48 protein-coding genes (2 of these 48 cut by a window edge) are annotated in these 57,671 nt (G+C 62.5%); 28 read left to right on the top strand and 20 right to left on the bottom strand.

The window, feature by feature from the left end; genetic code table 11:
* The 3 genes from BM416_RS11825 to BM416_RS11835 form a co-directional block, all read left to right on the top strand.
* Positions 1-155, top strand: the final stretch of a protein-coding gene (locus tag BM416_RS11825) for a 5-(carboxyamino)imidazole ribonucleotide synthase (RefSeq protein WP_027608240.1). Its footprint begins 931 nt before the window's first position; only the last 155 of its 1,086 coding nucleotides appear in the window; the start codon falls outside the window, past its left edge; the stop codon is at positions 153-155.
* Between the two features lie 104 nt (positions 156-259).
* Positions 260-505, top strand: a complete 246-nt coding sequence (locus tag BM416_RS11830) for a GlsB/YeaQ/YmgE family stress response membrane protein (RefSeq protein ID WP_065926751.1) — start codon at positions 260-262, stop codon at positions 503-505.
* A 77-nt stretch (positions 506-582) separates the two neighbouring features.
* A complete protein-coding gene (locus tag BM416_RS11835; protein ID WP_065937956.1) occupies positions 583-1,119 on the top strand; it encodes a DUF3299 domain-containing protein in 537 nt (178 codons plus the stop codon).
* 58 nt (positions 1,120-1,177) lie between these two features.
* Here the strand turns inward: BM416_RS11835 and BM416_RS11840 are convergent, their stop codons facing one another.
* The gene (locus BM416_RS11840) at positions 1,178-2,077 is read right to left on the bottom strand and encodes a D-hexose-6-phosphate mutarotase (RefSeq protein ID WP_092488181.1); all 900 of its coding nucleotides are present in this window, start codon (positions 2,075-2,077) and stop codon (positions 1,178-1,180) included.
* A 57-nt stretch (positions 2,078-2,134) separates the two neighbouring features.
* Complete coding sequence (locus BM416_RS11845; RefSeq protein ID WP_003176975.1) at positions 2,135-2,539, bottom strand: acyl-CoA thioesterase; 405 nt, start codon at positions 2,537-2,539, stop codon at positions 2,135-2,137.
* A 408-nt stretch (positions 2,540-2,947) separates the two neighbouring features.
* On the opposite strand from BM416_RS11845, the gene BM416_RS11855 reads away from it, so the two are divergent.
* The 8 genes from BM416_RS11855 to BM416_RS11890 all read left to right on the top strand — a co-directional run bounded on the left by BM416_RS11855 (position 2,948) and on the right by BM416_RS11890 (position 13,222).
* Positions 2,948-4,237, top strand: a complete 1,290-nt coding sequence (locus BM416_RS11855; RefSeq protein WP_027608244.1) for an MFS transporter — start codon at positions 2,948-2,950, stop codon at positions 4,235-4,237.
* Between the two features lie 267 nt (positions 4,238-4,504).
* Complete coding sequence (locus tag BM416_RS11860; RefSeq protein WP_016978637.1) at positions 4,505-5,491, top strand: phosphate ABC transporter substrate-binding protein PstS; 987 nt, start codon at positions 4,505-4,507, stop codon at positions 5,489-5,491.
* Between the two features lie 384 nt (positions 5,492-5,875).
* Positions 5,876-7,909 (top strand): ABC transporter permease subunit, encoded by a 2,034-nt coding sequence (locus BM416_RS11865; RefSeq protein WP_174562752.1) that lies wholly within the window; start codon positions 5,876-5,878, stop codon positions 7,907-7,909.
* Positions 7,910-7,924: 15 nt separating this feature from the next.
* Positions 7,925-9,595, top strand: coding sequence for a phosphate ABC transporter permease PstA (gene pstA / locus BM416_RS11870; protein WP_065926747.1), 1,671 nt, complete (start codon positions 7,925-7,927; stop codon positions 9,593-9,595).
* A 133-nt stretch (positions 9,596-9,728) separates the two neighbouring features.
* Positions 9,729-10,562: a phosphate ABC transporter ATP-binding protein PstB gene (gene pstB, locus BM416_RS11875; protein WP_027608247.1), complete on the top strand. Its 834-nt coding sequence runs from the start codon at positions 9,729-9,731 to the stop codon at positions 10,560-10,562.
* 70 nt (positions 10,563-10,632) lie between these two features.
* Positions 10,633-11,394 (top strand): phosphate signaling complex protein PhoU, encoded by a 762-nt coding sequence (gene phoU / locus BM416_RS11880; RefSeq protein WP_065937962.1) that lies wholly within the window; start codon positions 10,633-10,635, stop codon positions 11,392-11,394.
* Positions 11,395-11,562: 168 nt separating this feature from the next.
* A complete protein-coding gene (locus BM416_RS11885) occupies positions 11,563-12,468 on the top strand; it encodes a response regulator (RefSeq protein WP_092488182.1) in 906 nt (301 codons plus the stop codon).
* 82 nt (positions 12,469-12,550) lie between these two features.
* The gene (locus BM416_RS11890) at positions 12,551-13,222 is read left to right on the top strand and encodes a M23 family metallopeptidase (RefSeq protein WP_092488183.1); all 672 of its coding nucleotides are present in this window, start codon (positions 12,551-12,553) and stop codon (positions 13,220-13,222) included.
* Positions 13,223-13,225: 3 nt separating this feature from the next.
* Here the strand turns inward: BM416_RS11890 and BM416_RS11895 are convergent, their stop codons facing one another.
* The 3 genes from BM416_RS11895 to phoB form a co-directional block, all read right to left on the bottom strand.
* Positions 13,226-14,566: a hemolysin family protein gene (locus BM416_RS11895; RefSeq protein ID WP_027608251.1), complete on the bottom strand. Its 1,341-nt coding sequence runs from the start codon at positions 14,564-14,566 to the stop codon at positions 13,226-13,228.
* A 169-nt stretch (positions 14,567-14,735) separates the two neighbouring features.
* Entirely contained in the window at positions 14,736-16,022 is a 1,287-nt protein-coding gene (gene phoR, locus BM416_RS11900) for a phosphate regulon sensor histidine kinase PhoR (protein ID WP_256577500.1), read from the bottom strand.
* A gap of 82 nt (positions 16,023-16,104) precedes the next feature.
* On the bottom strand, positions 16,105-16,794 hold the full coding sequence (phoB, locus tag BM416_RS11905) for a phosphate regulon transcriptional regulator PhoB (protein ID WP_003176964.1): 690 nt from the start codon (positions 16,792-16,794) through the stop codon (positions 16,105-16,107).
* Between the two features lie 155 nt (positions 16,795-16,949).
* Between phoB and BM416_RS11910 the strand changes: the two genes are divergently transcribed.
* Positions 16,950-17,327 carry a COG4315 family predicted lipoprotein gene (locus BM416_RS11910; RefSeq protein ID WP_092488185.1) on the top strand — a complete coding sequence of 126 codons (378 nt, stop codon included), beginning with the start codon at positions 16,950-16,952 and terminating at the stop codon, positions 17,325-17,327.
* A 120-nt stretch (positions 17,328-17,447) separates the two neighbouring features.
* Here BM416_RS11910 and ubiA read toward each other — a convergent pair whose 3' ends face one another.
* Both ubiA and BM416_RS11920 read right to left on the bottom strand, forming a co-directional pair.
* Positions 17,448-18,338 (bottom strand): 4-hydroxybenzoate octaprenyltransferase, encoded by an 891-nt coding sequence (gene ubiA, locus BM416_RS11915; protein WP_092488186.1) that lies wholly within the window; start codon positions 18,336-18,338, stop codon positions 17,448-17,450.
* Positions 18,338-18,901 (bottom strand): chorismate--pyruvate lyase family protein, encoded by a 564-nt coding sequence (locus BM416_RS11920; protein ID WP_092488187.1) that lies wholly within the window; start codon positions 18,899-18,901, stop codon positions 18,338-18,340. The genes ubiA and BM416_RS11920 overlap by 1 nt, the downstream gene beginning before the upstream one ends.
* A gap of 197 nt (positions 18,902-19,098) precedes the next feature.
* Between BM416_RS11920 and BM416_RS11925 the strand changes: the two genes are divergently transcribed.
* The 3 genes from BM416_RS11925 (at position 19,099) to BM416_RS11935 (ending at position 20,918) form a co-directional block, all read left to right on the top strand.
* The gene (locus tag BM416_RS11925; RefSeq protein ID WP_003213373.1) at positions 19,099-19,266 is read left to right on the top strand and encodes a rubredoxin; all 168 of its coding nucleotides are present in this window, start codon (positions 19,099-19,101) and stop codon (positions 19,264-19,266) included.
* A gap of 36 nt (positions 19,267-19,302) precedes the next feature.
* Positions 19,303-20,451, top strand: a complete 1,149-nt coding sequence (locus BM416_RS11930; protein ID WP_092488188.1) for an NAD(P)/FAD-dependent oxidoreductase — start codon at positions 19,303-19,305, stop codon at positions 20,449-20,451.
* Between the two features lie 191 nt (positions 20,452-20,642).
* Entirely contained in the window at positions 20,643-20,918 is a 276-nt protein-coding gene (locus tag BM416_RS11935; RefSeq protein ID WP_003176958.1) for an HU family DNA-binding protein, read from the top strand.
* 82 nt (positions 20,919-21,000) lie between these two features.
* Here BM416_RS11935 and BM416_RS11940 read toward each other — a convergent pair whose 3' ends face one another.
* The 12 genes from BM416_RS11940 to tssA form a co-directional block, all read right to left on the bottom strand.
* The gene (locus BM416_RS11940) at positions 21,001-21,504 is read right to left on the bottom strand and encodes an Imm26 family immunity protein (RefSeq protein ID WP_065937969.1); all 504 of its coding nucleotides are present in this window, start codon (positions 21,502-21,504) and stop codon (positions 21,001-21,003) included.
* Positions 21,501-25,952 (bottom strand): RHS repeat-associated core domain-containing protein, encoded by a 4,452-nt coding sequence (locus tag BM416_RS11945; protein ID WP_092488189.1) that lies wholly within the window; start codon positions 25,950-25,952, stop codon positions 21,501-21,503. Before BM416_RS11945 ends, BM416_RS11940 begins: the two co-directional genes overlap by 4 nt.
* 12 nt (positions 25,953-25,964) lie before the next feature.
* Positions 25,965-26,399, bottom strand: a complete 435-nt coding sequence (locus BM416_RS11950; protein WP_092488190.1) for a DcrB-related protein — start codon at positions 26,397-26,399, stop codon at positions 25,965-25,967.
* A gap of 15 nt (positions 26,400-26,414) precedes the next feature.
* Positions 26,415-28,355, bottom strand: coding sequence for a type VI secretion system Vgr family protein (locus BM416_RS11955; RefSeq protein ID WP_092488191.1), 1,941 nt, complete (start codon positions 28,353-28,355; stop codon positions 26,415-26,417).
* 146 nt (positions 28,356-28,501) lie between these two features.
* Positions 28,502-31,159 carry a type VI secretion system ATPase TssH gene (tssH, locus tag BM416_RS11960; RefSeq protein WP_092488192.1) on the bottom strand — a complete coding sequence of 886 codons (2,658 nt, stop codon included), beginning with the start codon at positions 31,157-31,159 and terminating at the stop codon, positions 28,502-28,504.
* Entirely contained in the window at positions 31,152-32,195 is a 1,044-nt protein-coding gene (gene tssG / locus BM416_RS11965; protein WP_027608261.1) for a type VI secretion system baseplate subunit TssG, read from the bottom strand. The genes tssH and tssG overlap by 8 nt, the downstream gene beginning before the upstream one ends.
* A complete protein-coding gene (gene tssF / locus BM416_RS11970; RefSeq protein WP_092488193.1) occupies positions 32,159-34,018 on the bottom strand; it encodes a type VI secretion system baseplate subunit TssF in 1,860 nt (619 codons plus the stop codon). Before tssF ends, tssG begins: the two co-directional genes overlap by 37 nt.
* Entirely contained in the window at positions 34,015-34,530 is a 516-nt protein-coding gene (gene tssE / locus BM416_RS11975; RefSeq protein ID WP_027608263.1) for a type VI secretion system baseplate subunit TssE, read from the bottom strand. The genes tssF and tssE overlap by 4 nt, the downstream gene beginning before the upstream one ends.
* Positions 34,531-34,620: 90 nt before the next feature.
* Positions 34,621-35,109 (bottom strand): Hcp family type VI secretion system effector, encoded by a 489-nt coding sequence (locus BM416_RS11980; protein WP_015886558.1) that lies wholly within the window; start codon positions 35,107-35,109, stop codon positions 34,621-34,623.
* 172 nt (positions 35,110-35,281) lie between these two features.
* Positions 35,282-36,778, bottom strand: a complete 1,497-nt coding sequence (gene tssC, locus BM416_RS11985; protein WP_065926733.1) for a type VI secretion system contractile sheath large subunit — start codon at positions 36,776-36,778, stop codon at positions 35,282-35,284.
* A gap of 2 nt (positions 36,779-36,780) precedes the next feature.
* On the bottom strand, positions 36,781-37,287 hold the full coding sequence (tssB, locus tag BM416_RS11990) for a type VI secretion system contractile sheath small subunit (protein ID WP_065926732.1): 507 nt from the start codon (positions 37,285-37,287) through the stop codon (positions 36,781-36,783).
* 54 nt (positions 37,288-37,341) lie between these two features.
* Positions 37,342-38,361: a type VI secretion system protein TssA gene (tssA, locus tag BM416_RS11995; protein ID WP_092488194.1), complete on the bottom strand. Its 1,020-nt coding sequence runs from the start codon at positions 38,359-38,361 to the stop codon at positions 37,342-37,344.
* Between the two features lie 394 nt (positions 38,362-38,755).
* Here tssA and tagH point away from each other — a divergent pair, with 394 nt between their 5' ends.
* The 13 genes from tagH to BM416_RS12060 all read left to right on the top strand — a co-directional run bounded on the left by tagH (position 38,756) and on the right by BM416_RS12060 (position 56,275).
* Positions 38,756-40,090, top strand: a complete 1,335-nt coding sequence (tagH, locus tag BM416_RS12000; protein ID WP_092488195.1) for a type VI secretion system-associated FHA domain protein TagH — start codon at positions 38,756-38,758, stop codon at positions 40,088-40,090.
* 56 nt (positions 40,091-40,146) lie between these two features.
* Complete coding sequence (gene tssJ, locus BM416_RS12005; RefSeq protein WP_092488196.1) at positions 40,147-40,656, top strand: type VI secretion system lipoprotein TssJ; 510 nt, start codon at positions 40,147-40,149, stop codon at positions 40,654-40,656.
* Between the two features lie 19 nt (positions 40,657-40,675).
* Entirely contained in the window at positions 40,676-42,010 is a 1,335-nt protein-coding gene (gene tssK / locus BM416_RS12010) for a type VI secretion system baseplate subunit TssK (RefSeq protein WP_092488197.1), read from the top strand.
* A gap of 6 nt (positions 42,011-42,016) precedes the next feature.
* Positions 42,017-43,306: a DotU family type VI secretion system protein gene (locus BM416_RS12015; RefSeq protein ID WP_092488198.1), complete on the top strand. Its 1,290-nt coding sequence runs from the start codon at positions 42,017-42,019 to the stop codon at positions 43,304-43,306.
* On the top strand, positions 43,303-46,803 hold the full coding sequence (tssM, locus tag BM416_RS12020; protein WP_092488199.1) for a type VI secretion system membrane subunit TssM: 3,501 nt from the start codon (positions 43,303-43,305) through the stop codon (positions 46,801-46,803). The genes BM416_RS12015 and tssM overlap by 4 nt, the downstream gene beginning before the upstream one ends.
* Positions 46,800-47,453, top strand: a complete 654-nt coding sequence (gene tagF, locus BM416_RS12025) for a type VI secretion system-associated protein TagF (protein WP_092488200.1) — start codon at positions 46,800-46,802, stop codon at positions 47,451-47,453. Before tssM ends, tagF begins: the two co-directional genes overlap by 4 nt.
* Positions 47,454-48,173 (top strand): PP2C family protein-serine/threonine phosphatase, encoded by a 720-nt coding sequence (locus BM416_RS12030; RefSeq protein ID WP_065937979.1) that lies wholly within the window; start codon positions 47,454-47,456, stop codon positions 48,171-48,173.
* Positions 48,170-51,175, top strand: coding sequence for a serine/threonine-protein kinase (locus BM416_RS12035; protein ID WP_092488201.1), 3,006 nt, complete (start codon positions 48,170-48,172; stop codon positions 51,173-51,175). Before BM416_RS12030 ends, BM416_RS12035 begins: the two co-directional genes overlap by 4 nt.
* On the top strand, positions 51,175-51,879 hold the full coding sequence (locus tag BM416_RS12040; RefSeq protein WP_027608274.1) for an ABC transporter ATP-binding protein: 705 nt from the start codon (positions 51,175-51,177) through the stop codon (positions 51,877-51,879). The genes BM416_RS12035 and BM416_RS12040 overlap by 1 nt, the downstream gene beginning before the upstream one ends.
* Positions 51,879-53,063 (top strand): FtsX-like permease family protein, encoded by a 1,185-nt coding sequence (locus tag BM416_RS12045; RefSeq protein ID WP_092488202.1) that lies wholly within the window; start codon positions 51,879-51,881, stop codon positions 53,061-53,063. Before BM416_RS12040 ends, BM416_RS12045 begins: the two co-directional genes overlap by 1 nt.
* Positions 53,064-53,106: 43 nt before the next feature.
* The gene (locus BM416_RS12050) at positions 53,107-54,765 is read left to right on the top strand and encodes a formylglycine-generating enzyme family protein (RefSeq protein ID WP_242001056.1); all 1,659 of its coding nucleotides are present in this window, start codon (positions 53,107-53,109) and stop codon (positions 54,763-54,765) included.
* Positions 54,766-54,849: 84 nt separating this feature from the next.
* On the top strand, positions 54,850-55,776 hold the full coding sequence (tagQ, locus tag BM416_RS12055) for a type VI secretion system-associated lipoprotein TagQ (RefSeq protein ID WP_027608277.1): 927 nt from the start codon (positions 54,850-54,852) through the stop codon (positions 55,774-55,776).
* 124 nt (positions 55,777-55,900) lie between these two features.
* A complete protein-coding gene (locus BM416_RS12060; protein WP_003195530.1) occupies positions 55,901-56,275 on the top strand; it encodes a hypothetical protein in 375 nt (124 codons plus the stop codon).
* A 47-nt stretch (positions 56,276-56,322) separates the two neighbouring features.
* On the opposite strand, the gene BM416_RS12065 is transcribed toward BM416_RS12060, so the two are convergent.
* Positions 56,323-57,671, bottom strand: partial view of an aminoacyl-tRNA deacylase and HDOD domain-containing protein gene (locus tag BM416_RS12065; RefSeq protein WP_092488203.1) — the 3' portion only. 52 nt of this gene lie beyond the right edge of the window; the window shows 1,349 of its 1,401 coding nt (coding positions 53-1,401); its start codon lies beyond the right edge, outside the window; it ends in the stop codon at positions 56,323-56,325.

Below are 57,671 nucleotides of genomic sequence, written 5' to 3' on the forward strand. Positions count from 1 at the left end.
AGCGCGTGATCGCGATCGAAGACTGCCACCTGCATCACTACGGCAAGGCCTTCAAGGCCGGGCGCAAGGTCGGCCACGCCAACCTGCGCTGCAAGGACCGCGCAACGCTGCAAGCGCAGATCCTCAAGGTCGAAGCGCTGATCGCCGAGCAATAACCCGGGGATCGACGGGAACCATTGGTTAGCGCCGTCCTCTGATTGCAGGATGCCAAAGCCTGTCTAGGCTTTGGCATAGCTCACTTCATTCAGAGGGAAATGCCATGGGTATCATCGGAACCATCTTTATCGGCTTGATCGTCGGCCTGTTGGCGCGTTTCCTCAAGCCCGGCGACGACAGCATGGGCTGGATCATGACCATCCTGCTGGGTATCGCCGGTTCCCTGGCCGCGACCTACGGTGGCCAGGCGCTGGGCATCTACCAGGCGGGTCAAGGCGCAGGCTTTATCGGCGCACTGGTCGGCGCCATTGTGCTGCTGGTGCTCTACGGCCTGATCAAAAAGAAGTAATCAGCCGACAAAGTCCTCTGCGCTGCGCAGGCGCAGAGGGCTAGAATGCTCGCCACTTGTACTTGCCGAGCCTCTCCATGCGCCGTCTCCTGTTGACTCTCCTTCTGCTGGGCTCTGGCCTGGCCCACGCCGGTGAATTGCCGGAAACCGACTGGCTCGACCTGATGCCGCTGTCGGACCAGAAGGCCCTCGAGGCCATGCCCGAGATCGATCACAACTCCCCCGAAGCCCAAGGCACGTTCACCGATAAAGGTGGCCTGAAGCAGAGCAAAGGCTTGCCGGCGGTGATGTATTCGACCAAGACCGTGGCCGCCATGAACGGCAAGAACATTCGGATCGGCGGCTACCCGGTGCCTCTGGAAACCGACGCCAAGGGGCGCAGCACGCTGTTCTTCCTGGTGCCATACCCGGGCGCCTGCATCCACGTGCCGCCACCGCCGCCTAACCAGTTGGTGCTGGTGCGTTATCCCAAGGGTTTGAAGCTGGATGATATCTACACGCCGCTGTGGGTGACCGGCACGTTGAAGGTGGAGACGGTGAACAACGATTTGGCCGACGCCGCCTATGCGCTGGATGCGGGCAAGGTGCGGGTCGTAAAGGAATCCGATCTATAAGCTTACGCTGAACCCAATGTGGGAGGGGGCTTGCCCCCTCTCACATTTGGAACTCCATCTACCGGGTAATACCGGTGATGCTCACACCCAGCGTGTGGCTTTCACCCGGCGCCAGCGTCACCACATCATCCAGCACATTCGCCGTCTCGATGCACAGCATGCCTTGCCAGCCGTCGTCGGCCATGTCGTCGAAGGCCTTGGCGCGTTCGGTCCAGGGGTTCCAGACCACGGTGGATTTCGAGCCTTGGCTGGTGAGCTGGATGCGACGCTGCCAGTCCTGATCGAGGATGCTCAGCGACGGGGGCGTATCGAGGTAGATGCGGTCGGTCTCGGCAGTGAAGTGCAGCAGGCCGGACTGGGTTTTCTTGCTCCAGCCATCGGCGGTATCGATGTATGCCGAGCCGTCCAGGCCTTCGACCTGCACGTTGCGTACGTCGCTCACGGCGAAGTAGGTGTGCAGCGCCTGGCTGAGCGTGACAGTGTCGTCGCCACGGTTGTGGCTGGTCAGGCGGATGTGCAGTTGGTCGTCCAGCAGCAGGCTCAGGCTCAGGTCGACCTGATGGGGCCAGCCGGGGAAGCCGCCTGCAGGAACCGGTAGTTGCAGGTCCACCCGCAGCGCTTCACCTTCAAGGGAGGTGCCGGCCAATGCCCAGGTCGCGGTACGCACGAAACCGTGAGCGCTCGCAGGCTGATCACTTTGGCGCATCGCCTTTACGCTGGGCGGGTTGCGGTCGAACACCCCAAACCAGGGCCAGCACACCGGGACGCCGGTACGAATGCCCTTGCCCTTCTTGAACACCGCCTCAGGATTCGGCCAGATCAGCGGCTGCTCGCCTTCGCGGCCGTAACTGAAGATATGCGCGCCCTGCTGGGCAATCATCAATTCGGCGCCGTTATGGCGGATGCGCCAGCAGTCCAGCTCGTCGATTTTTACGGTCTCAACGTGGGGCGTAGGCATAACAGGCACTCTCAATGGCAGGCAATGGGGCAATTGACCGTCAAAACCCCGCGAGGTTTAACGCGCGCGCGATGGCACCGAGCGTGTGCGGCCGCTGCCATCGATAGCGACGAACACAAACACCGCCTCGGTGACCTTGCGCCATTCGCTGGACAGCGGGTCGTCGCTCCACACTTCGACCATCATCTGGATCGAGCTGCGGCCGATTTCCAGGGCCTGGGTATAGAAGGACAATTGCGCGCCCACTGCCACCGGCACCAGGAACGCCATGCGGTCAATGGCCACGGTGGCCACACGCCCGCCTGCGACCTTGCTGGCCATGGCGGTACCGGCGAGGTCCATCTGCGCGACCAGCCAGCCGCCGAAAATATCGCCAAAACCGTTGGTTTCACGCGGGAGCGCGGTGATTTGCAGGGCGAGATCGCCTTGCGGGATAGGATCTTCTTGTTCGAGTTCGATCATGCCGGGGGGCCTCTGACCCGTGACGCTTTTATAGGTGGAGCAAGGTGGATAGCCGACTGTTAGAAAAACGTTTCAGCACAAACATACTCCGTTCGATACGTTTCTCGTAAGGCGTACTAAAGGGAAACTCTGCCAAATCGGCTGGATGGCACCCAACGACGTTTTGGCGCAGCAGCCCCTCAAGCCTGGGGTTCTTGCGCTTGCAAGGGCCGAGTATATCGAGACCCTGGCGCCACGACGACCTCCCGGCGCTCATTTGGTCGGTAAATAGCCGCTGTATCGCGGCTTTTGCGCGCAACTGTTCTCCTGGCGCTGTGCTTTTACAAGCGATTTGCTATCTTGCCAGACCGCCGCCGGTCCCGGGCGTGTCGTCCTTACCAAGCTGACTACTATAAGAGAAGCCTTGCCATGTCCTCCGTGCCCGCAAGCAGTGCGCAACCGTCGCGCCCGCTGACCCGCAACGACTACAAAACCCTGTCGCTGTCTGCCTTGGGCGGGGCGCTGGAGTTTTATGACTTCATCATTTTCGTGTTTTTCGCCACCGTGGTCGGAAAACTGTTCTTCCCTGTCGATATGCCCGAATGGCTGCGCATGATGCAGACCTTCGGCATCTTCGCCGCCGGTTACCTGGCACGCCCGCTGGGCGGCATCATCATGGCGCACTTCGGTGACCTGCTGGGCCGCAAGAAGATGTTCACCCTGAGCATCTTCATGATGGCCGTGCCGACCCTGATCATGGGCCTGCTGCCAACCTACGCGCAGATCGGCCTGTGGGCGCCGGTCCTGTTGCTGTTGATGCGCATCATCCAAGGCGCAGCGATTGGCGGTGAAGTCCCCGGCGCCTGGGTGTTCGTCTCCGAACACGTACCGCCGCGCCATATCGGCTACGCCTGCGGCACCCTGACCAGCGGCCTGACCGCCGGGATCCTGCTGGGCTCGCTGGTGGCCACTGCCATCAACACTATTTACAGCCCGGAGCAGGTCTCGGATTACGCCTGGCGCATTCCTTTCCTGCTCGGTGGCGTGTTCGGCCTGCTGTCGGTGTACCTGCGCCGCTGGCTGCATGAAACGCCGATCTTCGCCGAGATGCAGCAACGCAAGACCCTGGCTGCCGAGCTGCCATTGCGTGCCGTATTACGTGACCACCGCGGCGCCATCGTGTTGTCGATGCTGCTGACCTGGCTACTGTCGGCCGGCGTCGTGGTGGTCATCCTGATGACCCCGACCGTGCTGCAGACCATCTACCACTTCAGCCCGACCGTTGCGCTGCAAGCCAATAGCCTGGCCATCGTGACTTTGAGCCTTGGCTGCATTGCCTCCGGCGCCCTGGCTGACCGTTTTGGTGCCGGGCGTGTACTGGTAAGCGGTTGCGCCTTGCTGCTGGCGACCTCCTGGACGCTGTACCACAGCCTCATGACCCACCCGGACTGGCTGTTCCCGCTGTACGCCTTGACCGGCCTGTTCGTCGGCACCATTGGTGTGGTGCCTTACGTGATGGTGAAAGCCTTCCCGCCCGTGGTGCGCTTCAGTGGCCTGTCGTTTTCCTACAACGTGGCCTACGCCGTGTTCGGCGGGCTGACGCCACTGGCGGTGTCGCTGCTGATGAAGGAAAGCCCGATGGGGCCGGCCTACTACGTGGCTGTCCTGTGCGTGATGGGGATGGTGGTGGGTGGGTATCTGTGGAAGCGCGGGCGGTAACCCCGTTTAGCGCTTTTACCGGTAACCATGTGGCGAGGGAGCAAGCTCCCTCGCCACATGTCTTGCGTTTTATAACAATTACAGCTTGTTTCCAAGAAGTCGCTTAGTCGCTCTAACCTCCTCGTACGTCCCGACCTTCTCTCCTTTTGTTGTGTGATCTCCAATGCTGGCCTTTCATCCAATTGTCATATTTCAGACATAGAGTGTTCACACGGCCTCTCGATACTTGGCCCCGATCCAACTATCCCTATCTGCTAGGAGCAAGGCATGAAACTGAAACGTTTGATGGCGGCAATGACTTTTGTCGCTGCTGGCGTTGCGACCGCCAATGCGGTGGCCGCAGGTGTTGATCCGGCAATCCCGGCTTACGTCAAGACCACTGGTGTGTCGGGCAACTTGTCCAGCGTCGGTTCCGATACCCTGGCCAACCTGATGACCCTGTGGGCCGAGGGTTACAAAAAGGAATACCCGAACGTCAACATCCAGATTCAAGCTGCCGGCTCCGCCACCGCGCCACCTGCGCTGACTGAAGGCACCTCCAACCTGGGCCCGATGAGCCGCAAGATGAAGGACACCGAACTGGCGGCCTTCGAGCAGAAGTACGGCTACAAGCCAACCGCTATCCCGGTTGCCGTGGATGCCCTGGCCGTGTTCGTGCACAAGGACAACCCGATCCAGCACCTGACCATGGAACAAGTCGACGCGATCTTCTCCTCGACTCGCCTGTGCGGTGGCAAAGCCGATGTGAAAACCTGGGGTGACCTGGGTGTGACCGGCGACCTGGCCAACAAGCCAGTGCAACTGTTCGGCCGTAACTCGGTATCCGGCACCTACGGCTACTTCAAGGAAGAAGCCCTGTGCAAAGGCGACTACAAGCCTAACGTGAACGAACAACCCGGCTCGGCTTCGGTTGTGCAGTCGATCAGCTCCTCGCTGAACGGCATCGGTTATTCGGGCATCGGCTACAAGACCGCCAGCGTGAAGACCGTGGCCCTGGCCAAGAAAGGCAGCACTGACTTCATCGAAGACAGCGAAGAAAACGCCCTGAACGGCAAATACCCGCTGTCGCGTTTCCTCTACGTTTACGTCAACAAAGCCCCGAACAAGCCTCTGGCCCCGCTGGAAGCCGAGTTCGTGAAACTGGTTCTGTCCAAACAGGGCCAGGAAGTGGTCGTCAAGGACGGCTACATCCCATTGCCAGCCAAGGTTGCCGCCAAGGCCCTGGCTGACCTGGGTCTGAAAGAAGGCAACTGATTGCCTCTGCGGGGCCGGGATACCGGCCCCGCATCCGAATTTTCTAGTCCGCTGCCAGCCCTGCTTCGCGGCGGATTTGTTGCGTCACTGCACTGTCATCTTTCTGTCATACAGGATCGCTAGGGTGTGCGCATGAATGATCTGGCCAATTCCACCATGACGACAACTTCTCCCCCCAAGCGCATTGATTTCAATACGCCTGAGCTGCAACGCAAGCGCCGTATTCGCGCGCTCAAGGATCGCCTGACCCGTTGGTACGTGCTGGTGGGCGGCCTCGCCGTTCTGGGTGCGATCACCCTGATTTTCTTTTTCCTCGCCTACGTGGTCGCGCCACTTTTCCAAGGCGCCTCGCTGACCAAGGAAGACGCACTGACGCCTGCCTGGATGCAGGACGCCGGCAAGCCGTTGTTGATCTCCCTGGAAGAGCAGAACCAAGTCGCCATGCGGGTTTCCGACAAGGGCCAGGCGCTGTTCTTTGACGTCACGAGCGGTGCCGAACTCAAGCGTGTCGACCTGCCGCTTGCGCCCGGCGTGAGCGTGGCTTCCATCGGTGAGGACCAGCCGGGCAGCCCGCTGGTGATCCTCGGTTTGTCCAATGGCCAGTCCCTGGTGTTCCGTCACACCTATAAGGTGTCGTACCCGGACGGCAAGAAAACCATCACGCCTGCGATTGAATACCCCTACGGTGAAACGCCGATCGTGCTCGACGATGCCGGCCGCCCGTTGGAGCATGTCGCCCTCAACGCCACCGATTCGTCGCTGGTGGTGGCAGGCTCGGCCGGTTCGCACTTGAACGTGCTGACCCTGAGCCGCGAAGAAAACATGATGACCGGTGAAGTCACCAGCGAGCAGAAGCGTGTCGAGTTGCCGCAAATGACCGAGCCGGTGAAGGCGATCTTCATCGATCCGCGCCAGCAATGGCTGTACGTGATCAACGGACGCGCCCTGGCGGATGTGTTCAGCCTGCGCGACAAGAGCCTCAACGGTCGCTACAAATTACTGGAAGATGGCACTGCCGAAGTCACCGCCAGCACCCAGTTGGTGGGCGGCATCTCGCTGATCGTCGGTAACTCCAAAGGCGGCCTGGCCCAGTGGTTCATGGCCCGCGACCCGGATGGCGAGCAGCGCTTCAAGCAGATCCGCACCTTCCAGATGGGCACCGCGCCCATCGTGGAAATCACCGCCGAAGAGCGGCGCAAAGGCTTTACCGCCCTCGACGCTTCCGGCAAGTTCGGCGTGTTCCACAGCACCGCCCACCGCACCCTGCTGGTGGATCCGGTGGTCGACGGCCAGGGCGTGTTTGGTATGTCGCCGCGCGCCAACCGCGTGATCGTCGAAGCCGGCGGCAAGCTGCAGCCGCTGCTGCTGGATAACCCGCACCCGGAAGTGTCCTGGAGCGCGTTGTGGAGCAAGGTCTGGTACGAAAACTACGACGAGCCTAAGTACGTCTGGCAATCGACCGCCGCCAACACCGACTTCGAACCCAAGATGAGCCTGGCGCCATTGACCTTCGGTACCCTGAAGGCGGCGTTCTACGCCATGCTGCTGGCGGCGCCACTGGCGGTTGCCGCGGCGATCTACACCGCTTACTTCATGGCCCCGAGCCTGCGCCGCAAGGTCAAGCCGGTGATCGAACTGATGGAAGCCATGCCGACGGTGATCCTCGGCTTCTTCGCCGGCCTGTTCCTGGCGCCGTATGTCGAAGGGCATCTGCCGGGGATCTTCAGCCTGCTGATGCTGCTGCCGATTGGCATCCTGGTGGCCGGGTTTGTCTTCAGCCGCCTGCCTGAATCCATCCGCCTGCGGGTTCCCGATGGTTGGGAAAGCGCGATCCTGATCCCGGTGATCCTGTTCGTGGGTTGGCTCTCGCTGTACATGAGCCCGTACCTGGAAACCTGGTTCTTCGGCGGCGACATGCGCATGTGGATCTCCCACGACCTGGGCATTACCTACGACCAGCGCAACGCCCTGGTGGTCGGCCTGGCCATGGGCTTTGCGGTGATCCCGAACATCTACTCCATCGCCGAAGACGCCGTGTTCAGCGTACCGCGCGGCCTGACCCTGGGTTCTCTGGCACTGGGCGCCACACCGTGGCAGACCATGACCCGCGTGGTGATCCTGACCGCCAGCCCGGGCATCTTCTCGGCGCTGATGATCGGCATGGGGCGCGCCGTGGGCGAGACCATGATCGTGCTGATGGCCACCGGCAACACGCCGGTGATGGAGATGAACCTGTTCGAAGGCCTGCGCACCCTGGCGGCCAACGTCGCGGTGGAAATGCCCGAGTCGGAAGTCGGCGGCAGTCACTACCGCGTGCTGTTCCTCTCGGCGCTGGTGCTGCTGCTGTTCACCTTCATCATGAACACCCTCGCCGAGCTGATTCGTCAGCGTCTGCGCAAGAAATACTCGTCGCTTTAAGAAAGGTAGAAGTCTGTGAAACAGAACTCCCTGAATGGATGGTTCAAGAGCGGCGCTCCCGGCGTCTGGATCAGCGGTGGCGCGGTGTCCATCGCGGTCATCATGACCATTGGTTTGCTGGCCGTGATTGCCGTGCGTGGCCTGGGCCACTTCTGGCCGGCCGACCTGATCCAGGCCAACTACAACGTGCCGGGCCAGGAAAACCATATCGTCATCGGCGAAGTGGTGCAGAAAGAAGAAGTGCCGCGCGAGCGCCTGAAAAGCGCGGGCCTGCCGGTGCCCGATGCGGGCCCGGAGTTCATGACCCGCGAGCTGATCAAGGTCGGCAACCGTGACCTGAACGGCAACGATTTCACCTGGATCGTCGGCGAATGGTTGAAGGACCAGAGCACGCCGAAGAACCTGATGACCATCGAACGTCGTGAGTGGGGCAACTTCTACGGCACCCTGGTCAACGTCAAGCAGGATGGCAAGGTCATCGCTGAAGGCGAGGCCGCGTGGCCGGAGCTGCAAGCCCGCGTGGACCGCGTGAACAAGCTGGCGGCCCAGCTCAAGACCCTGGAGAAGTCCGACATCGGCGCGATCAACGCCGGCCTCGAACGCATTCGCCTGCATGGCCGCAAACTGGAACTGGAAGGCAAGCTCGACGCTGCCGCCCAGGCCGACATGGATGCCGATCGTGCCGAGCTGAACGCGCGCTACCAGGACATCGAAGCGCGCCTGGCCGACCTGCACGCCCAGTTCAACCGCGACGCCTTGACCGCTCGCGATGGCAACGGCAAGGAAATTGAAATCGGCATCGGCAAGGTGGTGCATGCCTACCAGCCGAACGCCATGGGGACCGTGACCAAGATCGGTTTCTACGTCAGCAAGGTGTGGGAATTCCTCAGTGATGACCCGCGGGAAGCCAACACCGAAGGCGGGATCTTCCCGGCGATCTTCGGCACCGTGATGATGACCCTGATCATGGCGATGATCGTGACCCCGTTCGGCGTGCTGGCGGCGGTGTACCTGCGTGAATACGCCAAGCAGAACACCCTGACCCGCATCATCCGCATCGCCGTGAACAACCTGGCGGGTGTACCGGCCATCGTCTACGGCGTGTTCGGCCTGGGTTTCTTCGTGTATGTATTGGGTGGCTCGGTCGACCGTCTGTTCTTCGCCGAAGCGCTGCCGGCACCGACCTTCGGTACACCGGGCCTGCTCTGGGCCTCGCTGACCCTGGCGCTGCTGGCGGTACCGGTGGTGATCGTGGCCACCGAAGAAGGCCTGGCGCGGATTCCGCGTACGGTGCGTGAAGGCTCCCTGGCGCTGGGCGCGACCAAGGCGGAAACGCTGTGGAAGATCGTGCTGCCGATGGCCAGCCCGGCGATGATGACCGGCATGATCCTCGCCGTGGCCCGCGCCGCCGGTGAAGTGGCGCCGCTGATGCTGGTCGGCGTGGTGAAGCTCGCCCCGTCGCTGCCGCTGGACGGCAACTACCCGTACCTGCACCTGGACCAGAAGATCATGCACCTGGGCTTCCATATTTATGACGTCGGCTTCCAGAGCCCTAACGTCGAGGCCGCACGGCCGCTGGTGTACGCCACCGCCTTGCTGCTGGTGCTGGTGATCGCCACGCTCAACCTGTCGGCGGTGTGGATTCGTAACCACCTGCGCGAGAAGTACAAGGCGTTGGACAGCTGATCTGAATTGAACGCGGACTTATTTGTGGGAGGGGGCTTGCTCCCGATTGCGGTGTGCCAGCCAGCACACATGTTCCTGATGCTCCGCTATCGGGGGCAAGCCCCCTCCCACACAACAGCACAGGGAGCATCCCATGCAACACGACACCCATTCCCACGGCATCAACATGTCTGCCCTGGGTCGCGACAAACAGAGCCTGAGCCTGGCCCAGGAAACCGTGGCCATCGAAGTACCGGGCCTGAGCCTGTACTACGGTGACAAGCAGGCGCTGTTCGACGTCAGCATGAACATCCCCAAGCAGCGCGTGACCGCCTTTATCGGCCCGTCGGGCTGCGGCAAGTCCACGCTGCTGCGTACCTTCAACCGCATGAACGACCTGGTGGACGGTTGCCGCGTGGACGGGGCCATCAACCTCTACGGCACCAACATCTACCGCAAGGGCGAAGACGTGGCCGAACTGCGTCGCCGTGTGGGCATGGTGTTCCAGAAGCCTAACCCGTTCCCCAAGACCATCTACGAAAACGTGGTCTACGGCCTGCGCATCCAGGGCATCAACAAGAAGCGCATCCTCGACGAAGCGGTTGAGTGGGCCCTTAAAGGCGCGGCGCTGTGGGACGAGGTCAAGGACCGCCTGCATGAGTCGGCACTCGGCCTGTCCGGCGGCCAGCAGCAACGCCTGGTGATCGCGCGCACCATCGCCGTGGAGCCGGAAGTGCTGCTGCTCGACGAACCGTGCTCGGCACTCGACCCGATCTCGACGCTGAAAGTCGAAGAGCTGATCTACGAGCTCAAGTCCAAGTTCACCATCGTTATCGTGACCCACAACATGCAACAGGCGGCGCGGGTTTCCGACTACACCGCGTTCATGTACATGGGCAAGCTGGTGGAGTTCGGCGATACCGACACCCTGTTCACCAATCCGGCGAAGAAGCAGACCGAAGACTACATCACCGGTCGCTACGGCTAGGAAGCTGTGGTTCTGATTGCACTGACGCTGCGGTTCTCCGCACCTTACCGGACGCTCCAAGGACGCCAACATGATTAGCAAAGAAGGCCTTACCCACCATATCTCCGCGCAGTTCAACGCCGAGCTCGAGGAGGTGCGCAGCCACCTCCTGGCGATGGGCGGGCTGGTGGAGAAACAAGTCAACGACGCCGTCACTGCGCTGATCGAGGCCGACTCGGGCCTGGCCCAGCAAGTGCGCGAGATCGACGACCAGATCAACCAGATGGAACGCAACATCGACGAAGAATGCCTGCGCATCCTCGCCCGTCGCCAGCCGGCAGCCTCCGACCTGCGCCTGATCATCAGCATTTCCAAGTCGGTGATCGACCTCGAGCGGATCGGCGACGAAGCCACCAAGATCGCCCGCCGCGCCATCCAGCTGTGCGAAGAGGGTGAAGCGCCGCGCGGTTATGTGGAAGTGCGTCATATCGGCGACCAGGTGCGCAACATGGTCCGGGATGCCCTGGATGCCTTTGCGCGCTTTGACGCCGAGCTGGCATTGTCGGTAGCGCAGTACGACAAGGTCATCGACCGTGAATACAAGACCGCCCTGCGTGAGCTGGCCACCTACATGATGGAAGACCCGCGCTCTATCTCGCGGGTCTTGAGCATCATCTGGGTGCTGCGCTCCCTGGAGCGGATCGGTGATCACGCGCGCAATATCTCGGAACTGGTGATCTACCTGGTGCGCGGTACCGACGTACGGCACATGGGCCTCAAGCGCATGAAGGCCGAAGTTGAGGGTTCAGCCGATCAAATCCCTAATGTTCCGGGCGAATCTGACGATAAGTAAGGTTGCCCGAGAAATTAACGCCCGGCCTCTGGTCGGGCGTTTTCGTTTGTGGCGCCTGAATTTTTTGCGAATCGGGTAAAAGAAAGTCCGAACGTGACTACAGAGTTTTGGCAAAATGCCATTAGTCAGGCGTTTTGCGTGCCGAAGTTTTTATAGGATGAAGGGTCGATGAGTAAAGTCAGTGTATTGGTGGTGGATGACGCCTCGTTTATCCGCGACCTGGTGAAGAAGTGCCTGCGCAACTACTTCCCCGGGATCAAGCTTGAAGATGCGGTAAACGGCAAGAAGGCCCAGACCATCCTGATGCGCGAGAGCTTCGACCTGGTGCTGTGCGACTGGGAAATGCCGGAGATGTCCGGACTGGAGCTGTTGACCTGGTGCCGTGAGCAACCGCACCTCAAGGCCATGCCGTTTGTGATGGTGACCAGCCGTGGCGACAAAGAGAACGTGGTCCAGGCGATCCAGGCCGGGGTTTCCGGTTACGTCAGCAAACCGTTCACCAACGAGCAACTGCTGAACAAGGTCAAGCAGGCCCTGCACAAGGTCGGTCGCCTCGACGCCCTGGTCGCCAGCGCGCCGACCAAGATGAACTCGGCCTTCGGCAATGATTCCCTGAGCGCCCTGACCGGTGGCAAGCCTGAAGCCGTACGTGCAGCCCCCGTTGCTGCGGCTGCGCCAAGCAAAGGCCTGCTTAACAACGCCCCGCCGGTCCAAGCGCCAGGCGCTGCCCCCACTGGCGGCCGTGGCCAGGGCCAGTTGCGCCTGTCCAGCGGCACCCAGCAATGCGTGATCAAGGCGCTGAGCATCAAGGAGGCGCTGCTGGTGGTGCGTCGCGGTGACGTCCTGCCTCACGTACTGGAAAGTGCCGTGCTCGACCTGGAACAGGGCGACAACGCCGAAGTGGCGCGTCTGAACGGCTACCTGCACGCCATCGTCGCCTTCGAACCCAAGCCGGACAGTGACTGGCTGCAACTGACCTTCCGCTTTATCGACCAGGATGCGCAGAAGCTCGACTACATCTCTCGCCTGATTGCGCGCGGTACGGCGCAGAAGCATTTTGTGCCGGGGGCCTGACCTTCAGTCCGAAGGGGCGTGCCCCGGGATTGTCATGATCCCTTGCTAGCTTGCTGTTCATTCACTCCGGCAGGTTCGCGCCATGCTCCTTCGCCTTTTGCTGTCCTGCATGTTGGCCTTGGTCGCCAATTCGACCCAGGCCATGACCCTGTACAAATCCACCGATGCCAACGGCATGGTGTTTTTCAGCGATCGGCAAACCCCCGGCGCCCAAGCATTCGTGATCCAGGAGCGTAGGGTCGAGCGCGTACAGCCGCCGGTATTCGACAGGCCACAACCCGTTTACCCGCGACAAGCCTACCGTTACCCCTTGCCCTGGCGTGGCGGTCCGTTCCGCCTGACCCAAGGTCCCAACGGCAGTTTCAGCCACACCGACGCCAAAAGCCGCTACGCCATGGACATCGCCATGCCCGAAGGCACGCCGATCATCGCGGCACGCAGTGGTGTGGTGGTGAAAATCGAGAATAGCCAGATCGGACGCGGCAACGATGCGTCAGGCAATTTTGTGCGCGTGCAGCACGATGACGGCACCCAGGGCGTGTACCTGCACCTCAAGCAAGGCTCGGTGAGTGTCAGGCCGGGGCAGCGTGTGGCGGTGGGCAGCGCGCTGGGGTTGTCGGGCAATACCGGCAACAGCAGCGGGCCGCACCTGCACTTTGTGGTGCAACAGAGTACCGCGGCCGGGCTGGTGTCGATTCCTTACGAATTCAACCAGCCGGTCGGGACATTGCCCAATTTTGCATTGGGCAATTGAGGGTCAATCCAGCAGCAGGACCTTGGCCAGCACGATCTTCGGCCCTTTCATCTTCTTGATGATGATCCGCAAGCCTTCAACCTCCAGCACTTCTTCCTCTTCCGGCACGCGCTTGAGGGTGTCGTAGATCAGCCCTGCGAGGGTTTCGGCCTCGATGTGGTCCAGGTCGACGCCCAGCAGGCGTTCCACCTTGAACAGCGGCGTATCGCCCCGTACCAGCAGTTTGCCAGGCTGGTAGGCGAGGATGCCGCGCTCGGCCTTGCGGTGTTCGTCCTGGATATCGCCCACCAGCACTTCCAGCACGTCTTCCATGGTCAGGTAGCCGATGATCTTGCCGTCGGCTTCTTCCACCAGGGCAAAGTGCGCGCCGCCTTTGCGGAACTGCTCCAGCAACTGCGATAACGGCATGTGCCGCGACACACGTTCCAGCGGGCGGGTCAGCTCGGCCAGGTTGAACGATTCGGGGATGTGGTCCAGGGCTGCCAGTTCCAGCAGCAGGTCCTTGATGTGCAAAAGCCCGACAAACTCGTTGCGCACCGCGTCATACACCGGATACCGGCTGAATTTATGGCGACGGAACAGCGCGAGGATTTCCTTGAGCGGGGCGTTGAAGTCCAGGGTCACCAGGTCTTCACGGGAGTTGGCCCAGTCCACCACTTCCAGCTCGCCCATTTCCACGGCGGAGGCCAGTACACGCATGCCTTGGTCGCTCGGGTCCTGGCCACGGCTGGAGTGCAGGATCAGCTTGAGCTCTTCGCGGCTGTAATGGTGCTCGTGGTGCGGGCCGGGCTCGCCTTGGCCGGCGATGCGCAGGATCGCGTTGGCGCTGGCGTTGAGCAGGTAGATCGCCGGGTACATGGCCCAGTAGAACAGGTACAGCGGCACCGCCGTCCACAGTGACAGCAGTTCGGGCTTGCGAATGGCCCAGGACTTGGGCGCCAGTTCACCGACCACGATGTGCAGGTAGGAAATCACGAAGAACGCGGCAAAGAACGACACGCCCTTGATCACTTCCGGCGATTCGACACCTGCGGCGCCCAGCAGCGGTTCGAGGATGTGCGCGAACGCCGGCTCACCGACCCAGCCCAGGCCCAGGGAGGCCAGGGTGATACCCAGCTGGCAGGCCGACAGGTAGGCGTCGAGCTGGCTGTGCACGGTACGCAGGATCTGCCCGCGCCAGCCGTTGGTGTGGGCGATGGCCTCGACCCGGGTCGAGCGCAACTTGACCATGGCAAATTCCGCCGCAACGAAAAAACCGTTGAGCAGTACCAGGATCAGAGCAAAAAGAATCATGCCGAAATCGGCGAAGAGTGTGGCGAGGGTGATACCAGGGGAAGGGTCCATGATTGGGTTTTGCAGGTTCCGTGTGTTCAATAAGGGGTGACAGAAGGGCCTGAAAGGCAGGCACAAGTCGGCCAATGTAGCGGCTGACGGGGCGCTTGCCTAGTGGTTGCCGCCGGGTGGGGTGTGGGATACGCCCTTCAAAACGAAGCGGTTTCGTGCTGCATTCGAGTTATTCATCATTTCCGACGAGCCGCGAACGGGTCATCTGCGCTGGCGGAAAGTGGCAGGTGAACGTACTGCCATGCCCCAGCACGCTGCTGATTTCCAGGCGCGCGCGGTGGCGCAGCAGCACATGCTTGACGATGGCCAGGCCCAGCCCGGTGCCGCCGGTGTTGGAGTTGCGGCTGGAATCGACGCGGTAGAAACGCTCGGTCAGGCGCGGCAGATGCTTGGCGTCGATGCCGATGCCGGAGTCCTGCACGCTCAGGTGTGCGCCTTGCTCGTCGGCCCACCAGCGGATGCGGATAGTGCCCTTGTCCTGGGTGTACTTCACCGCGTTGAACACCAGGTTGGAGAACGCGCTGCGCAATTCGCCTTCGCTGCCTTTGAGCAACACCTGCGGGTCGGCATCCAGGCTGATCTGCTGCCCACGCTCGCCCGACAGGGCCTTGGCGTCATTCTTGATGGTCTGCAACAGGCTCTGGACGGCCACCGGTTGGTTGTCCGACGGATAATCCGTGGCCTCTAGCTTGGCCAGCAACAGCAAGTCGTTGAGCAGGGTCTGCATGCGTGAACCCTGCTGCTGCATTTGCTGCAGGGCACGGCTCCAGCGCGGGTTGATCTCGTCGACGTTGTCCAGCAGCGTCTCCAGGTAGCCGCAGATCACCGTCAACGGCGTGCGCAGTTCGTGGGAGACGTTGGCAACGAAGTCTTTGCGCATCTGCTCCAGCTGATGGATGCGGGTTACGTCGCGCACCAGCATCAGGTGTTCGTTGTTGCCGTAGCGGGTCAGGTACAGCTGGATGCGCACGCGGTCGTTGGTGGGCGAGGGGATTTCCAGGGCTTCTTCGTAGTTGTCCTGCTCGAAGTATTCCTTGAAGCGCGGGTGACGCACCAGGTTGGTTACCGGCTGGCCGCTGTCCTGGGGCGTCTTGAGGCCCAGCAGGGTCTCGGCGGCGCGGTTCCACCATTCCAGGTTGCCGTCGCTGTCGAGCATGATCACCGCGTCCTTGAGCGCAGCGGTGGACTCCTGCACCCGGTCGATCACGGCTTGCAGGCGCCCGCGTACCCGTTGGTCGCGGCGTTGCAGGTGGTAGATGCTGTCGAACACCTCACCCCACAGGCCGTAGCCATCGGGCGGTGCTTCGTCGGGTTTGTGCTGGCGCAGCCATTCATGCAGGCGCAGCAATTGCTTGAGGGTCCAGCCCAGGTACAGGCCGATACCGATGGCCAGGCTCCAGCCGTAATAGCCGCTGACCAGGCCGACCAACAGGCAGGCGGTGATCAACAGGAGCATGTGGCGGATCAGGGTGCCATGCCAGTTCTGGTTCACTTAAACATGCGTCCTTGTCAGCTGTTAAGGAAGGAAAGTGACTGGCTCAGCCCTTGGTGGAGAACCGGTAGCCGGTGCCGCGCACGGTTTGTACCAGATTCTCGTAGGCATCGCCCAAGGCTTTGCGCAGGCGGCGGATATGCACATCGACGGTGCGTTCCTCGACATACACGTTGCCGCCCCACACCTGGTCCAGCAACTGGCCACGGGTATAGGCACGTTCCTGGTGGGTCATGAAGAACTGCAGCAGGCGGTATTCGGTCGGGCCCATCTCGGCCGGCTTGCCGTCGATGGTCACGCGGTGGCTGATCGGGTCCAGCAGCAGGCCACCGACTTCGATAGGCGCTTCGCCATCGGTCGGGCCGGCACGGCGCAGCACGGCTTTCAGGCGCGCTACCAGTTCCCGTGGGGAAAACGGCTTGGTGATGTAGTCATCGGCGCCGACTTCCAGGCCCTGGATCTTGTTGTCTTCTTCGCCCTTGGCGGTGAGCATGATGATCGGGATATCCCCGGTCAGCTCATCGCGCTTGAGGCGGCGGGCCAGTTCGATGCCGGAGGTGCCGGGCAGCATCCAGTCCAGCAGGATCAGGTCCGGCTTGCGGTCGACGATAATGGCATGGGCCTGCTGGGAGTTCTCCGCCTCCAGGCAGTCATAGCCGGCCATTTCCAACGCAACGGCGATCATCTCGCGGATGGGCGCTTCGTCGTCAACAATCAGAATGCTCCTGCCAACCATGCTCGAAAATCCTCTTGTCATTTAACTGTCTTGCGCCGCATTAGATAACGGAATTATTGCAGTCGTGTGACAGTAATTTAGTCGCTCGGGCAATTCGGGGCACTCTGGACTACGCTTTGGGTCCGAATCCTGACAACCACAAAAGGAAGGTTCCGATGACTTACAGTACTTTTTCCTGGAAGGCCCTGCTGGTCACGGCGGCGTTGACGCTGCCGACACTGGCATTCGCGGCGGAGCCGGCGATGACCCAGAACGGTCTGTTAGTGGATCACAGTGGGAAGACCCTTTACACCTTCGACAAGGACGCCGATGGCAAGTCAGTGTGCAAGGACCAGTGCGCGACGAACTGGCCGCCGCTGAAAGCAGAGTCTACCGACAAATCAATGGGCGATTGGAGCGTGATCACCCGTGATGACCAGACCAGTCAATGGGCCTACAAGGGCAAACCTGTCTACACCTACAAGGATGACCACAAGGCCGGTGACAAGAGCGGTGATGGCAAGGGTGGGGCATGGCATGTGATCAAGCCCTGATTTCGCGGCGCTGCTGAAACCATCGGGGGCAAGCCCCCTCCCACATTTGAATGTGTTCACACCTCAAAAGGTGGGAGGGGGCTTGCCCCCGATGAGGCCCGACCAGGCACTGCAAAAACCTCAGCGAAACGCGTAATCCGCCACAATCCCGACAAAAATCGCCAACCCGGCCCAGTGGTTGTGCAAAAACGCCTTGAAGCATTTCATCCGGTCCCGGTCGCGGGTGTACCAGAACTCCCAGGCAAAGCAGCCTGCCGCCGCCAGCAGCCCCAGATGGAACCACCCCCCCAGCTCAAACCGTGCGCCGGCCAGCAACAGGCAGAGCAGGGCCAGGCCTTGCAGGGTCAGGATGATCACGCGGTCGGCGTCGCCGAACAGAATGGCGGTGGACTTGACGCCGATCTTCAAGTCGTCGTCGCGGTCGGTCATCGCGTAATAGGTGTCGTAGGCCACTGTCCACAGCAGATTGGCTATATAGAGCAGCCAGGCGATAGCGGGCAGGTGGCCGGTTTCGGCGGTGAACGCCATCGGCATGCCCCAGGAAAACGCTGCGCCCAACACCACCTGGGGGTAATAGGTGTAGCGCTTCATGAACGGGTAGCTGACCGCCAGTGCCAGGCCGCCCAGCGATAACCAGATGGTGGTGGCGTTGGTCAGCAGCACCAGCAGGAAGCTGATCAGCATCAGTACCGCAAAGAACACCAGGGCCTCTTTCGAACGGATCCTGCCGCTGGCCAGCGGGCGTTGCGCGGTGCGTTTCACGTGGCCATCGACCTTGCGGTCCGCCCAGTCATTGATGACACAACCGGCAGCGCGAGTCAGCGTCACGCCCAGCACGAAAATCACGATGTTGGCCAGGGACGGCGAGCCCTTGCCGGCGATCCACAGCGCCCACAGCGTCGGCCACAGCAGCAGGTAGATGCCGATGGGCTTGTCCATGCGGGTCAACTGAATGAAATCCCAGGCCCTGGGGTGCAGGCGGTTCAAGGATTTGAGCAGACGTTGATACATCAGCAGTTCTCCGGATGGTCATGCAGCGCGTGCCAGAAAGCCGGCAGGAAGACTTCCGCCACCAGCACGCTCAGCGGCCCGCGATCGAAGCGTGAGCGGCGCGCCCACAGCCCGTCGGCCTGGTCCGTGGTCGGCAGCCATTGGCGAGGGTAATGGCACACCTCGATGGCCTGGCGGGTGAACGCGCGGTCGCAAAACAGCAATTCGCCGAGAGAACGGCTGCCCAATTCGTCCATCTGCAAGCCGTCGCCCTGCAACGCACTGCGCGCCGCCACACTGCGGGCGAACACCCAAGGTTGGCCATGCCCGCGCAAATACACCTCGCGCACCCAACCGATACTGGCCGGTGGCATGTGCAGCGCCGCGCATTCATCATCGCGCAGCGGCTGCCAGCCTTCGAACAGCGGCGTCACGCTGAAGCCATCGCGGGACAGCCATGTCAGCCGGCGGGTCAGCGAGCCTTCGTCGAACAGCCAGTTCAGGGTCAAGGGCGCGGGCGCAGGGCTCAGGAGGCTCTGGGTCAACCATTGGCAAGCATCGGGAGGGGCGATTGAGTGCGGCACGGTGCGTCAGTATTGGCGGCAAAAGAGGCGGCGAGCTTACCATGGCGTCCTGATCTTTTGCCGGCCCGGCCCGGCGCCTTGCGTCGATCGAGCTTGCATCTGTCGGCCCCGATCAGTACAAAACGCCCTGAGCCGCGCGGCAACGCTGGATCCATCGACCGCCGGCCAACCTGCCTGGACCCTGAGGAAGCAAGTAAATGAAGAAGTGGCAATGTGTAGTCTGCGGCCTGATCTATGACGAAAAAGATGGCTGGCCGGATGATGGTATCGCTCCGGGCACCCTGTGGCAGGACGTACCGGAAGACTGGCTGTGCCCGGACTGCGGCGTCGGCAAAATGGATTTCGAAATGATCGAAATCGGCTAATTTTCAGTTTCAGAGACGTACTACAAGGAGAACGGAATGAACGCACCTGTCGTGATCATCGGCACAGGATTGGCCGGTTACAACGTGGCCCGGGAATTTCGCAAGCTCGACAGCGAAACCCCATTGTTGCTGATCACCGCGGATGACGGGCGCTCCTACTCCAAGCCCATGCTCTCCACCGGCTTTGGCAAGAACAAGGAAGCCGATGGCCTGAGCATGGCCGAACCCGGCGCCATGGCCGAGCAACTCAAGGCCGAAGTGCGCACCCACACCCGTGTCAGCGGCATCGACCCCGGCCACAAGCGCCTGTGGATCGGTGAAGAAGCGGTGGTCTATCGTGATCTGGTCCTGGCCTGGGGCGCAGAAACCGTGCGTGTCCCCGTCGAAGGTGATGCGGCTGAGCTGGTTTTCCCGATCAACGATCTCGAAGATTACGCCCGCTTTCGCGCCGCCGCTGTCGGCAAGCGCCGTGTGCTGCTGCTCGGCGCCGGCCTGATCGGCTGTGAATTCGCCAACGACCTGATCCTCGGCGGTTATGAAATCGACCTGGTGGCGCCGTGCGAGCAAGTCATGCCGACCCTGCTGCACCCGGCGGCGGCCGCAGCGGTACAGGCTGGCCTGGAAGGGCTGGGGGCGCGTTTCCATCTGGGCCCGGTGCTCAACCGCCTGCAACGCAGCGCTGACGGCCTGGAAGCGCATCTGTCGGACGGTGAAGTGGTGCACTGCGACCTGGTGGTCTCGGCCATCGGCCTGCGCCCGCGTGTCGACCTGGCCGCCGCCGCCGGTCTGCAGACCAACCGCGGGATCATGGTGGACCGCCACCTCAAGACCTCCCACGCCAATATCTACGCCCTGGGCGACTGCGCCGAGGTCGATGGCCTCAACCTGCTGTACGTCATGCCGCTGATGAGCTGCGCCCGTGCCCTGGCCCAGACCCTGGCCGGCAACGCCACGGCTGTCAGCTACGGCCCGATGCCGGTCACCGTGAAAACCCCGGTCTGCCCGCTGGTGGTTTCCCCGCCGCCTCGGGGCACCGAAGGGGTGTGGAGCGTCGAAGGCCAGGGTGCCGACATCAAGGCCCTGTGCCGCGACGCCAGCGGCCGCCTGCTGGGTTACGCGCTGACCGGCAGCGCCGTGATGGAAAAACTTGCCCTCAACAAAGAACTTCCGCCGTTGCTGGCGTAAATACCGGTCGTTCTGTCGGAATAAGCACGTTTTTCCCCCGAGAAAGGTCGCAGCGAGACTGGCGGAGCGTGCGAGGGCATGCCATCCTCACTCCCGTCTGCCGCAGAGTAGAGCCTGCGGCGCTTTGGGCGCTGCTCCACAGACGAGCAGCACGGACATAACAACAAAAAACCGTCAAAGAGGCTTCACATATGCGTAAACCAGAACTCGCAGCCGCCATCGCTGAAAAAGCGGATCTCACCAAAGAACAGGCCAACCGCGTCCTCAACGCCGTTCTCGAAGAAATCACCGGCGCCCTGCACCGCAAGGACAGCGTCACCCTGGTGGGTTTCGGCACCTTCCTGCAACGCCACCGTGGCGCCCGCACCGGCAAAAACCCGCAGACCGGTGAGCCTGTGAAAATCAAGGCCAGTAATACCGTTGCGTTCAAGCCGGGCAAGTCGCTTAAAGACACCGTTAACGCGTAAGCAGTGCCGTCTCGACATGGGGCGGGGAGGTAGGAAAATGGGCACGCCGACTGGGTCGGGTGCCCATTTTTTGTTGATGACGTCAGCTTTTAGCTGGAGGGGCTGATGTCTTGTGCAGCGAGATAAAGGACTTCACATGCGCGTCACTTTTCGGTACGCAGCTTGGATAAGCTTTTGCTTGGACATCCGACACGGGGCTGTCATTACCTAGGATATCGATTTTCTTCAGGTCCCCGGGAACCCCGTAGATGAAGTAGAAACCTTCGATATTCTGGGCTTTGTAGCCAGGCTCTGAGGCGATGATTCTCCACTCCCCCGAGTTTTTTTTATCAAACAGTCCGTAGCTGTTCAGTAGTATCGGGTGTGATACGCGTTTGGCATCCGTCAATTGTTGCTCTGAGATAATAGGTTCGGCGGAAAAGAAGTCCAGAATCTCGGCGCAGTGACCTTCGTCCATGGTGGACAGTACTCGTCCAAAACCGAAGGTATCTTCCGTGAATTTGAAGCAAAAAATATCGCCAGGCTTGATAGCGCGAAGCATTGTCCGGGGCTTTTTATCCCAGCCAAAAAACGTTAGGGCATTCATGAGCACTTTCCTCCCTTGCCAATGAGGCTGGATTTTTTTCGGTTATAGGCGTCTTGGAAGTACTGATGCCTGTCCCGAGCGCGAGTTGTATTGTCGTGATCGAAGGAATTGTATTTATTTCCCCTGTTGCTTTGGGAGGTTGCGGCGCCTATTTCACCTGTCCTTGTCCCGTAGCGTTCTATGTATGCCTGCTCATAACCCCTGGCTTCGCCGTATGTGACATTTTTCTCAATGCGCCGCAGACCTGTGGTGCTGTCGTCTTTCGTCAATCGGCCTGAGGCCTCATGTTCACTCGTTCTGCGCGCAATGTCGTTGGTTATCCCGACGTAGTAAGGATCACCCACCGTATTTCCATGGATATCCAGGTCGTATAGACCGTACACGTGGTAGCCCGGGGCATTGGCAGGTGTGAGTCCAAGCGGGTCTACATAGCTGATCGGGTTCCTGGCATAGGTGTAGAGATTGAGTCCCCCTTTCAGGCCAATGGGGTCCGGAGTGGTAAATCGGCCGATGTCAGGGTCGTAAAAGCGGAAAGTGTTGTAGTGCAACCCAGTTTCTCTGTCCAGATATTGACCCTGGAATCTGAGATTCTGGTCTTCAATGTAATAGGGCTCTCGAACCTCTTTAACGGCATTACCCCAGACTCGGTATTGCGCTTCCCAGACGATATGCCCGTCTGTCTCAGTCAACACCTCAGGCAGTCCATTCAAGTCGTTGTGGTAATAGCGGACTTTGGCCAACGCACCGACGCCGTCTACCCTGGCTAGTGGCTGATAGTCGTCGCCCTCATAGAGATAAAGGCTGGACTGATGGTTACGGTGTTCCTGCAGCAATTGCAGGCAGCCCCACGTGAATCGTGTCTCCCCGAGCAGGTAGCCATTGCTGTCGTGCTCGCTCTTGCTGATCCTGCGACCCACTGGGTCATAGCGCATGCGTACGACAGTCTCACCGGTACTGCCCTGATTTCTGACTTCAATCAGGCGATGCTCGGCGTCGTAGCTCAGGCGCTGAATGCCTCGGGCGGCACTGCGTTTTTCAATCACTCTGCCAAAACCATCGTAACGATATCGCTTGTCCTGATAAGTCAGCAGTTGGTTATGCACCACCAGGCCGGCACCAGCGATGGGGCTATCGAGAAGGTTTGCGGCGGCGTCATAGGCAAAGGTTTCGTTTTGCCCGTAGAGGTTGTCCTGGCTGGCAATGATTCGTTGGGTGGCGTCATAGTGCAACAACTTGCGGTGATGGCCACTGGCGTGCTGATCCGTGCGGCCAATCAAATTGTCCCCTGGGTCGTACTCAAAGTGTCGCCCGTCACCTGCCCTGAGCGGTGACAGTTGCTCGGCAAGGCTGCGTTTACGTGAGCGAAGTCGACCACTGCGATCGTACTCGCTACGGGTGATGAGACTGCCCTGAGTGCGCGATATTTCGCGATGCAGACGGTCACGTTCAAAGTCGCTGATAACTCGGCCATCTAGATTGATCTGGTGTAGATGCCCGCTGCCGTAATACAGACGATTGACCCAGGCGCCGTCAGGCAACTGCGTTTGGATCAGATTGCCCAACTCGTCATAGCTATGGCGCAACGTCCCTGCGGTGTTGTGTTCTTCTTTCAGTTGGCCCAATGCGTCGTAGACAAAATTCAGTGTCTGCACATTTTCGGCGTTATCAGTCATGGTGACCGTAGTCAGTCGGTTGACTGCGTCATACTGATATTCCGTGCGAGCATCGTCTGTCGTTTTGGTAATGAGTCTCCCAACGGCATCGCGCTCCAGATTATGAACAATGGGCAGGACAGGCTGGTTTAATACCAGCGCAAGACCGCTGCCGTGGGGCGCGGGAATGGCTTCAACCGCAGAGACCTTGTCCAACGCCCCATAGTGGTAGCGGCGTATGCTGCCATCAAGGTTGTGCTGTTCAGTCAATCTGTCGCCAGCGTCCCATATGAATCGATAGCTTTCGGCGTTTTCATTGGTCAGTGCTGTTAGTCGACCGTAGATGTCGTAGCTGAAAAACACCTGTCGCCCATGTGCATCCGTACGTTGACGGACTTGTCCGCGACGATTGTGCCGGTAATACGTGGTGTGCCCATCGGGATCCGTGAAGCCCTGTAACTGACCACTGGCGTCACGATGATAATGGGCGCGACGCCCGTCCGGTAACTGGCTGCTGAGCAAGCGACCCTGTATGTCATAGTTGAATTGGGTACGCTCCCCGAGCGCATCAATGATGGTTTGGAGGAAACCTCGCTCATCGTAGCTGTATCGGGTCGAGTAGCCAGAACAATCGACACGCTCTATGAGTTGCCCCAAGGCACTCCACCGGAGTTTTTTGCTTTTACCGATTGCATCGATGATTTCTACGACTTGACCACGGTTGTCATAGCGATACTGGGTAATGTTGCCGAGTGGATCGGTTTCGCGAGTGCAGTTACCGCGCTGGTCGTACTGGTATCTCCAGCTGTGTCCTCCTGCATCAGTCTCCACCACCGGCAATGCCCAATGCTCAAGCCATATTGATGACGGTCTGCGACCAAGCGGGTCGACTTCGCCAATCAAATTGCCGGAATCATCGTAGCTGCAGGTATACCGCCCCCCTTCAGGGTCGGTTGCACTCAGTAATTGGCGTTCGTCGTTCCACTCGAACAGCCAGGTCTGTTCGAGGTTGTCGGTATACGAAATGATCTGGTGCTGAGCGTTCCACACTCTTGTGCTGGTGCGCGCCGAGCTGTCGGTGATGCATGTAACGCCAGCATCCAAATCATAGTTGAAATGGTATTCATCTCCCTCATCTGTCCAGTGACGAACGACACGCCATTCAACACCTCCGACTAACCCCCATTCGTAGAAACAGCATAGGCCGGTGGGTAGTTGGTGTTCGACCATCCGCCGACTGACGTCGTACGCGAAGCGCCGACTGGTGTGTCCCGAAGCGTCGCGGACCTCTGTCAAGTCGCCGACAGCGTCGTATCCATAGCTCGCTAGCGTCTCTCGATGTTGATCGGGATAGAGCCGCTCTATCCGGATGACGCGGCCCTGCTCCTGGATCAGCTCTACCTGTACTTGATTAAAGGTATCGCGCAGTCGTATCAGTTGCCCTGCTTGGTCATAGTCGAGGTAGATACGGTTGTCGTTCCGGTCGCCGAATTGACTTAACCGCAATACATGGGCCTCGTCGGCGGTGGTGTCAAAGAGGCGATACAGCCCGTTGTTGCTTTCGATCAACAATTGCCCGTTACGGTGCCTTCGGATGTTTAAGCCCTCACCCGGACTGAACATCGCGTAACCTGGAGGGATAGAACCGAGGTTGATGCGCCGGCCCTGTTCGTCGGTGTAAATCAGCTCCTCGCCACCCTCCGGGTGCGACAAGATTTCGACGCGGATTTCATAAGGCACACTCCAGCCTGCGCCAAACATCCCGTCTCGGCGCTCATCCCGACTGTTGTAGAATCGTTGCCAATCAATCGGCAACACGCCCGGCAATACGAAGTCCAGTTCCGTATCGCCACCCAACACCTTCGCCCCCGTCGCTGCATGTACCGGGTTGGGAGAGCCCATCGTCGCATTGGCCGCAGCGCCCATAGCCTGGCTGACCGCATACGACGTCACCCCGCTGAGCAACATGCACGGCAAATTACTCAGTGTTTTGCCTCTGGCGCCTTTGAGCATCATCAACGCTTCAATCGCCAACCCAACGCCTGGGGTTTTCCCGCTGCGAATCTCCTGTACCACCACCGTACCGCCGCCAATCGTGACATTCGGCGAGATCAGGCCCGAGGACACTACCGTCGCGTCGCACATGCTGCGGTCACCACTGCGCACGGCGGGCTGGCCGTTGATGGTGACTTTGTCGGAACCCTCCGCCAGAAGTTGCGGGGGCATCGGCGGATGACGGGCGCACAGGACCATATCGGTGAGGGCTGGAACGACACCAGGCGCGGGCGTGGCGACGGTCGGCCGCCATAGCTGCGAGAAGAAGCCCTCGGCCATATCCAGGAAGCCAGGCTCGGCTTGTGGCGCGGTGTCGGGTTCCGGCGGCGGGAGTTCAAGCTCCGTGCCTGCGGGCGCCACATGCGAGGGAATGGAGCCTGCCGCACGCGCAGCGGGGATGCTATTGACGAAAGTGTCGGCCGAGCCTACCGCAATCGTGGCTTCCACCACCGGTGGAAACAGCGCGTTGGCGAAACTCTCGCACATTTTACTGAGGCCCTTGTCGGCCCCCGTCTTGCTCATGGCCATGCCGACGACAATGCCGACTACCGCGCCGAGGATGCAGCCACCAATGCCGGCAGTAGCGACCGTCACACCAATCGCCGCCGCCACCGCAGCAGTCGCCAGAGCAGTGATCGCCACGTTGGCCGCCACCTCCAGCACACCGCCAAGAATGTCGGCCATCATGGAGGTGTGGGTCAGCGCATCGCCCATCCGGGCAGCCCATAACGCGTCAGACATACAAGCAACTCATCAGGAAATAGCGTCGAACGACAGCGAATTTTTAATCAACGCCCAATGCGCCGCCTCGGCATCCCCAAGCGTGTCCGCCTTCACATAACTCAAGGCGAGCATCTTGCGCGTGCCGGGTATCACCAAGGCCAGCTGATACTGGAACACCTTGTCATTGCCCTTGTTGAACTGGCTGCGCAGCTCGATGCCTTCCACCTCCTGCGCGGCGCCCAAACGCACATCGACACCCGGTTGGTAGCGCAAATCCTGCACTTGTTTTTCCAGGCGCTGGAGCTGGTCGTTGAAGTTGCTGTGCAGGGTTTCGCCGTCGGCCAGCAGGCTGCGGCTGATGATCAAGGATGTGCCCAGTTCGGGGAATTTGAGGATGTTGATCGAAGCGTCCTGCAGCTCGGCGGCGGGCAGTTGAAGCTGGAATTCGTTTATTCGGTACGTCATGGCAAACAGATCTCGTCAAGAGCTTTTAGGCGCGGGGAAGGCGGCTTTGATATTGGCGTCGATGGCGCCTTTTTGGCCTTGGCCGTCGGGCGTGGCGCCAGGGCCGCCGCCGTTGTTCAGGTGCAGCACGCCGCCGGTATTGAACTCGGCATCGCCGCTGGCATAGAAGCTGATGTTCACGCCGGTCAGGTTGATCTGCCCACTGGCGTTGAGCTCGAGGATGCTTTCACCGCAGACCAGGCGCAGGTTTTCGCCCACTTCGATGACGTAGCTCTGGCTGATGCTGTCGGTCTTTCTCTGGCCCACCGAGAGGATGTCTTCCTGCTTGACGATGCGCAGGCGGTTGTTGCCGATGGTCACCGTCTCGTTATGGCCGATACTTTTATTGCGGTCGTGCCCGACGGAATGACTTTCGTCCACCTCGACAACAATGTCCTGGTTACGCTCGGCATGGATATACAACTGCTCCAACCCCTTCTTGTCCTCCATGCGGATTTCATTGAAGTTGGCCGGCGTGCCGCCCTTGCTGGAGCGACTCTTCATGCCGCTCTGGGTCGCGTTCTCCGGCAGGTCGTAGGGCACGGTCTGCTCGGCGTTGTATACCCGCCCGGTGATGATCGGGCGGTCCGGATCACCTTCAAGAAAGCTGACAATCACTTCCTGGCCGATCCGTGGAATCTGCATCGAGCCCCAGTTCTTGCCGGCCCAGGATTGCGACACGCGGATCCAGCACGAGCTGTTTTCGTTGGATTGGTCGTGACGGTCCCAGTAGAAGTGCACCTTCACGCGGCCGTACTGGTCGGTCCAGATTTCCTCGCCTTTGGGGCCAACCACCAATGCCGTCTGCGGACCTTTGACGATGGGGCGGTGGGTTGTGGCCAGCGGGCGGAAGCTTTGCTGGGCGTCGATGCAGGTCAGGCTGCTTTCGAACTGCGCCGAACCCGAACCGCCGCCGCTTTCCAGGCTTTCCTGAACGATGTAGTAGCGGCAGCCGATGATCAGGTATTCGCGGTTCTGGTCCTGGCGGCTGAAGCCGGTGAGGCTGAACAGGTGGCCGGAACCCAGGCCACGGGCATTGCCGGCGAACTCGACCTGTTCATGCAGGGTTTGCAGGGCTTCGATGCGGGTGCGCGCGTAGTGTTCGCCGTCGGCGCTTTGCACGTAGGTACCGGGGTAGTCGTACAGCGGATAGTCGCCGGCGGTGTGCGGGCGCGGCATGGCCGAACGCACGTCGATGCTGGCGCTGGGGCGCTGGAAGTCGTAGTCGTTGAGCTCCAGCGAGCCCGGCTGCACCTCCTGCGCCAGGTGCCAGTTGTGCATGTGGTCGCGTTCGCGCTGCTGCTCGTCCTTGGGGTAGTACGGGATCGACGCATAGCCCGGCACCGTGGTGTGGGCGCCGTAGGCGTCGGCCAGCACCAGCACATGGCGGTCCTGCTCGTGGCGGAAGAAGTAGTAGATGCCTTCCTGTTCCATCAGGCGGCTGACGAAATCGAAGCTGGTCTCGCGGTACTGCACGCAGTATTCCCACTCGCGGTACGGCCGGCTCAGGGCGTCTTCGAAGTCGGAAAACCCCAGGTCGCGGAACACCTGCTTGATGATCTGCGGGATGCTCAGGTTCTGGAAAATCCGGCAGTCCGAGGTGCGCGTCAGCAGCCAGAACCACGGGCGCAGCGTCACCTGGTAACTGGCGAACTGGCCCTGGTCGATGTTCTGGCTGCAGCGCGCGACGATGCCGTGGAAGTGCCGCTCGCCGCCGTCCGCCAGTTGCAGACCGACGCTCATGGGCTTGCCGAGCAACTGGTTGAGGTCGATGTTGGCGTCCAGGGACGTCAGTTGCAGCTCATAGTTGAACAGGCGGCCCAGCTCTTCGCCGCCGCCCATTTCATTGAGCAGCAGCACATCCGGCCCGAGGGGGCTGGTGATCTTGGCCAGGCGTGAGGCTTGGTTGAATAACATCGAAGTACCCTAATAACTGAAGGAACCCAGTCCAAATGTGGGAGGGGGCTTGCCCCCGATAGCAGTGTGTCAGGTGATGCATTGGTGACTGATTCACCGCCATCGGGGGCAAGCCCCCTCCCACATTTAGATTGTGTTTCTTCAGGTCAATCGTTGAACTGATAGTGCAATTCATTATCCCGGCTGCTGATGCGCACACCCGCCAATGCCTTGCCTTCGAGCATGCGCGTGAGGAATTCACGGCTCATGTCCGGCAGCAGGCTGTTGGTGAGGATGGTGTCGATCATGCGCCCGCCGCTTTCGGTCTCGGTGCAGCGCGAGACGATCAGGTCGACCACGGCGTCGTCGTAGTCGAAGGCGACCTTGTGGGTCGTCTCCACGCGCTTCTTGATGCGGTTGAGTTGCAGGCGGGTGATCGCCTTGAGCATCTCGTCGCTCAGCGGGTAGTACGGGATCGTCACCAGGCGGCCGAGCAGGGCGGGCGGGAAGATCTCCAGCAATGGCTGGCGCAGGGCCTTGGCGATTTCTTCCGGCTCGGGGATGTTCGCCGGGTCCTTGCAGACCTGGGAGATCAGCTCGGTACCGGCGTTGGTGGTCAACAGGATCAGGGTGTTCTTGAAGTCGATCACCCGGCCTTCGCCGTCTTCCATCACGCCCTTGTCGAACACCTGGAAGAAGATCTCATGCACGTCCGGGTGGGCTTTTTCCACCTCGTCCAGCAGCACCACGCTGTAGGGCTTGCGTCGCACCGCTTCGGTCAGCACGCCGCCTTCGCCGTAGCCGATATAGCCCGGAGGCGCGCCCTTGAGGGTCGACACCGTGTGGGCTTCCTGGAACTCGCTCATGTTGATGGTGATTACATTCTGCTCACCGCCATACATGGCTTCGGCCAGGGCCAGGGCGGTTTCGGTCTTGCCCACGCCGGAGGTGCCGGCCAGCATGAACACGCCAATCGGCTTGCTCGGGTTGTCGAGGCCGGCGCGGGAGGTCTGGATGCGCTTGGCGATCATCTGCAGGGCGTGGTCCTGGCCGATGATGCGTTTTTTCAGGTGCTGGTCGAGGTTGAGCACGGTTTCCAGTTCGTTGCGGGCCATGCGGCCCACCGGGATACCGGTCCAGTCGGCGACCACCGAGGCCACGGCCTGGTAATCCACGGTCGGCAGGATCAACGGGGTTTCGCCTTGCAGCGCGGTGAGACGCTGTTGCAGGTCGACCAGTTGCGCACGCAATTCATCGTTGCCGCTGTCCACGACGCCGGCTTTTTCGCGCAGGGTTGCACGGGTGGCGAGCAGCTCATCCACCAGGGCTTTCTCTTCGGCCCAGCGGCTTTCCAGGGTCGCCAGGCGCTCACGCTCGGCGCTTAACAGGGCTTCGCTGTTGCTCTGGCGCGCACCAATGGCAATGCCGATGGCATGCTCGCGGGCGATGATTTGCAGCTCGGTTTCCAGGGCTTCGATGCGGCGGCGGCTGTCGTCCACTTCGGCCGGCACCGCGTGCAGGCTGATGGCGACGCGGGCACAGGCGGTGTCCAGCAGGCTCACGGATTTATCCGGCAACTGACGCGCCGGGATATAGCGATGGGACAGTTTCACCGAGGCTTCCAGGGCTTCGTCGAGGATCTGCACCTGGTGGTGCTTCTCCATGGTCGAGGCCACGCCGCGCATCATCAGCAGCGCCTTGTCTTCCGACGGCTCGGCCACTTGTACCACTTGGAAGCGGCGGGTCAGGGCCGGGTCTTTCTCGATGTGCTTCTTGTACTCGGCCCAGGTCGTCGCGGCCACGGTACGCAGGGTGCCACGGGCCAGGGCCGGCTTGAGCAGGTTGGCCGCGTCGCCGGTGCCGGCAGCGCCACCGGCACCCACCAGGGTGTGGGCTTCGTCGATAAACAGAATGATCGGCTTGGGCGAGGCCTGGACGTCTTCGATGACCTGGCGCAGGCGCTGTTCGAACTCGCCTTTCATGCTCGCGCCGGCTTGCAGCAGGCCCACATCGAGGCTGCGCAGTTCCACATCCTTGAGTGCGGGCGGCACGTCACCGGCGACGATGCGCAGGGCAAAACCTTCGACCACGGCGGTCTTGCCGACGCCGGCTTCACCGGTGAGGATCGGGTTGTTCTGGCGGCGGCGCATGAGGATGTCCACCAGTTGGCGGATCTCTTCGTCACGGCCCACGATCGGATCGAGCTTGCCGCTGCGCGCTTGTTCGGTGAGGTCAACGGTGAAGCGCTTGAGCGCCTCCTGCTTGCCCATCGCACTCGGTGCCATGGCGCCGCTGGCCTCGCCCGGCACCGCGCCGGCATTGAAGCCGTCGCTGGCAGTCAGGGCGTTTTCCGGCGAATCACCGACGTATTCGTCAAACCGCTCGCTCAGGGCTTCGGCCTTGATCTTGTCGAACTCCGAGGACAACCCCAGCAGCGCATGGCGCAGGCTTGGCGTCTTGAGGATGCCCAGCACCAGGTAACCGGTGCGCACCTGGCTTTCGCCGAACATCAGGCTGCCGTACACCCAGCCGCGCTCTACCGCCTCTTCCACGTGGGACGACAGGTCGGTGATCGACGTCGAGCCACGCGGCAGGCGGTCCAGGGCTTCGGTGAGGTCTCGGGCCAGGCGCGCCGGCTCGACGTTGAACTGGCGGATGATGCGGTGCAGGTCCGAGTCCTGCAGTTGCAGCAACTGGTGGAACCAGTGGGCCAGTTCCACGTACGGGTTGCCCCGCAGCTTGCAGAACACGGTGGCGGCTTCGATGGCCTTGTAGGCCACGCTGTTGAGTTTGCCGAACAGTGCGGCGCGACTGATTTCACCCATGCTCTGGATTCCTTGAGGTGGTGGCTTGATCGGCGTAATGCCGGGCCAGGATTAGGTCGTTGGCATCAACCGCAGGGCAGCCGAGCCAGGTGTTGAAGCCCAGGCGGAACTGGCCATTGAGTTGCAGCGCCGGTACTTCGGGTTGTTGCAGAACCAGGTTCAAGTCCCAGTCCAATTCATGGCCCAGGTACTCGGCCACCCACGCCACCAGCTCGTTGAACGGCTGGCTGCCGGGCAGCATGCCCATGTAGTCGTCCAACTTGAGCGGGCCCAGGCGGATGCGGAATTTATGCTGGCGGTCCCACACGTGGCTGCCCAGGCAGAAGTCCACCCCCAGCTGGTGGGCGCTCACGCCCACGCGGCTGCGCTCGGGCAGTTCCAGCCATTGGCCGACGTATTCTTCGATCTCCACCGGCAGGCCGAAATACTCACCGAGGATCGCCTTCAAACCGTCGGGGTAGCGGGTTTGTGCCGACAGGTGGCCGCTGTAGTGCAGCTTCGCTGTGTCCGGAATCAATCCTTGGTTAAGCAGGCTCGGCATGCCCCGGCCACTCAAGGCCGCGAGGCGTGCGGACCAGTAGTCATCGTCCGGGCGGTCGTGGCTGACCGTCGGCCGCGCCTCGGCCCAGGCTCGGTAAAACAGGCTCAGCAGGCGGTGGTGGAAGACGTCCAGGAACTGCTTGCTGGTGCTGTCGGCGTTGTTGCGCTGACGCTCGCGTACGTACTCGGTGATATGCAGCGGCAACGGGCCGTTGGGGCCACCCAGGCCGAAGAAGAATTGCTCCAGCCGCGCCGGTTTGCCGTCGCCGCCGGGATCGACCGAGGCCAGGGTGGCCGGGGCGAAGGTGCAATCGGCCTGTTGCCCCAGGCGCAACGGGTCATCCGCCAGGCGCAGGGAATGGCCCAGGCGCGGCAGCTCGGGCGATTCGCACTCGATACGCCGCAACGCCTGGAAGAAATCGTATTCCCAGGGCTCCTGATGCATCGCATCCAACGTACTCACAGGGTCGGACGACGCCCGGGCTTGGCTTTCCATCGCATGATCTCGCCGCGTTCGGTGGTACGGATCACCGTCTCGGTAAAACTGTTGATCGACACGTAGCGTGCCAGGAAGCGTTCCAGCACCGCACCGAGCAGGAACACGCCGGTGCCGCGAAACGCGTTTTCATCGAACTCCAAGGTAATTTCCAGGCCGCGGCCAAACACAATCGGGCCGGGCATCGGCAGGCGCCGGGTGACGGCCTTGCTGCTGACGTCGCGCAAGCCTTCGATCTGCAATTGCAGGGCCGCGTCGTTGCTGTCTCCATACAGGCGCAGCAATTCGCGTAATGCCGCCGCGCCCTGGCCTTGCTCGCTCAGGGACAAATAGTTGAGCGACAACTGGCTGATCAGGCGCCAGGCCTTGGCGTCATGGGCATGGCTGGCGCGTGGGCGGCTTGGCCCGGCGACGCAACGCACGGATAACACCGGCGCGCTGTCGGCCAGGGTGAAGTCGGTCTTGCCGTTGCCCACGCTCATGAACAACGGCAGGTCGCGATTGGTGCACAGCGCGGTCACGCCGAGTTGGCGCAGGTCGTGGCGATACGGCGCCTGGCGGCTGTCGACCAGGCTGACAAAGGTCTCGCTGCCCACATAGGTGGAGCGCGGGCCGTTGCGGCGCTGGTCGCTGGACAACACCCGCGGTTCGCGGCGCACGGTGTAGTACGCCTGGTCGCGGCCATAACGGGATGGATCGCGGACCGCATAGAACGGCAAAAAGGGCTGCTCTGGCCCGGTGCCGTGGCCGGTGATACCGCTCAACGAATGAATCTCGAAATCCATCGGCCGTGTGCGGTCGGCGATCACGTGGTGCTCGTTGACCCGGTCGGACAAGTGGATGCGGTCCACGCGCTTGGGGAACAGGTTGATCGCCGGGGTGCAGAACGGCAGGAACTGCGCTGCGCCGACGCTGCCTTCCAGGCTTGGCTCGTGACGGTCGAACAGCACGATCAGCTCCAGCTCCTGGCCGTCGCAACGCTTGACCGCGCGGATCAGCTCGGCGAATTCGACGAACAGGAAACGGTGGGGCAGGGCGAAGTATTCCTGCAACAGGCGATAGCCCTGGAAGGCTCGTGCGACCACCGGCATGGCCGCATCGGCGTCGTCGAAACCCCGCGAGCGCAGCGCGTCCTGGGGCAGGCGTTCGACCCAATCGCCACCGGGCTTGCGCGCAAACACCGCGCAGGCGTTGCCCAGCAGTTGTTCGTAAAGGCGGAACGGCTGCTCATCGGCACCGCTGAGGTACAGCGGCAGGTTGTCCAGGTCGAGGCTGTTGAACGGCAATTCGGCGCCGGTGCGCAGGGTCAGGCGCAGGCCGGCCTTGGCTTTCGGCTCACTGGCGGCCAGGCGCCCGAGTACGGCGGCGGGGTTGCCGAAGTACTCGGCGCTGCTGACCTGCAACGGCCACAACGTCACCGGATGCGCGGTGCGGTACTCGCAGCAGGTCTGGGTTTCGCGGCCCAGGGCGGCGCGCAACACGGTGTCGCGCGGCAGCGGGAAGCCGCTGGCCAGGGAGCCTTCATCGGGGTCGGTGTGCAATTGCACCACGGTCATCGATGGTGTTGGCGCCAGGTAGTGCGGGTAGGCGATTTCCAGCAGGTTGTGGGTGAAGGTCGGGTACTCGGCGTCGAGTTTGAGCTGTACGCGGGCAGTGAGGTAGGCAAAGCCCTCAAGCAGGCGTTCGACGTACGGGTCGGCGCAGTCCATACCGGACAAGGTCAGCCGACTGGCGATCTTCGGGTATTCCTTGGCGAACTCCGCCGCGCTTTCACGCACGTGGTGCAGTTCCTGGTTGTACAGCTCCAGCAGGCGCGGGTTCATGGGCGTCTCCGCTGGTCGGCATTCACTACGCGCACATGGCCGGATTCCAGGTCGAGGTCGGTTTGCAGCAACAGGCGCAAGGGCACCGGCTGCGCCCACAGGTCGCCTTCGATCTCGAAACTCAGGGCGTTGTGATTCATCTCGCCATGGCCGACGCGGGCTTTGACGCGCAGCGTGTGGCGCAGGATGCGCGGTTCAAAGGTGGCAATCGCCTGGTAGATCAGGGCTTCCAGGGCCTTGATGTCGACGCTGGAAACGCTGTTGCCCGCCAGCGCCGGCAGGCCGTAATTGACCACCGAGGTACCGGCCTGTGTGTGCAGCGTGGCATCGGCATCGAGCAACGACGTGGTATTGAGCAGCCACGCCAGGTCGCGCAGCACCGAGGCTTTCAATTGGGTCAGGGACAGCACGCGTTTATCGGCGCTTTCCTTGGGATTGGTTGGGTCGTCGTCGGTCAACCGGTCCAGCAGGGACGGTTGCAGACGGTCGCGGGAAGCGATTTCAGTTACCACCAAAGCAGCTCCACGGACGGGTTGCGAGAGGGACAAAAGGCTGCACTTGAGACCGTAGTGCCGTGGCGCGAAGCCACGGCCTAAGGGCTATCAGCGCTTGGTGTTGGAACGGATGTTCCAGCCAAACTTGATCGCGCCGCCGTCTTTGGTGCCGTCGGCTTTCTGCGGCTGGTAGTCGACCATCACTTGGGCGAAGTTCAGGGTGACGTTTTCAGTCAGGCGGTCATCGCCGCCCGAACCGCCGGTGCTCAGGGACGTTACCAGCACTTCTTCCAGGTTGATCACCATGTACTCGACCTGGCTTTCGCCACCGGCCTTGCGCACGGTCAGCTTGACCTTGTCGATGTGCTTGCCGCTGGCGCAGTGCATCATCAGGTTCGGCGAGGCCTTGTCGACGTACTTGGTCAGCGACAGGTCCTGGATGTTCACCTTACCCGCGCCGCCGCCACCGCCAACGTGCATGTTGCCGGACTGGGCCATGCCCCAGCTCCAGTTCAGCACGTCGATTTCGTCCTTGTGGGCCTTGTCCATGGACTCGCCCTTGATGTCGCCGATCTTGATGAAAATATCAACAGCCATGTTTTCTCCCTGTGTGGCTCTTGCCACTGAATTTGAGTGACTCCAAATGGGCAGTGCTTTTGTGTGGGAGGGGGCTTGCCCCCGATGCAGGCACCTCGGTGTGTCAGTCACACCCCAGTGATGCTATCGGGGGCAAGCCCCCCTCCCACAGAAGAGCCAGCTCATCCGTGGGTTAGGCGCTTTTCGCCGAAGGCAGCTTCGATACCAGGCGCAACGACACGGTCAGCCCTTCGAGCTGGTAGTGCGGGCGCAGGTAAAACTTCGAGTTGTAGTACCCCGGGTTACCCTCGACGTCTTCCACGATCACCTCGGCGGCGGCCAACGGGTGCTGGGCCTTGGTGGTCTCGGTGGAGTGCGCCGGGTCACCGTCGACGTAGTTGAGGATCCAGTCCTGCAACCAGCGCTGCATCTCGTCCTTCTCTTTGAAGGAACCGATCTTGTCGCGCACGATGCACTTCAAGTAGTGCGCGAAACGGCAAGTGGCGAACAGGTACGGCAGGCGCGCGGCCAGGTTGGCGTTGGCGGTGGCGTCCGGGTCGTCGTATTCGGCCGGCTTCTGCAACGACTGGGCGCCGATGAACGCGGCGAAGTCAGTGTTTTTCTTGTGCAGCAGCGGCATGAAACCGTTCTTCGCCAGTTCCGCTTCACGGCGGTCGCTGATGGCGATTTCGGTCGGGCACTTCATGTCCACGCCACCGTCATCGGTAGGGAACGTGTGGGCCGGCAGGTTTTCCACTTCACCGCCGGACTCCACGCCACGGATACGCGAGCACCAGCCGTAGTGCTTGAACGAACGGTTGATGTTCACCGCCATCGCGTAGGCGGCGTTGGCCCAGGTGTACTTGGAGCTGTCGGCGCCGTCGGTGTTTTCTTCGAAGGCGAAGGCTTCCACCGGGTCGGTCTTGGCGCCATAGGGCAGGCGCGCCAGGAAGCGCGGCATGGTCAGGCCGATGTAGCGCGAGTCTTCCGATTCACGCAGCGAGCGCCAGCCGGCGTATTCCGGGGTGGTGAAGATCTTGGTCAGGTCGCGCGGGTTCGACAGTTCCTGCCACGAGCCCATGCCCATCACGGTCGGCGATGCCGCAGCAATGAACGGGGCGTGCATGGCGGCGCAGACTTTCGACAGCTCGCCCAGCAGTTCCACGTCCGGTGGCGACTGGTCGAAGTAGTAGTCGCCTACCAGGCAACCATAGGGTTCGCCGCCGAACTGGCCGTATTCTTCTTCGTACATCTTCTTGAAGAGCGGGCTCTGGTCCCACGCGGTGCCCTTGAATTTCTTCAGGGTCTTGTGCAGGTCCGGCTTGGAGATGTTGAGCACGCGAATCTTCAGCTGCTCATCGCTCTCGGTGTTATTGACCAGGTAGTGCAGGCCACGCCAGGCGCTTTCCAGCTGCTGGAAATCCTGGTGGTGGATGATCTGGTTGACCTGGGCGGTGAGCTTGGCGTCGATGGCGGCGATGATCGATTCGATCGATTTGATCGCGTCGTTGGACACCAGGTCGGTTTGCGCCAGGGCCTGTTCGGCCAGGGTGCGCACGGCGGTTTCCACGGCTTCGCGGGCACGCTCGGTCTTGGGCTTGAATTCCTGCATCAGCAAGGATGCGAACTCGCTGGTTTCCTCGGTTGCACCCAGGCTCTGGGCGCCTTCGCGGGCGGTATTGTCAGTCATGATTACTGGTCCCCTGCAGGCTTAGGCGCACTGGCAAGTGCCTGGAGCAGTGCCGGGTCCTTGATCGCCTTCATGATGATTTCTTCAGCGCCAGTCTTGCCGTCCATGTAGGTCAGCAGGTTGGCCAGCTGGGTGCGGGCTTCGAGCAGTTGCTTGAGCGAGTCGACCTTGCGGGCCACGGCGGCCGGGCTGAAGTCGTCCATGCTTTCGAAGGTGATGTCCAGGCTCAGGTTGCCTTCGCCGGTCAGCTCGTTGGGTACGTGGAACGCCACGCGCGGCTGCATGGCCTTGAGGCGCGAGTCGAAGTTGTCGACGTCCACTTCAAGGAACTTGCGGTCGGCCACAGGCAGAAGAGGCTCGGCAGGCTTGCCGGCGAGGTCGGCCATCACACCCATCACGAAGGGCAGCTGGACCTTTTTCTCGGCGCCGTAGAGCTCGACGTCGTACTCGATCTGCACTCGAGGCGCGCGGTTGCGCGCGATGAATTTCTGAGAACTTTGCTTCGCCACGTTGCTGCTCCTGGTCGCTTGAGCGACGGTGTTGTTACTGCGCAGTCGAGCGGCTTACTCGCCGTCCGGGCCGCGCAGGTTTTCAAATTGGGACATCCCATCGGGAATCAGATTGCGCACGATGGCCGCGAAGTCGGCGTGCACAAGATGCTTGGCCCGGTTCAGCAACACCGGCAACGGGCTCGAAGGCTCGTGCCGGGTGTAATACGCAAGGATCTTGTCGAGGCTGCGCAGCACGTCATCACGGTTGCTGATGTCGCCGCTGGGGCGAGGTGCGGCGGGGGCAGCGGCGAAGTCCACCGAGGGGGCATTGTCGTCACTGACGGCCTCGGGCTCGCTGCTGGCAGCGCTGTTCGGAACAAACTGATTAAGCACCTGCAGCGCCTGCTTGAGCGGTTGCTTCAACAGGCTGAGGTCCACGCCTTGGGCGGAACCCACCTGGTCGCTGACCTGCTGCTCGATGGCTTCGCAGGCGGCGCGTGCGGCGCTCAAGGCGTCGCGGGTGGCTTGCAGGTGTTCGGGGTCGCTGTCGAGGAACGCGGCATTGAGTTGCTGGGCGCCGAGCTGTTCGTCGGGGAAACTCATCAGGCCGCTGGCGTTCAGCGCGGCGCGCAGGCTCACAGGGCCGAAGGTGCGCGAGCGCGTGAGGATGCTTTCGCGCAGCAGATGAATGGTCGCGTCGCTGGTCAGGCCGGAGAGGGCGTTGATGCGTACGGTGGGGTCGTTATCGTCGTCGGCATCCAGGCGCGGGTGCAGGTCGGCCCAGTATTCGCGCAGCAGCGCATTGATCAACGTAAGGACTTCAGCCAGCCCGGCCGCACCCTGGAGGGCGAGGGAGCTTTGCAACAGGAAATGGGTGATGCGCAGGTCTTTGCTGCGCTGCAGCAAGTCGAGGCTCTGCTGCTGGATGCTGCGCCATTCCGGCGGCTCGGCGGGCAGGATCGAATCGCCCATGCTGCGCTCGGGTTGGCCCTTGGCATCACGCTCCAGCTGGAGAAAATCCGCGTCATATTCCATGTCTTCGCCACAGGGCGAAGTCGCGGAAACGGCGGTGAGCAGCAACGGCACATCCACTGAAATTGATCTCCCTATCGGCCCGTTAGATGGCGGGCAATGCATGCATTAGTTGCGCAAGGAACTTTGCATGTTTTCTTGGTCATATAAGCAAGATGCCACTAATGTGCCATCACTGGTATTCAAGAAGTTGTGCATTTTTGGTGTAGTACTTATGCCTTGTCAAGGTAAGCTATTCGCCCTCTGTGACAGATGTGCGGTGCTTAACAACCTGTGCGACTGGTGGGTCGAACGACGCACCGGCATAGGATTTTTGTCATGGAGCCCAGTTAAGATCAGCGATCATGCTGGCATCAGCAGGTTTTGAACGGTCGATTGCACGACCTGATGGGGATCTCCCGGGCGTCGCTGTCCCTGGGGTCGACTGCGCGCGAAGTATCAGCAAGGAGGCAAGATGTCGCTGTGTTTGACTATCACTAGTTATCACAAGATTACCCCCGGGCAATGCTCGGAAAAGTCCATGAACCAGGGCTCGATGGCTATCGGCCGCAGCTCGGATAATGACTGGGTATTGCCTGACCCCGAGCGCCTGGTGTCTTCGCAGCACTGCGTTATTCAATACAAAGATGGCCGTTATTATTTAACCGATAACAGTACAAACGGTGTGGAGTTGGTTAACGCCGGCATCCGTTTGCGCCGGGGTAACAGCGAGCTGTTGCAGGATGGCGAGCTGATCCGCATCGGCGATTACGAGATCCAGGCACGGATCGACTTCAACGTGCAGGCCATCGACAGCCAGCCATTCGCCGGTGATTCGCCGAACAGTTTTGAGGCCCTGATGGGGGCCGTGGCGAACAAGCCCGCGCCGACGCCGGTGATTGCCCCGCAATTTCAGGGTGCTTCGTCGATGGACACGTTGCCGGACCTGTTCGACTTCCTCAGCCCTACCGCCGTGCCGCCGCCCACCGTGGCCGACCATGTTCCCAGCGAACAACACGACTTCCGCCCGCCGACCCCGGTGGCGGTACCCGTGGTCGAGACGCCTGTGGTCTCGGGCTCGGTGATTCCCGAAGACTGGGACCTGTTTGGCGACACGCCGGCGCCGTTGGCCAGTGCGCCGCCACCTCCGCCACCGCCACCCGCACCGATCATCCAGCCGCCACCCGTGGTCGAGCCAGCGCCCCCTGTAGCCGACACCCGGCAGCCCGACCTCTTGCAGGCCTTCCTGCGCGGTGCCGGCCTGGACCAGTTGCGCCTGGACAAGGCCCAAGCGGAGGCGCAGATGGAAAACATCGGCCGCAGCTACCGCCTGATGGTCGAAGGCCTGATCGACGTATTGCGTGCCCGCGCCAGCCTCAAGGGCGAGTTCCGCATGCAGCAGACCATGATCCAGCCTGCCGAAAACAATCCGTTGAAATTCGCACCGAATGCCGACGAAGCGTTACTGCTTTTGCTTCGCCACGGTAACCAGGCGTTTATGGCGCCGGACATTGCCGTGCGCGACAGTTTTGATGACCTGCGCGCCCACCAACTGGCGGTGATGGCCGGGGTGGAAGCAGCGATCAAGCACCTGCTCACGCGCTTTGAACCGGCGCAACTGGAAGAGCGCATGGGCAAGCCCGGCGGGCTGTCGAACCTGTTCGCCGGCTCGCGCCAGGCCCAGTACTGGCAGCAGTTCACCGAGCTCTACAGCAATATTTCCCGCGAGGCCCAGGAAGATTTCCAGGACCTGTTCGGCCGTGAATTCAGCCGGGCCTACGAAGAACACAGCGCGCGACAGCGTCGGTAAACCGCGCCGCAACCTACGGATTAACGGATAGCTAAGTACGTCATTGAGGACGCAGGATGATTCCCAGGTTTTTACTCGCAGTCGCCACCGCGCTGCTGCTGACCGCGTGCGCCAAGGACGCGGTCAAATCCGAAACGGCTGCTGAGGCTGAAGTGGACACCGCCGCCGTCGAGCTGCACTTCCACGCCATTGCCGGGCTTAACCCCGGCGCCAACGGCCAGGCCGCGCCGGTGCGGGTGCGCATTTTCGAACTGAAGAACGCCGCCACCTTCGCCCGCTCCGATTATTTCGCCCTGGCCGACCGTGCGCAATCGACCCTCGGCCTGGACCTGCTGGACCAGGACGAAGTCATGGTGCAACCCGGCCAGCAACTGAGCATCCAGCGCGACCTCGACCCCTCCACGCGCCAGATCGGCTTGCTGGTGGGTTATCGCGAGTTGGACCGCGCGCAATGGCGCACGGTGATCAACGTGCCGGCGCGCCAATACACTGAATACCAGATCAGCCTCGATGTGCGTGCCGTGCGCGCCGACGTTGTGGTCACCCCATCCAGCCCTGCCCAATAAGAAGCAATCGGAGCTCCCCATGTCCTGGAACAATCGCGTGGTCTGGTCGGAAGGCATGTTCATCGGAACGCAGCACTTCCAGCAGCATGACCGTTACCTGGAAAACCTGATCGACGCCCGCAGTCGCCCGTTGTCCGCCGGCGCCTGGGGGTTTTCCGAATTGCTGATCGACCAGGGCCTGCTGGCCCAGGGCAAGCTGGCCATCGTCTCGGCGCGCGGCCTGTTGCCCGACGGCACGCCGTTCAACATTCCCCAGGATGACCTGGCGCCCAGCCCGCTGAATATCGACGACAACCTGCGCGATGGCCTGGTCTACCTGGCCTTGCCACTCAAGCGCGCGGGGGCCCGCGACACCGTGGATGAGGGCGAAGCCCTGGAAGCCGCGCGCTACGTGAGCCAAGTGCGCGAAGTGCGCGATGACAACGCGCCGTTCGAAAACCGCGCGCCGGTGGCTGTGGGTTCCCGGGCCTTGCGCTTGCTGACCGCTCAGGACGGCATCAGTGACTACGCCGCCGTGGGCCTGGTGCGCATCAAGGAAAAACGCGCCGACCGTGCGCTGGTCCTCGACGACAGCTACATCCCGCCGGTGCTGGACGTGGCCGCGAGCAAGCCATTGAGCGCGTTTCGCAGCGAACTGCTGGGCCTGTTGCACCAGCGCGGCGAAGCCCTGGCGGGCCGCGTGGTTGCCTCGGGGGCGGGCGGTGCGTCGGAGATCGCCGATTTCATGCTGCTGCAACTGGTCAACCGCGCCCAGCCGCTGATCCAGCATTTCAGCCAGTTGAGCCCGCTGCACCCGGAGCGCTTTTTCAGCGAACTGGTCAGCCTGGCCGGTGAGTTCTCGACCTTTTCCACTTCAGGCCGTCGTCCCCAGGAATACCCGCAATACCAGCACGACGACCTGGCCCTGAGCTTCGCCCCAGTCATGGCGGCCCTGCGCGAAGCCCTGTCGATGCTGATCGACAGCAAGGCCACGCCGATCCCGATTGTCGAGAAAGCCTACGGCGTCCACGTGGCCATGCTGGCCGACAAGACCCTGCTCGACAGCGCCAGCTTCATCCTCGTGGTTCGTGCCGATGTGCCCGGCGAAACCCTGCGTGCGCGCTTCGGCCAGCAGAGCAAGGTCGGATCGGTGGAGCACATCCGCGACCTGGTCAACCTGCAACTGCCGGGCATCACCTTGCTGCCGTTGCCAGTGGCGCCGCGCCAACTGCCGTACCACGCAGGCTCGACCTACTACGAGCTGGACCGTGGCAGCGAGCATTGGCAGCAACTGGGCAATTCCGGTGGTTTTGCCTTCCATATCGCCGGGCAGTTCCCGGGCTTGAACCTGGCCTTCTGGGCGATCCGAGGATAATCCGCGATGCATCCCAATGATGACGACCGCACCCAGTTCATGCCGCGCCCGGGTGGCCGCGCGCCGGAACCCGCGCGTGCCGAGCCGACCCCCCTGTCGATGCCGGCCGCGCCGATCCTCACCGGCAAAAGCCAGGGCCTGAACCCGCTGGAAAGCGCCGCCGGCCCGCTGTTGGCGCTGTTGACGCGCCTGCGCAACACCATCGCGCACCCGGCGCCGGCCAGCCTGCGCGCGCAGTTGCTGGCGTACCTGCGCCAGTTCGAAGAACGCGCCGAAGCCGCTGGCGTGGCCCGCAACGAGGTGCTGCTGGCGCGCTACGCGCTGTGCACCGCCCTCGATGAAGCGGTGTTGAGCACGCCGTGGGGCAGCACCAGCGATTGGGGCAAGCAGAGCCTGTTGATCACGGTGCACAACGAAGCCTGGGGGGGCGAAAAAGTCTTCCAGTTGCTCGACCACTGCCTGCAAAGCCCACGGGAGCGCCTCTACCTGCTGGAGCTGTTGTACCTGTGCATGTGCCTGGGGTTCGAAGGCCGCTACCGCGTGATGAATGACGGTCGCAGCCAGTTGGAAGCCTTGCGTGAGCGCACGGCGGCGGCGATTCGCAGTGCTCGCGGTGACCACGAGCGCGAACTGTCGCCCCATTGGCGTGGCGTCACCGTCGCGCGTGATCGGCTGGCGCAGTTCATGCCGCCGTGGATCGCCGTGGCGATTGGCCTGGCGTTGTTGCTGGCCTTGTTGTTCACCTTGCGCCTGCTGCTCGCGGCGCAGGCCGAGCCGGTGTTCAAGAACATCCATGCCCTGGGCGAGATCCCGGTGCAGGCCATCGACCGTCCCGTGGCGCAACCCAAAGTGATCGAGCGTCCGCGTCTGGCCGGCTTCCTGGCGGAAGACATCAAGGCCGGTCGCGTCGCGGTGGAAGACAAGGTCGACCGCTCCGTGGTCACCATTCGTGGCGACGAGCTATTTGCGTCTGCCAGCTCCAGCATCGTCGATGACTACCAGCCGCTGATGCTGCGCATCGCCGACGCCATCCGCAAGGTCAAGGGCCAGGTGCGCGTCACCGGGCACAGCGACAACCGCCCGATTGCCACGCTGCGTTTCCCATCCAACTGGGCGCTGTCCGAAGCGCGGGCCAAGTCGGTATTGGAGATCCTCGCGGCCAAGACCGGCCAGGCTGATCGCTTCAGTGCCGAGGGCCGCAGCGACACCGAGCCGTTGGCGACCAACGCAACTGCCGAAGGCCGTGCCCGCAATCGTCGGGTTGAAATCACCGTATTGGCGGAGGGCGTCGAGTGAAGGCGTTTTTCAGTTTCATGATTCGCTGGGTGATCCCCGTGCTGGGCCTGATCGCCCTGAGCCTGATCATCTGGTTTGTGGGGCCGTTGCTCGACGTGCTGGTGCCGGAAGGCCGGCGTTGGGCGCTGATCATCCTGGTGTTTGCGGTGTGGATCGCCTACCGCGTGTTCCGCATCATCCAGGCGCGGCGCCGAGCGGCCGAAGTGATGCGCAGCCTGGCGGCCGAAACCCCGGCCGACCCCAACAGCGTGGCCACCGCCGAAGAGCTTACTACCTTGCGCCAGCGCATGGACGAGGCCCTGGCGCTGCTGAAAAAGGCCAAGCTCGGTGGCGACGAACGCCGCAACCTCTACGAGCTGCCGTGGTACGTGATTATCGGCCCGCCGGGTTCGGGCAAGACCACGGCGCTGGTCAACTCCGGGCTGCACTTTCCGCTGGCGGCCCAGTTGGGCGCCGGGGCGGTGCGCGGTGTCGGCGGTACGCGCAACTGCGACTGGTGGTTTACCGACCAGGCGGTATTGCTCGACACCGCCGGCCGCTACACCACCCAGGACAGCAACTCGACAGTGGACAAAGCTGCCTGGCTGGGCTTTCTCGACCTGCTGAAAAAGCAGCGCTCGCGCCGGCCCATCGATGGCGCCTTTATCGCCATCAGCCTGTCGGACCTGCTGCTGGGCACCGATGCCGAGCGCGCGGCCCATGCGGCGGCGATCCGCCTGCGTATCCAGGAGCTGTACACCCAACTGGGCGTGCGTTTCCCGATCTACCTGATGCTGACCAAGCTCGACCTGGTGCCGGGCTTCATGGAGTTCTTCGACAACCTGAGCAAGGAAGAACGCGCCCAGGTCTGGGGCATGACCTTTGCCCTGGACGACGGCAAGAACAGCGACAGCCCCCTGGCGCACCTGCAAAGCGAATTCGCCGGCCTCGAGCAGCGCCTCAACGAACGCCTGGTGGAGCGCCTGCAACAGGAGCGCGACCCGGCGCGGCGCGACCTGATCTACGGTTTTCCGCAGCAGTTCGGCGCATTGAAGGACTGCCTGCAAAGCTTCCTCGAAGGCGTGTTCAAGCCCAATGCCTTTGAAGAGCGCGTGTTGCTGCGCGGCGTGTACTTCACCAGCGGCACCCAGGAAGGCAGCCCGATCGATCGCCTGATCGGCGCCATGGCCCAGAGCATGAACCTGGACCGCCAGCACCTGGCGCGCCAGAGCGGCACCGGGCGCAGTTACTTCATCGAAAAACTCTTCACCGCCGTGGCCTTTGCCGAACGTGGACTGGTGGGCGTTAACCCGAAAGTCGAGCGTCGGCGCACGTGGATCGCACGCGGTGTACTCGCGGCCACCGTGGCCTTGGTGATCGTGGTCAGCAGCCTGTGGTGGGTGAGTTATCGCGCCAACCAGGCGTATATCGCCCAGGTCGACCAGAAGGTCGCGCCACTGGGCCAGACCGTCCAGAACCTCAGCCCGGCGCAGCGTGAAGTGCTCGCGGTGCTGCCGCTGCTCAATGCGGTGAAGAACCTCGCGGGGGATTCGCCGAGCTGGTCCGAAGGCCTGGGGCTATATCAGGGCGATATGCTCGAAGCCGAGTCCGCCAGCGTCTATCGCAAGCTGTTGATCGCCGTGTTCGCGCCGCGCCTGGTGACGCGCATCGAGGAGCAACTGCACGGCGGCGGCAACTCCGACTTCCTCTACGAAGGCCTCAAGGCCTACCTGATGCTCGCCGACAGCGAGCATTACGACCCGGACTTCATCAAGGCCTGGATCGCCCTCGACTGGGACCGCAACCTGCCGCGCGACCTGCCGGCCGATCAGCGCCAGGCGTTGAGCGGGCACTTGCAGGCACTGTTCGAGCGCCATCCGCCAAGTGCGCGCCTTGACCCGCGCTTGATCGACGATCTGCGTCGCCAGTTGCAACAACTGCCGGTGGCCCAGCGCGTCTACGACCGGGTCAAACGCCAGAAACTGCCCGAAGGCATCCCGGACTTCCGTATCAACGAAGCCGCTGGCCGCGATGCCGCGCTGGTGTTCAGCCGTAAAAGCGGCAAGCCGTTGGGTGAGCCGTTGAGTGGCTTTTTCACCGCCAAGGGTTATCGCCAGGCGTTTTTGCTGAGCAGCCTGAACCAGACCGGCACCCTGGCTGAAGAGCAATGGGTGCTGGGCCATGAGCAGGCCGATCAGCAGAACGTGGTCAGCCTGGCCGCCGATGTGCGTCGCCTGTATTTCCAGGACTATCAGCGCCAATGGGATGCGTTGCTCGCCGACATCGACTTTGTGCCGATCACCAGCGTGGCCCAGGCGGCCGATGTGCTGCGGGTGATTTCCGGGCCGAGTTCGCCGCTGAAAAAACTGCTGGTGGCCGTGGCCAAGGAAACCGATCTGCAAGCCGAAGAGCGCCAATTGGCCGCCAAAGGCGTGCCGGTGGAAGGTGGCGTCGACAAGCTCAAGGAGCGCCTCGGCAGCCTGCTCGGCCAGGAGCAACCGACGGCCAATGCACCGGCGGCGGCGGATGATCCGGTGACTGCGCACTTTGCCGAACTCAACAGCATCGTCAGCAAGAACGAAGGCGAACCGGCAGCCATCGACGGCCTGTTGTCGGACATGAACGCGCTGTATGTGCAGGTCAGCGCCATGGTCGGTGCCAGCGGCGATGCCTTGCTTGGCGAGGCGAAGAACCAGGCGGCGGCTGCGGCCACGCGGGTCAGCCTGAACGCCGAGCGCCAACCGCCGCTGGTGCAGGGCATGGTCAAGTCGGTGGTCAACTCCACCACCAACAGCATGATGGGCGGGGTGCGTAACCAGCTGAACGCGGCGTGGGTCAGCGAAGTGGTCAACGTGTATCGCCAGTCCCTGGCTGGTCGTTACCCGATGTCGCCGGGCAGTGCGCGGGATGCGACCCTGGATGACTTCGGCCAGTTCTTCGGTGTCGGCGGGGTGATGGACAACTATTTCCGCAAATACCTGCAGCCGTACGTGGACACCTCGGCACAGACCTGGCGCTGGCAGCCGGGCGCGGCACAGAAACTCGGGATTGCGCCGGGCGTGCTGCAAACCTTCCAGCGCGCGGCGACGATCCGCGATGCGTTTTTCCGCTCCGGTGGCACCCAACCGATCGTACGTTTCGAACTCAAGCCGGTGTCGATGGACCCGACCATCACCCAGTTCCTGCTCGACCTCGACGGCCAGCAATTGAGCTACGACCATGGCCCCAGCCGCCCGGTGGCGATGCAATGGCCGAACCCCGGCAGCATTGGCGTGGTGCGTATCTCGATCATGCCACCGTCGGCCAGTGGCCGCTCGGGCGTGACCCTCGACGGGCCGTGGGCCTGGTTCCGCCTGCTGGAACAGTCGGACCTCACCGCCGGCAACTCGCCGGACCGCTTCAACCTGCGCCTGCGCGTCGACGGTGCGAGCATCGCCTACGAGTTGCGCGCCAACAGCGCCTTCAACCCGTTCAAGAGCCGCGTGCTCAGTGGCTTCAGCCTGCCGGAGCGGCTATGACGACGCTGGGTTTCTACGGCAAGCTGGCCAGTCGCGGAGATTTCGTCAGCCGTGCCTTGCCCCAGAGCTTTATCGGCCCGTGGGACAGTTGGCTGGCGGCGGGGTTGCTCGCCAGCCAGAACAGCCTCGGCGCCGACTGGCTCAATGCGTACCTGGTCAGCCCTCTGTGGCGCTTTGTGCTGGCGCCCGGCGTGTGCGGGCCGGACGCGGCCGCGGGCGTGGTGATGCCGAGTATTGACCGGGTCGGGCGCTATTTCCCGCTGGCGGTGGTTATCTTGCTCGATCACGACATCAACCCGGCGTCCCTGGTGGGCGGGCCGGACAGCTGGTTCGAGCGGGCTGAAGAGCTGCTGCTCAGCACCCTGGATGCCGGCGCCACGTTTGAACGCTTCAACGCTGGCCTCGATGACCTGGGCTTACCGGCGACCGAGCCGCGTGCGGTGGACAGCCGTTTCGCCGGCCTGCAGCGCGTGGCGGCCAGCGTGCCGCACCAGCGCATGACCGCGCTCGCCGAACAGGCCTGCGACGGTGCGAGCCTGTGGTGGGGGCGTGGTTCGCAGACGATTTCCCCTGGTTTATTGCGGTGTCAGGGCTTGCCTGCCGCCTGCGATTTTGCGCAGTTTCTGCTCGGACAAGAAGGTGTGGTGTAGATGGGGTCGACGTACAAATCCGCGAGCAAAAGCCATGTGGGCATGGTTCGCCAGGTCAACGAAGACGCGTGCCTGGACCTGCCGGAAAACCGCCTGTGGGTGGTGGCCGACGGCATGGGCGGGCACGCGGCGGGGGATTATGTCAGCAGCCTGATCGTCGACAGCCTGCGCAGCGTGCCGATGGGCCGTTCCCTCGACGAGTACTCGGCCGCCCTGCGCAATGACCTGATCCGCATCAACGCCGCCGTGCGTGAAGAAACCGCCAACCGTGGCGTGACCATGATGGGCAGCACGGTGGTGGTGCTCGCCGCGCGCGGCTTGCGCGGTGTGTGCCTGTGGGCCGGCGACAGTCGCCTGTACCGCCTGCGCGACGGCGTGCTCGAAGGGATCTCCCGCGACCACAGCTACGTGCAGGACCTGCAGGACAGCGGCCTGCTCAGCGAAGCCGATGCCCGCGTGCACCCGCGCGCCAACATCGTCACCCGCGCCATTGGCGTGGAAGCCCAGCTGGAGCTGGCGGTGGTCGACCTGCTGATCGCCCCCGGCGACAGCTACCTGCTGTGCAGCGATGGCCTGAACAAGACCGTCGAAGACCATGAGATCCGCGAAGTGCTCAGCCACGACGCGCCGGATGAAATCGTGCGCAGCCTGGTGCACCTGGGGCTCAACCGCGGCGCGCCGGACAACATCACCGCCATCGTCGTGAAGGTATCGGCATGAACATTGTGATTCCGGGCTATGACATCGACGGCGAGATCGGCGAAGGCGCCATGGCCAGCGTGTACCTGGCGACCCAGCGCTCCCTGGAGCGCAAGGTGGCGCTGAAGGTGATGGCGGCGGCGCTGGCGGCCGACCCGAGCTTCTGCGAACGTTTCCTGCGCGAGGGCAAGACCCTGGCGCGGCTGTCCCACCCGCACACGGTGACCATCCATGACATCGGCAATGTCGGTGAGCTGTACTACATGGCCATGGAATACCTGCCCAACGGCACGCTCAAGGAGCGCATCGCCGCCGGCCTGACGCCGGAGCAGGGCATTACGCTGATCCGCCAGATCGCCTCGGCGCTGGGCTATGCCCATGCCCAGGGGCTGGTGCACCGCGACGTAAAGCCGGCAAACATCCTGTTCCGCGCCGATGGCACGGCGGTGCTGTCGGACTTCGGTATCGCCAAGTCCCTGGACGACCGCACCCAATTCACCCAGGCCGGGTTTGCCGTGGGCACGCCAAGCTACATGAGCCCGGAGCAGGCGCGGGGTCAGGAGATCGATGGCCGTGCCGACCTCTACGCGCTGGGCGTGGTGCTGTATGAAATCCTCGTCGGCAAGCTGCCGTACAACGGCAACGATGCGCTGTCCACCGCGCTGGCGCACCTGACCGAACCCTTGCCGGAATTGCCGGTGCACCACGGGCGTTATCAGGGTGTGTTGCGCAAGCTGTTGGCCAAGGACCCGGCAGAGCGTTTCCCGGATGCGGCGGCGTTGCTGCAGGCGCTGGATAACCTGCCGACGGACTCGCCGGAGGCCACGCTGGTGCGGCCGTTGCCGATCCCGCTGAGTTTTGATCTGGCGGGCATGACCCCGGTCACCATCGACATCCCGACCGACAGGCCCCAGGCGCAACCGGTACGCCAGCCGGTGGTAACGCCGACCCAGCACAAGGCCGTGTCCGAGCAGCGCCGTGGGCCGGTGCTGGCACTGGCCGCCGTGGCGGTGGCCGTCGCATTGGCCATTGGTGGCGGCAGTTACTGGTGGTTGAGCGGCAGTGATGAACCGGCCAAGCCGCCGGCTGCCGTCGTGCCTCAGGCCAAGCCACCGACGGCCGCCGACGCGCCCCCGGCAACGCCCACTGCGGCCGCCGAAGTGGACGGCGGCCAACGGCCGTTATTGATGGCCGGCAAGAAGACCCTGTTCCAGCGCGTCCTCAGCAAGCCCGGCGCCAAGCTGTCGGATGACGCCGGCAGCGCGCCTGGCAAGGCCCTGCCGGCGTTCTCCGTCCTGTATGTGTACCAGCGCAAAGACGTCGACGGCAGCCCGTGGGTGCGCGTCGGTGCCGCCACCGATGGCCGCAGCGACGGCTGGTTGCCGGCCGCCCAGGTCAGCGACTGGAAGCAAAGCCTCGTGCTTAAATTCACCGAGCGTTCTGGCCGGGCGCCGGTGATGTTCCTGCGCCAATCCGGCGAAGTGGAAAAGTTGCTCGCCGATCCAGCCGCCGCCAAAGGCGTGCTGGCCAAGGCGCAGAAGAACAGCGACGACAACGGCCAGGTCCTGGCCCTGGAGCCGGCCGCCAGCGCGGTGCCGCAGAACCAGTTCTACCTGTTGCCGATCTTCGACGCCAAGGAGAGCTTCGACGAAAACGGCCAGCCGGTGCAGTTGCTTAACGTCGCCTCCATCGACCCGGGCAGCAACGCTGCGGCCAAACCATCGACCCCGGTGATCAACGCCAATGCCGACGCCTTCCGCACTGCCGTGGTGCTGGTGGTGGACACCACGGTCTCCATGCAGCCCTACATCGACCAGATCCGCGACGTCGTGCACGAGCTGCAAACCCGTATCGCCGAGCGTGGCGAGCTGGACAGTGTCAGCTTCGGCATGGTCGGTTTCCGGAGCAGCATCAAGAAAACCCCAGGCCTGGAATACGTGGCCAAGACCCTGATCAGCCTCGACCAGGGCCGCGACCCGCAACGCTTCCTCGACATGGCGCGCCAGGTCAAGGCGTCCACCGTGTCCAGCCACTCCTTCAACGAGGACGCGTTTGCCGGGGTGATGCAGGCCGTGGACGGCATGGACTGGTCCGGCTATGGCGGTCGGATCATCCTGCTGGTCACCGATGCCGGGGCGTTGCGCAAGAACGACCCGTTTGCCGCCACCCAGATGAACGAAGCTGAAGTGCGCCAGGCCGCGCTGGGCAAGCAGATCAAGATCTACGCGCTGCACCTGCGCACCGACGCCGGCAAGAAAACCCACGCCGGCGCCGAGAGCCAATACCGCACCCTCACCGCCGACGCCAACCCGCAGATCGGCGACCTGTACACGCCGGTGCCGGGTGGCGATGTGCGCAAGCTGGGCGAGCGTGTCGACGAGATCGGCAGCGTGTTCGCCAACCTCGTGCATCAGGTGCGCAGCAATACCCCGCAACCGGTGCCGCTGCTGAGTGCCGCGCCGAGCCTGGCGGACAAATCCGCAGCGGTCGGCTATGCCATGCACATGGACTTCCTCGGGCGCCGCAACGCCAGCCAGGCGCCGCAGCTGGTCAGTGCCTGGACCGCCGACCGCGACCTGACCAACCCCGCGCTGCCGGCGTTCCAGGTGTGCGTGATGCTGACCAAATTGCAGCTCAACGACCTGCAACAGTCGCTGAAACTGATCGTCGATGCGGCGCGCAAGACCCAGACCTCGCCCAAGGATTTCTTCCAGGAAATCGCCAGCGCCTCCGCCTATATGAGCCGCGACCCGCAAGCCCTGCGCAAGGGCGGCAACCTGGCCGACGGTGGCATTCTCGGCGAATACCTGGAAGGCCTGCCGTACCGCAGCAAGTCGCTGAACATGACCCAGGACCTGTGGTTGTCGTTGAGCGTGGCCGAGCAGGAAGACTTTATCGACGAGCTGGATTCGAAAATCCGCCTCTACGAAACCTTCCACAATGACGTGGCCAACTGGGTCCGTTTCGGCGATGCCGAGCCGGGCGATGCGTTGTACCGCGTGCCGTTGTCGACGCTGCCGTAATGCTGAACCTGAGCGCGGTGCACAAGAGCCGGGGTGTCGGCAGCCAGCGTTACAGCCTGGTGATCCCGGCGCTGCACCTGCGTGCCGGGGAGCAGTTGGCGATTGTCGGGCCGAGCGGGTGCGGCAAGAGCACCTTGCTGGATCTGTTGGCGCTGGTACTGGCGCCGGATCAGGTGGGCCGGTTCGAATTCAACCGGCAGGACATTGGTGGACTGTGGCGCGCCGATCAGCAATCCACCCTGGCCGCGCTGCGCAGCCAGCATTTGGGCTATGTGCTGCAAACCGGCGGGCTGCTGGGCTTTCTGGATGTGCGCAGCAATATCGCACTGTCCCGGCAACTGCTGGGGTTGAAAGACGATGGCAGCGTGACGCGCCTGGCGGAACAGCTGGAGATCAGCGACCAGTTGGCCAAGAAGCCGGCCGCGTTGTCGGTGGGCCAGCGCCAACGTGTGAGCTGCGCCCGCGCCCTGGCCCATGCACCGCAACTGGTGCTGGCCGATGAGCCGACGGCGTCCCTTGACCCGCTGAACGCCGAGCGCGTGATGCAGGCCCTGCTGGCCCAGGCCCGCGAGCACCGCGCCGCCTGTGTGATCGCCACCCATGACGAACCCTTGGCCCGTGCCAGTGGCTTGCAGGTGCGGCGCATCAGTTGCCGTCGCGATACCGATGGCGGCGTCACCGCGACCCTTGGGGAGGCGTGCTGATGCGCATCCCTCTGGTGGCGTCCCTGGCCTGGCAGGATTACCGCAACGATGCCTGGCTGTCGGCCTGTTCGGTGTTGGCGCTGGTGGCGGTGATCGCGCCGTTGCTGGTGTTGTTCGGCCTGAAATTTGGACTGGTTAGCAGTTTGACCGAACGTTTGGAGACCGATCCGGCCACCCGTGAAATTATTCCGCTGGGCGGTGGTCGATTCAGCAGCGCATTTGTCGAACAGCTCGGCCAGCGCAGCGATGTGGCGTTCGCCTTACCGCGCACGCGGCAGATTGCGGCGACGGCGCAGGTGGGCACGCTGACCCTGGAAATGCTGCCGACCGCTGCGGGTGATCCGCTGCTGAACGGCCTGCCGATGCCCAGGGGCCTGGACCGGATCGTGCTGAGCCACACCGCTGCCGAGAAGCTTGCGGCGCGGCCTGGGGATTGGCTGGAGACCAGCTTTGCGCGGCAAGTGGCGGGGCGTGTAGAAGCCCAGCGCACGCGCTTGCAGGTACTGGCGGTGCTGCCGCTGGAAGCCTTCGCCCGGGATGGGTTGTTTGCCGATTTGAGATTGCTGGAAGCGGCGGAGGATTACCGCGATGGCCGTGCGGTACCGGCGTTGGGTTGGGCCGGTGACGAGGTGGGTGTGAGCGAGCAGCGGGTGTATCCGGCGTTTCGCTTGTATGCGCGCAGCCTGGCCGATGTGGAGCCGCTGCGGGTATTTTTCGCCGGGCAGAATCTGTTGGTATCGACCCAGGCACAGACGATCGCCCAGGTGCAGTCGCTGAGCCGCAACCTGTCGATCGTCTTCTGGATCATCGCCGGGCTGGCCTTGGCGGGCGCGTTTGCGGCGATCTTCGCCGGGGCGTTGGCCGCTGTGGCACGCAAGCGCCGGGAATTGTCGGTGTTGCGCCTGTTGGGGTTTTCCACCGGCGCGCTGTTATTGTTTGTGGTGCTGCAGGCGCTGTACAGCGCAGGGTTTGCCGCTTTACTCAGCGTTGGGCTGTATGGCCTGGCCGAGGCCGCGTTGAACAAGTTATTCGTGCAGGTGCCGGGCGAACACGCCAGCCACCTGCTGGCGCGTCACTATGGCCTGGCCCTGGTTGCAGTCCTTGGCGTCAGCGCCGTGGCGGCAGCCTGTGGCGGTTGGCGAGTGGCGCGTATCCAGGCTTCTGAAGGAATCAGAGATGTATAAGTTACTGGGCGCCGTTGTGGCGCTGAGCCTGGCCTCGCTGGCCATGGCCGATGAAGCGAGCGACAAGCTCGACAACCCCAAGCCGTTGCCCGACGACGTCAGCCTGCCGCTGCCGTGCGAAGGCACTATGGTGTTCCGCTACGCCTACGTGCTGGCCCAAGGGACCTTGGATGACCGCGAGATCAGTCTCGGCTACCCCTTCGCCGAAGGCGAGGCGGGTTACCAGCAGTCATTTATCTCCGGCTACCGCCGCGACTTTATCAACGGCCAGTTCACCCTCAAGGACTTGCCGAAAGACTGGAGCAAAGTCATCGCGCCGTTGATGCCGAAGACCGACGCCAAGACCCCGCTCAAGCCCATGCTGTACTTCATCGGCAAGTACGAAGTGACCGCCCGCCAGTACGCCCAGGTGATGGCCCAGGCGCAATCCCTGGCCAGTGGCGAACCGGCACCGGCGTGCGATGCGCCCACCGGCATGGCCGGGCGTTTGCCCAAGGTGAAGCTGTCGCGCTTTGAGGCCGAGCGCTTTTCGGCGGTGTACAGCGCCTGGCTGATGAAATACCACCGCGATTTGCTGCCGGTGAGCGGTCGTGGGTCGTCGGCGGAAGACGGCGGCCTGGGTTTCGTGCGCCTGCCCACTGAGGTGGAGTGGGAGTTCGCCGCACGCGGTGGCCAGGCGGTGAGCCGCCAGGACTTGGAAGGGCGCCTGTTTCCGCGCCGCACCGAAGGCAGTGAAAGCGATGGCCCGCTGGGTGATTACGCGGTGTTCAATCAGGTCGCCGGCGGTACTGGCCAGGCCGCACGCTTGATGCCTATCGGTACCAAGCTGCCCAACCCCATCGGCATGTTCGACGTGATCGGCAACGCCGCGGAAATGGTCCAGGAATCCTTCCAGCTGGTGCACGCCGGTCGTCGCCAGGGCACCTACGGCGGTTTTGTGGTCAAGGGCGGCAATTATCTCGAAGGCGAGGGTACGTTGTTTACCGGCATGCGCCGCGAATACCCGCTGTTCGCCGCCGACGGCACCGAGCAGAGCAACGAGACCACGGGTTTTCGCGTGGCAATCGGCGCGTTGTCGGCGCCGCGCTCGCGTTACAAGGAGTTGTTTGCGCAGTGGCAGAAAGAAGGCCGCCTGGCCTCGCTGACCGACGCCATCGACGACGCCCAGGACCCGACCAAGCGCCTGGACAGCATCATCGCCGCCAGCGTCGACCCCAAGCTGCAGGCCGAACTCGGGCTGGTCAATGAAGAGCTCAAGCGCAATGTCTCGCTGATCGCCCAGCAACGCGAAGAAGCGGCGGGCAACCTGATTCAGTCGGCCGCGCTGGTGGCCGAGACCATCAGCAACTACAACATCCGCCTGGCCAACCTGCAGAAGAGTCGCCAGCAGGCCCTGGACAACAAGGAAGAGGCCAGCGCGGCACTGTTTGCCACGGCCATCGAGAACGGACGCAGCGCCCTCGATGGCGCGGTGGCGATCTATATCGACAACCTGGCCACCGGCACGCGTTACACCGATGCGGTGATCCAGGCGCAGTTTCAACGGATCAAGGAAGAGTTGGATCGCAAGCCTGTGCTCGGCAAGAGCCTGGTGACGCGCGCAACACTGTTCGTTCGCCATGTCGGCAACTACCGTAAGCAACAGCGGGCCGACCCGGCGACGATCTTGAAGGAATTGCTCGCAGCGAGCGGTCAGCGCTGATCGCTGGCTGTATGGCGAGCTTGGAAGGGACTCAGGCGGCAGTGGCCGTGCTGGGCAAGTCAAACTTAGAAGAGAACACAACCTATGCTTTTTTCCCGTAAGGCGGTTTCCAAGCGTCACTTGCTGCTGATCGCGGCCGGTTTCAGCACTGTGCTGACCGGCTGCGCCACGTCGCCGGCCTCCAAGGTCGCGTCGAGCACCAAGGTCGAGTACTACCCCAACTGCTACGAGCCGGTGCAGCACTTGCGCGCCACCGATTCGAACATGACCAAGTCGGTGGTGACCGGTGCGGCCATCGGCGCGGCCGGCGGTGCCCTGCTCGGCGCCCTGACCGGCGACAAGGAAAAACGTGGCCGTAACGCCGCCATCGGTGCAGCGGGCGGGGCCCTGGCCGGCGGCGCAGCGGGTTACTACACCGAGCGTCAGAAGCAGATCGCCGATGACAACCAGCGCATTGCCTCGTATGCGGCTGACGTGAACAAAAGCGCCTCCGATATCGACCGCAGCACCGCGTACGCCAGGGCGTCCCAGCAGTGCTACCAGAGCGCATTCACCAAGTTGGTGGCTGATCGCAAAGCCAAGACCGTCAACGACACCGAAGGCCGCAAGCGCCTGGCGGAAATCGTCTCGGGCCTGAAGGAATCCAATGACCTGATCGTGGCGGTCAACGGCAAAGCCGCCGAAGACCTGAACAACTACACCCAGGCCTACGAGAAAGACCTGCAGCAGGTCGGCGTACAGCGTGCTGACGTGGTCACCGTGGCCAAGGCCGATGTAACGCCCGTTGTAACGCCGGGCAAGAAGAAAGGTACCGGTACCAAGCCACCGAAAAAGCCACCGCTTCCAACCGTACCAACAGAAGCGGTAAGCACCGAGAAAACCTTCCAGACCGCCCAGACCAAGCAGGATGAAAGCAAGAAGGTCGCCAGCGCCGGTAAAGCGCAGATCGAAGGCACTTGCCGCGATCCGAACCTGGTTGACTGGGCGCCGGTGCCTTGCCCTAACGTTTAAGTAACATGCTGCTATAAGCGTCAAACGCCAGCCGATCTTCCGCTAATGCGCAAGATCGGTGGCGTTCTTTTTGCAATTGGTTAAACTGCTGCGGCCACTCAATAATTACACCGAGGCCGTGTGCATGAAATTTCGTCTTCTCCTGTGGGTGCTGGGCCTGATGATGGGCAAAGCCAGCCGCACCAATCCTGCCTTCCAGCAACAGCTGGGTGACAAAGACCTCGCGTTCCAGTTGCAGACCCTCGACGGCAAGGTTGCCCGTCACTTCATCGTCAAAGACCAGCGCATCACCAGCCGCTCGGGTGTCCACCCGGCGCCGGCGTTTGCCATTGCGTTCAAGGATGCGGCCTATGGCTTCGCCACGATGCAGGCGAAGAACAAGCAACTGGCGTTCATGACGGGGATTCAGGACAAGTCGATCCAGATCAAGGGCAACCCGGCGCTGGTGATCTGGTTCCAGGGGTTGACCAAGTATTTGAAGCCGAAGAAAAAGAAGTAGGGCTTTCAGGTCGACCGAGTTGGATAGCTATCTGACAGGCGCCAGATTCAGCCCTGGCTGAACTGCGAGGCCAATTCGCGCAACAGCACCTCGGCATCCAGCACCTTGCCCACGACTTCATCAGCCTTGTCGCGGCTCAAGCCCAGACGCTCGAGCAGTTCGTCCGGGATGGTTTCGTCCGGCCCGGACCCAATCCCCCGGCTGCGCAGCAGGCGCACGGCCAGGCACACCAGGTTCGGGTATTCGGCGTATTGCCCATCGTAGGTCGGGTCGTGCTGGAAACGCAGGGCAGTGGACAGCTCGTCCGGCATGTCCCAGTAGCGCATCAGCCAGGCGCCGATCTGCTCGCGGCTGATGCCCAGCAAGTGTTGCTCCACATAGCTGTGGCACAGGTGCGGGTTGACCTCCAGGTGGCGGCAGATCAGCGAGAAGTGCGGCGGGAACACATGGGCCAGCAACAGGTAACCGAAGTTGTGCAGCAGGCCGGCGAGGTAGGTCAGGCCGGCTTCCGGGCGCTGGGCGCGAGGCATGGCGCGGGTCAGGCCTTCGATCACGGCGGCGGTGTAGATGGACTGGTGCCAGTACGGCGTGGCCTGGTGCGGGTGGTCCTTGGGCAGGCTCAAGGTCTTGCCCAGGGCCAGGCCCAATGCCAGGTTGATCACCAGGTCAAAACCCAGCACGCGCACGATGGCGTCTTCCACCGAGCGGATCTTGCCCGGCGATGCGTAGTACGGTGACGCAGCCCAGCTCACCACTTGGGCGGCCAGGGCCGGGTCGGTTTCGACCACGCCGGTGATGTCGTCGATGGTGGCATTGGGGTCGACGCGCAGCTTGATGATCTTCTGTGCGGTGTCGGCCAGCGGTGGAATCTCGATGGTCGCTTCCAGGCGTTGCTGGATGCGGCGGGCGGTAAACGCCTGCATCGCCTGGGTGATTTCCTCACGGTCATCATTCGGGCGGTCGAGGTTCGGGCGGATGTTGCTCAGTGGCTCCCCGAACTGGGCGGCGCTGGCCTTGGTGAGCATGGTCTTGAAGGCGTCGCTGGCGATTTCCAGCAGCAGCCCGGCTTCGCCTGAATGCACCAGCAGGCTCGGCTCGTCGAGCAGGCTGCCTTCGTACAGGCACGGCGAACTGGTGAGTGCCGGCAGGCCCGGCAGCAGGCTCAGGTCGTGCTTGCCCAGCATGCGCGCGACGCGATCCGGTGACACGGCCGTAAGGCGGCGACCCGTGAGTTCGGTGAGGCGGTTGAGGTCCAGCAGCTGGTTCTGCGGGAACAGCACCATCAGGGCGCCCACCGCGTCTTCCAGCAAGACGGCCTGGACTTTTTGCGCAGGATTCAGGCCCGGATGTTCGGTGACTTCCGTGTAGCTGATGGCGAGTTTTGCGAGCAAAGCCC

The sequence above is a fragment of the Pseudomonas sp. NFACC42-2 genome (genome assembly GCF_900116055.1).
GTDB lineage: Bacteria > Pseudomonadota > Gammaproteobacteria > Pseudomonadales > Pseudomonadaceae > Aquipseudomonas > Aquipseudomonas marginalis.

What these genes read in the sequence shown, in the direction of transcription:
- BM416_RS12045 (WP_092488202.1), top strand. Translation starts at nt 51,879, where the DNA reads ATGCGCATCCCTCTGGTGGCGTCCCTGGCCTGGCAGGATTACCGCAAC.
- BM416_RS12050 (WP_242001056.1), top strand. Translation starts at nt 53,107, where the DNA reads ATGGCCGATGAAGCGAGCGACAAGCTCGACAACCCCAAGCCGTTGCCC.
- tssF (WP_092488193.1), bottom strand. Translation starts at nt 34,018, where the DNA reads ATGAACCCGCGCCTGCTGGAGCTGTACAACCAGGAACTGCACCACGTG.
- BM416_RS12035 (WP_092488201.1), top strand. Translation starts at nt 48,170, where the DNA reads ATGAACATTGTGATTCCGGGCTATGACATCGACGGCGAGATCGGCGAA.
- BM416_RS11885 (WP_092488182.1), top strand. Translation starts at nt 11,563, where the DNA reads ATGAGTAAAGTCAGTGTATTGGTGGTGGATGACGCCTCGTTTATCCGC.
- tagQ (WP_027608277.1), top strand. Translation starts at nt 54,850, where the DNA reads ATGCTTTTTTCCCGTAAGGCGGTTTCCAAGCGTCACTTGCTGCTGATC.
- BM416_RS11835 (WP_065937956.1), top strand. Translation starts at nt 583, where the DNA reads ATGCGCCGTCTCCTGTTGACTCTCCTTCTGCTGGGCTCTGGCCTGGCC.
- BM416_RS11930 (WP_092488188.1), top strand. Translation starts at nt 19,303, where the DNA reads ATGAACGCACCTGTCGTGATCATCGGCACAGGATTGGCCGGTTACAAC.
- BM416_RS11865 (WP_174562752.1), top strand. Translation starts at nt 5,876, where the DNA reads ATGCAGGACGCCGGCAAGCCGTTGTTGATCTCCCTGGAAGAGCAGAAC.
- BM416_RS11910 (WP_092488185.1), top strand. Translation starts at nt 16,950, where the DNA reads ATGACTTACAGTACTTTTTCCTGGAAGGCCCTGCTGGTCACGGCGGCG.
- tagF (WP_092488200.1), top strand. Translation starts at nt 46,800, where the DNA reads ATGACGACGCTGGGTTTCTACGGCAAGCTGGCCAGTCGCGGAGATTTC.
- BM416_RS11945 (WP_092488189.1), bottom strand. Translation starts at nt 25,952, where the DNA reads ATGTCTGACGCGTTATGGGCTGCCCGGATGGGCGATGCGCTGACCCAC.
- BM416_RS11955 (WP_092488191.1), bottom strand. Translation starts at nt 28,355, where the DNA reads ATGTTATTCAACCAAGCCTCACGCCTGGCCAAGATCACCAGCCCCCTC.
- tssJ (WP_092488196.1), top strand. Translation starts at nt 40,147, where the DNA reads ATGATTCCCAGGTTTTTACTCGCAGTCGCCACCGCGCTGCTGCTGACC.
- phoR (WP_256577500.1), bottom strand. Translation starts at nt 16,022, where the DNA reads ATGCTCCTGTTGATCACCGCCTGCCTGTTGGTCGGCCTGGTCAGCGGC.
- BM416_RS11935 (WP_003176958.1), top strand. Translation starts at nt 20,643, where the DNA reads ATGCGTAAACCAGAACTCGCAGCCGCCATCGCTGAAAAAGCGGATCTC.
- BM416_RS11845 (WP_003176975.1), bottom strand. Translation starts at nt 2,539, where the DNA reads ATGATCGAACTCGAACAAGAAGATCCTATCCCGCAAGGCGATCTCGCC.
- BM416_RS11855 (WP_027608244.1), top strand. Translation starts at nt 2,948, where the DNA reads ATGTCCTCCGTGCCCGCAAGCAGTGCGCAACCGTCGCGCCCGCTGACC.
- phoB (WP_003176964.1), bottom strand. Translation starts at nt 16,794, where the DNA reads ATGGTTGGCAGGAGCATTCTGATTGTTGACGACGAAGCGCCCATCCGC.
- tagH (WP_092488195.1), top strand. Translation starts at nt 38,756, where the DNA reads ATGTCGCTGTGTTTGACTATCACTAGTTATCACAAGATTACCCCCGGG.
- tssG (WP_027608261.1), bottom strand. Translation starts at nt 32,195, where the DNA reads ATGGAAAGCCAAGCCCGGGCGTCGTCCGACCCTGTGAGTACGTTGGAT.
- tssH (WP_092488192.1), bottom strand. Translation starts at nt 31,159, where the DNA reads ATGGGTGAAATCAGTCGCGCCGCACTGTTCGGCAAACTCAACAGCGTG.
- BM416_RS11890 (WP_092488183.1), top strand. Translation starts at nt 12,551, where the DNA reads ATGCTCCTTCGCCTTTTGCTGTCCTGCATGTTGGCCTTGGTCGCCAAT.
- BM416_RS11830 (WP_065926751.1), top strand. Translation starts at nt 260, where the DNA reads ATGGGTATCATCGGAACCATCTTTATCGGCTTGATCGTCGGCCTGTTG.
- BM416_RS11940 (WP_065937969.1), bottom strand. Translation starts at nt 21,504, where the DNA reads ATGAATGCCCTAACGTTTTTTGGCTGGGATAAAAAGCCCCGGACAATG.
- pstB (WP_027608247.1), top strand. Translation starts at nt 9,729, where the DNA reads ATGCAACACGACACCCATTCCCACGGCATCAACATGTCTGCCCTGGGT.
- BM416_RS11840 (WP_092488181.1), bottom strand. Translation starts at nt 2,077, where the DNA reads ATGCCTACGCCCCACGTTGAGACCGTAAAAATCGACGAGCTGGACTGC.
- BM416_RS11925 (WP_003213373.1), top strand. Translation starts at nt 19,099, where the DNA reads ATGAAGAAGTGGCAATGTGTAGTCTGCGGCCTGATCTATGACGAAAAA.
- BM416_RS12030 (WP_065937979.1), top strand. Translation starts at nt 47,454, where the DNA reads ATGGGGTCGACGTACAAATCCGCGAGCAAAAGCCATGTGGGCATGGTT.
- tssK (WP_092488197.1), top strand. Translation starts at nt 40,676, where the DNA reads ATGTCCTGGAACAATCGCGTGGTCTGGTCGGAAGGCATGTTCATCGGA.
- phoU (WP_065937962.1), top strand. Translation starts at nt 10,633, where the DNA reads ATGATTAGCAAAGAAGGCCTTACCCACCATATCTCCGCGCAGTTCAAC.
- BM416_RS11950 (WP_092488190.1), bottom strand. Translation starts at nt 26,399, where the DNA reads ATGACGTACCGAATAAACGAATTCCAGCTTCAACTGCCCGCCGCCGAG.
- ubiA (WP_092488186.1), bottom strand. Translation starts at nt 18,338, where the DNA reads ATGTATCAACGTCTGCTCAAATCCTTGAACCGCCTGCACCCCAGGGCC.
- BM416_RS11895 (WP_027608251.1), bottom strand. Translation starts at nt 14,566, where the DNA reads ATGGACCCTTCCCCTGGTATCACCCTCGCCACACTCTTCGCCGATTTC.
- BM416_RS12060 (WP_003195530.1), top strand. Translation starts at nt 55,901, where the DNA reads ATGAAATTTCGTCTTCTCCTGTGGGTGCTGGGCCTGATGATGGGCAAA.
- BM416_RS11980 (WP_015886558.1), bottom strand. Translation starts at nt 35,109, where the DNA reads ATGGCTGTTGATATTTTCATCAAGATCGGCGACATCAAGGGCGAGTCC.
- BM416_RS11860 (WP_016978637.1), top strand. Translation starts at nt 4,505, where the DNA reads ATGAAACTGAAACGTTTGATGGCGGCAATGACTTTTGTCGCTGCTGGC.
- tssC (WP_065926733.1), bottom strand. Translation starts at nt 36,778, where the DNA reads ATGACTGACAATACCGCCCGCGAAGGCGCCCAGAGCCTGGGTGCAACC.
- BM416_RS12040 (WP_027608274.1), top strand. Translation starts at nt 51,175, where the DNA reads ATGCTGAACCTGAGCGCGGTGCACAAGAGCCGGGGTGTCGGCAGCCAG.
- BM416_RS12015 (WP_092488198.1), top strand. Translation starts at nt 42,017, where the DNA reads ATGCATCCCAATGATGACGACCGCACCCAGTTCATGCCGCGCCCGGGT.